The sequence below is a fragment of the Variovorax sp. SG517 genome (assembly GCF_013376045.1).
In the GTDB taxonomy this organism is placed as follows: Bacteria; Pseudomonadota; Gammaproteobacteria; order Burkholderiales; family Burkholderiaceae_C; genus Variovorax.
Map to the genome: position 1 here is coordinate 458174 of NZ_JABMJG010000001.1, position 57093 is coordinate 515266.

Annotated in this window: 51 protein-coding genes and 1 tRNA gene (2 of these 52 only partly in view); 15 read left to right on the forward strand and 37 right to left on the reverse strand. The window is 67.0% G+C overall.

The annotated features are described in order from the left end of the window. The 3 genes in view from fliP to fliR are tightly spaced (at most 41 nt apart) and all read left to right on the forward strand, a layout consistent with a single transcriptional unit that may run on beyond the window. Window positions 1–610: the 3' portion of a flagellar type III secretion system pore protein FliP gene (gene fliP, locus FHT32_RS02010; RefSeq protein WP_256098841.1), read on the forward strand. The gene continues 149 nt to the left of window position 1, outside the view; only the last 610 of its 759 coding nucleotides appear in the window; the start codon falls outside the window, past its left edge; its stop codon occupies window positions 608–610. A gap of 13 nt (window positions 611–623) precedes the next feature. After that, window positions 624–893, forward strand: coding sequence for a flagellar biosynthesis protein FliQ (fliQ, locus tag FHT32_RS02015; RefSeq protein WP_176662982.1), 270 nt, complete (start codon window positions 624–626; stop codon window positions 891–893). Window positions 894–934: 41 nt separating this feature from the next. Further along, window positions 935–1720: a flagellar biosynthetic protein FliR gene (gene fliR / locus FHT32_RS02020; protein WP_176663586.1), complete on the forward strand. Its 786-nt coding sequence runs from the start codon at window positions 935–937 to the stop codon at window positions 1718–1720. A gap of 6 nt (window positions 1721–1726) precedes the next feature. Here the strand turns inward: fliR and FHT32_RS02025 are convergent, their stop codons facing one another. Further along, window positions 1727–2803 (reverse strand): hypothetical protein, encoded by a 1077-nt coding sequence (locus tag FHT32_RS02025; protein ID WP_176662983.1) that lies wholly within the window; start codon window positions 2801–2803, stop codon window positions 1727–1729. A 242-nt stretch (window positions 2804–3045) separates the two neighbouring features. Between FHT32_RS02025 and FHT32_RS34890 the strand changes: the two genes are divergently transcribed. Continuing rightward, window positions 3046–3360 (forward strand): hypothetical protein, encoded by a 315-nt coding sequence (locus FHT32_RS34890; RefSeq protein ID WP_256098842.1) that lies wholly within the window; start codon window positions 3046–3048, stop codon window positions 3358–3360. 219 nt (window positions 3361–3579) lie between these two features. Here the strand turns inward: FHT32_RS34890 and FHT32_RS02035 are convergent, their stop codons facing one another. From FHT32_RS02035 to flgB, 26 genes are all read right to left on the reverse strand, one after another. Next, window positions 3580–3867, reverse strand: coding sequence for a hypothetical protein (locus FHT32_RS02035; RefSeq protein WP_176662984.1), 288 nt, complete (start codon window positions 3865–3867; stop codon window positions 3580–3582). A 14-nt stretch (window positions 3868–3881) separates the two neighbouring features. Further along, window positions 3882–8309, reverse strand: a complete 4428-nt coding sequence (locus tag FHT32_RS02040) for an RHS repeat-associated core domain-containing protein (protein ID WP_176662985.1) — start codon at window positions 8307–8309, stop codon at window positions 3882–3884. Between the two features lie 494 nt (window positions 8310–8803). Further along, the gene (locus tag FHT32_RS02045; RefSeq protein WP_176662986.1) at window positions 8804–9838 is read right to left on the reverse strand and encodes a GGDEF domain-containing protein; all 1035 of its coding nucleotides are present in this window, start codon (window positions 9836–9838) and stop codon (window positions 8804–8806) included. Between the two features lie 77 nt (window positions 9839–9915). Beyond that, window positions 9916–11919 (reverse strand): EAL domain-containing protein, encoded by a 2004-nt coding sequence (locus FHT32_RS02050; RefSeq protein ID WP_176662987.1) that lies wholly within the window; start codon window positions 11917–11919, stop codon window positions 9916–9918. Between the two features lie 200 nt (window positions 11920–12119). Next, window positions 12120–13331: a flagellar hook-associated protein FlgL gene (gene flgL / locus FHT32_RS02055; RefSeq protein WP_176662988.1), complete on the reverse strand. Its 1212-nt coding sequence runs from the start codon at window positions 13329–13331 to the stop codon at window positions 12120–12122. Between the two features lie 44 nt (window positions 13332–13375). Continuing rightward, window positions 13376–15340 carry a flagellar hook-associated protein FlgK gene (gene flgK, locus FHT32_RS02060; RefSeq protein WP_176662989.1) on the reverse strand — a complete coding sequence of 655 codons (1965 nt, stop codon included), beginning with the start codon at window positions 15338–15340 and terminating at the stop codon, window positions 13376–13378. Between the two features lie 114 nt (window positions 15341–15454). Continuing rightward, window positions 15455–17170 carry a methyl-accepting chemotaxis protein gene (locus tag FHT32_RS02065; RefSeq protein ID WP_176662990.1) on the reverse strand — a complete coding sequence of 572 codons (1716 nt, stop codon included), beginning with the start codon at window positions 17168–17170 and terminating at the stop codon, window positions 15455–15457. A 19-nt stretch (window positions 17171–17189) separates the two neighbouring features. Continuing rightward, window positions 17190–18908, reverse strand: a complete 1719-nt coding sequence (locus FHT32_RS02070) for a methyl-accepting chemotaxis protein (protein ID WP_176663588.1) — start codon at window positions 18906–18908, stop codon at window positions 17190–17192. A 77-nt stretch (window positions 18909–18985) separates the two neighbouring features. Then, a complete protein-coding gene (locus FHT32_RS02075; protein WP_176662991.1) occupies window positions 18986–21034 on the reverse strand; it encodes a methyl-accepting chemotaxis protein in 2049 nt (682 codons plus the stop codon). Between the two features lie 16 nt (window positions 21035–21050). Continuing rightward, window positions 21051–22745, reverse strand: coding sequence for a methyl-accepting chemotaxis protein (locus FHT32_RS02080; protein WP_176663589.1), 1695 nt, complete (start codon window positions 22743–22745; stop codon window positions 21051–21053). 23 nt (window positions 22746–22768) lie between these two features. Next, window positions 22769–24370: a methyl-accepting chemotaxis protein gene (locus FHT32_RS02085; RefSeq protein WP_176662992.1), complete on the reverse strand. Its 1602-nt coding sequence runs from the start codon at window positions 24368–24370 to the stop codon at window positions 22769–22771. Window positions 24371–24433: 63 nt separating this feature from the next. Further along, entirely contained in the window at window positions 24434–24955 is a 522-nt protein-coding gene (locus FHT32_RS02090) for a chemotaxis protein CheW (RefSeq protein ID WP_176662993.1), read from the reverse strand. 74 nt (window positions 24956–25029) lie between these two features. Beyond that, window positions 25030–26646: a methyl-accepting chemotaxis protein gene (locus FHT32_RS02095; protein WP_176662994.1), complete on the reverse strand. Its 1617-nt coding sequence runs from the start codon at window positions 26644–26646 to the stop codon at window positions 25030–25032. Window positions 26647–26792: 146 nt separating this feature from the next. Next, window positions 26793–28511 (reverse strand): methyl-accepting chemotaxis protein, encoded by a 1719-nt coding sequence (locus FHT32_RS02100; RefSeq protein ID WP_176662995.1) that lies wholly within the window; start codon window positions 28509–28511, stop codon window positions 26793–26795. Window positions 28512–28526: 15 nt separating this feature from the next. Next, window positions 28527–28808: a hypothetical protein gene (locus FHT32_RS02105; protein WP_176662996.1), complete on the reverse strand. Its 282-nt coding sequence runs from the start codon at window positions 28806–28808 to the stop codon at window positions 28527–28529. Window positions 28809–28815: 7 nt separating this feature from the next. Further along, window positions 28816–30384 carry a methyl-accepting chemotaxis protein gene (locus FHT32_RS02110; RefSeq protein ID WP_176663590.1) on the reverse strand — a complete coding sequence of 523 codons (1569 nt, stop codon included), beginning with the start codon at window positions 30382–30384 and terminating at the stop codon, window positions 28816–28818. 42 nt (window positions 30385–30426) lie between these two features. Beyond that, on the reverse strand, window positions 30427–30939 hold the full coding sequence (locus FHT32_RS02115; RefSeq protein WP_176662997.1) for a chemotaxis protein CheW: 513 nt from the start codon (window positions 30937–30939) through the stop codon (window positions 30427–30429). A 34-nt stretch (window positions 30940–30973) separates the two neighbouring features. Continuing rightward, window positions 30974–31957: a flagellar assembly peptidoglycan hydrolase FlgJ gene (gene flgJ, locus FHT32_RS02120; RefSeq protein ID WP_176662998.1), complete on the reverse strand. Its 984-nt coding sequence runs from the start codon at window positions 31955–31957 to the stop codon at window positions 30974–30976. Between the two features lie 10 nt (window positions 31958–31967). Beyond that, window positions 31968–33059 (reverse strand): flagellar basal body P-ring protein FlgI, encoded by a 1092-nt coding sequence (locus tag FHT32_RS02125; protein ID WP_176662999.1) that lies wholly within the window; start codon window positions 33057–33059, stop codon window positions 31968–31970. A 117-nt stretch (window positions 33060–33176) separates the two neighbouring features. Then, window positions 33177–33902: a flagellar basal body L-ring protein FlgH gene (locus FHT32_RS02130; RefSeq protein WP_256098843.1), complete on the reverse strand. Its 726-nt coding sequence runs from the start codon at window positions 33900–33902 to the stop codon at window positions 33177–33179. Further along, a complete protein-coding gene (gene flgG / locus FHT32_RS02135; protein ID WP_019656705.1) occupies window positions 33902–34684 on the reverse strand; it encodes a flagellar basal-body rod protein FlgG in 783 nt (260 codons plus the stop codon). Before flgG ends, FHT32_RS02130 begins: the two co-directional genes overlap by 1 nt. 48 nt (window positions 34685–34732) lie before the next feature. Continuing rightward, window positions 34733–35479, reverse strand: a complete 747-nt coding sequence (gene flgF / locus FHT32_RS02140) for a flagellar basal-body rod protein FlgF (RefSeq protein WP_176663000.1) — start codon at window positions 35477–35479, stop codon at window positions 34733–34735. A 40-nt stretch (window positions 35480–35519) separates the two neighbouring features. Continuing rightward, complete coding sequence (gene flgE / locus FHT32_RS02145; RefSeq protein WP_176663001.1) at window positions 35520–36740, reverse strand: flagellar hook protein FlgE; 1221 nt, start codon at window positions 36738–36740, stop codon at window positions 35520–35522. A gap of 78 nt (window positions 36741–36818) precedes the next feature. Continuing rightward, window positions 36819–37505, reverse strand: a complete 687-nt coding sequence (locus tag FHT32_RS02150) for a flagellar hook assembly protein FlgD (protein WP_176663002.1) — start codon at window positions 37503–37505, stop codon at window positions 36819–36821. Window positions 37506–37554: 49 nt separating this feature from the next. Further along, entirely contained in the window at window positions 37555–37977 is a 423-nt protein-coding gene (flgC, locus tag FHT32_RS02155) for a flagellar basal body rod protein FlgC (protein ID WP_176663003.1), read from the reverse strand. Window positions 37978–37995: 18 nt separating this feature from the next. Continuing rightward, a complete protein-coding gene (flgB, locus tag FHT32_RS02160; protein WP_176663004.1) occupies window positions 37996–38403 on the reverse strand; it encodes a flagellar basal body rod protein FlgB in 408 nt (135 codons plus the stop codon). Window positions 38404–38634: 231 nt separating this feature from the next. Between flgB and flgA the strand changes: the two genes are divergently transcribed. The 6 genes from flgA (at window position 38635) to FHT32_RS02190 (ending at window position 42529) form a co-directional block, all read left to right on the forward strand. Next, entirely contained in the window at window positions 38635–39366 is a 732-nt protein-coding gene (gene flgA / locus FHT32_RS02165; RefSeq protein WP_176663005.1) for a flagellar basal body P-ring formation chaperone FlgA, read from the forward strand. Window positions 39367–39455: 89 nt separating this feature from the next. Then, complete coding sequence (gene flgM / locus FHT32_RS02170; protein ID WP_176663006.1) at window positions 39456–39800, forward strand: flagellar biosynthesis anti-sigma factor FlgM; 345 nt, start codon at window positions 39456–39458, stop codon at window positions 39798–39800. Continuing rightward, window positions 39797–40255, forward strand: coding sequence for a flagella synthesis protein FlgN (locus tag FHT32_RS02175; RefSeq protein WP_176663007.1), 459 nt, complete (start codon window positions 39797–39799; stop codon window positions 40253–40255). Before flgM ends, FHT32_RS02175 begins: the two co-directional genes overlap by 4 nt. Before the next feature lie 4 nt (window positions 40256–40259). Then, window positions 40260–40685, forward strand: a complete 426-nt coding sequence (locus FHT32_RS35345) for a YadA-like family protein (protein WP_176663008.1) — start codon at window positions 40260–40262, stop codon at window positions 40683–40685. Window positions 40686–40741: 56 nt separating this feature from the next. Next, the gene (locus tag FHT32_RS02185) at window positions 40742–41560 is read left to right on the forward strand and encodes a winged helix-turn-helix domain-containing protein (RefSeq protein WP_176663009.1); all 819 of its coding nucleotides are present in this window, start codon (window positions 40742–40744) and stop codon (window positions 41558–41560) included. Between the two features lie 180 nt (window positions 41561–41740). Beyond that, window positions 41741–42529, forward strand: coding sequence for a 4'-phosphopantetheinyl transferase superfamily protein (locus tag FHT32_RS02190; RefSeq protein ID WP_176663010.1), 789 nt, complete (start codon window positions 41741–41743; stop codon window positions 42527–42529). Between the two features lie 14 nt (window positions 42530–42543). On the opposite strand, the gene FHT32_RS02195 is transcribed toward FHT32_RS02190, so the two are convergent. Next, window positions 42544–43362: a hypothetical protein gene (locus FHT32_RS02195; RefSeq protein ID WP_176663011.1), complete on the reverse strand. Its 819-nt coding sequence runs from the start codon at window positions 43360–43362 to the stop codon at window positions 42544–42546. A gap of 362 nt (window positions 43363–43724) precedes the next feature. Next, entirely contained in the window at window positions 43725–46874 is a 3150-nt protein-coding gene (locus tag FHT32_RS02200) for an AAA family ATPase (RefSeq protein WP_176663012.1), read from the reverse strand. 141 nt (window positions 46875–47015) lie between these two features. On the opposite strand from FHT32_RS02200, the gene FHT32_RS02205 reads away from it, so the two are divergent. Beyond that, the gene (locus FHT32_RS02205) at window positions 47016–47405 is read left to right on the forward strand and encodes a cupin domain-containing protein (protein WP_176663013.1); all 390 of its coding nucleotides are present in this window, start codon (window positions 47016–47018) and stop codon (window positions 47403–47405) included. After that, on the forward strand, window positions 47402–48217 hold the full coding sequence (locus tag FHT32_RS02210) for a class I SAM-dependent methyltransferase (RefSeq protein WP_176663014.1): 816 nt from the start codon (window positions 47402–47404) through the stop codon (window positions 48215–48217). The genes FHT32_RS02205 and FHT32_RS02210 overlap by 4 nt, the downstream gene beginning before the upstream one ends. A 163-nt stretch (window positions 48218–48380) precedes the next feature. Here FHT32_RS02210 and FHT32_RS02215 read toward each other — a convergent pair. From FHT32_RS02215 to FHT32_RS02235, 5 genes are all read right to left on the reverse strand, one after another. After that, a tRNA-Ser gene (locus FHT32_RS02215) sits at window positions 48381–48470 on the reverse strand. A 59-nt stretch (window positions 48471–48529) separates the two neighbouring features. Then, on the reverse strand, window positions 48530–49861 hold the full coding sequence (gene serS, locus FHT32_RS02220) for a serine--tRNA ligase (RefSeq protein ID WP_176663015.1): 1332 nt from the start codon (window positions 49859–49861) through the stop codon (window positions 48530–48532). Between the two features lie 106 nt (window positions 49862–49967). Beyond that, window positions 49968–50933 carry a threonine/serine dehydratase gene (locus tag FHT32_RS02225; RefSeq protein ID WP_176663016.1) on the reverse strand — a complete coding sequence of 322 codons (966 nt, stop codon included), beginning with the start codon at window positions 50931–50933 and terminating at the stop codon, window positions 49968–49970. Further along, window positions 50930–51898, reverse strand: coding sequence for a 4-hydroxy-3-methylbut-2-enyl diphosphate reductase (gene ispH, locus FHT32_RS02230; RefSeq protein WP_176663017.1), 969 nt, complete (start codon window positions 51896–51898; stop codon window positions 50930–50932). Before ispH ends, FHT32_RS02225 begins: the two co-directional genes overlap by 4 nt. Further along, window positions 51895–52338: a peptidylprolyl isomerase gene (locus FHT32_RS02235; protein WP_019656687.1), complete on the reverse strand. Its 444-nt coding sequence runs from the start codon at window positions 52336–52338 to the stop codon at window positions 51895–51897. Before FHT32_RS02235 ends, ispH begins: the two co-directional genes overlap by 4 nt. A 106-nt stretch (window positions 52339–52444) precedes the next feature. Here FHT32_RS02235 and radC point away from each other — a divergent pair, with 106 nt between their 5' ends. Together radC and FHT32_RS02245 are read left to right on the forward strand one after the other, a co-directional pair. After that, window positions 52445–53122 carry a DNA repair protein RadC gene (radC, locus tag FHT32_RS02240; RefSeq protein ID WP_176663018.1) on the forward strand — a complete coding sequence of 226 codons (678 nt, stop codon included), beginning with the start codon at window positions 52445–52447 and terminating at the stop codon, window positions 53120–53122. Then, the gene (locus tag FHT32_RS02245; protein WP_176663019.1) at window positions 53122–53778 is read left to right on the forward strand and encodes a Smr/MutS family protein; all 657 of its coding nucleotides are present in this window, start codon (window positions 53122–53124) and stop codon (window positions 53776–53778) included. The genes radC and FHT32_RS02245 overlap by 1 nt, the downstream gene beginning before the upstream one ends. 14 nt (window positions 53779–53792) lie before the next feature. On the opposite strand, the gene FHT32_RS02250 is transcribed toward FHT32_RS02245, so the two are convergent. The 3 genes from FHT32_RS02250 to fabV are packed head-to-tail and all read right to left on the reverse strand — an operon-like array spanning window position 53793 to window position 56710. Continuing rightward, window positions 53793–55016 (reverse strand): NAD(P)/FAD-dependent oxidoreductase, encoded by a 1224-nt coding sequence (locus FHT32_RS02250; RefSeq protein WP_176663020.1) that lies wholly within the window; start codon window positions 55014–55016, stop codon window positions 53793–53795. 50 nt (window positions 55017–55066) lie between these two features. Then, window positions 55067–55486, reverse strand: a complete 420-nt coding sequence (locus FHT32_RS02255; protein WP_019656683.1) for a group II truncated hemoglobin — start codon at window positions 55484–55486, stop codon at window positions 55067–55069. 27 nt (window positions 55487–55513) lie between these two features. After that, a complete protein-coding gene (fabV, locus tag FHT32_RS02260) occupies window positions 55514–56710 on the reverse strand; it encodes an enoyl-ACP reductase FabV (protein ID WP_176663021.1) in 1197 nt (398 codons plus the stop codon). 193 nt (window positions 56711–56903) lie between these two features. On the opposite strand from fabV, the gene FHT32_RS02265 reads away from it, so the two are divergent. Beyond that, a protein-coding gene (locus FHT32_RS02265; RefSeq protein ID WP_176663022.1) for an ABC transporter substrate-binding protein crosses the window boundary here: on the forward strand, window positions 56904–57093 show its start. The gene runs 641 nt beyond the window's last position; the window shows 190 of its 831 coding nt (coding positions 1–190); its start codon is at window positions 56904–56906; its stop codon lies off the right edge, out of view.

The window sequence follows — 57093 nt, forward strand, 5'->3', positions numbered from 1 at the left end:
GACCATGGTGCTGCTGACCTCGCTCACCTTCCTGCCCGCGCTGCTGCTGTCGATGACCAGCTTCACGCGCATCCTCATCGTGCTGGGCCTGCTGCGCACCGCCATCGGCACGCAGACCTCGCCGCCCAACCAGATCCTGGTGGGGCTGTCGCTCTTCCTCACCTTCTTCGTGATGGCCCCGGTGCTCGACAAGGCCTACGACGAGGCCTACAAGCCCTTCTCCGAAAACAAGATAAGCGCAGAGAAGGCGCTGGAGCGCGGCATCGCGCCCTTCAAGACCTTCATGCTCAAGCAGACCCGCGAGGGCGACCTGGCACTCTTCGCGCGGCTGGCCAAGGTGCCCGAGATGCAGGGCCCAGAGGACGTGCCGCTGCGCATACTGCTGCCCTCCTTCGTCATCAGCGAGCTGAAGACGGCGTTCCAGATCGGCTTCACCATCTTCATACCCTTTCTCATCATCGACCTGGTGGTGGCCAGCGTGCTGATGTCCATGGGCATGATGATGGTGCCGCCGGCTTCCATCGCGCTGCCCTTCAAGCTGATGCTGTTCGTGCTGGCCGACGGCTGGCAGCTGCTCATCGGCGCGCTGGCGCAGAGCTTCTACCTCTAGGGCCCGAGCCGAGATGACACCCGAATCCGTCATGACCATGGGCCACCGGGCCATGGAGATCTCGCTGCTCATCGGCGCGCCGCTGCTGCTGGTGGCGCTCGTCATCGGCCTGATCGTGAGCATCTTCCAGGCAGCCACGCAGATCAACGAGACCACGCTGTCCTTCATTCCCAAGCTGCTCGCCGTGTTCGCGACGCTGGTGGTCGCGGGGCCGTGGATGCTCGACCGCATGCTCGACTACATGCGCGTGCTGTTCTCCGGCATTCCGCTGCTGCTGAACTGAGCCCGCCCTGACGCGCGAGCCGACCTGACGTGACCCCGTCGATCATCTCGGTCACCTCGGCCCAGCTCGAGGGCTGGATGGTGGCTTTCCTCTGGCCCTTCGTGCGCATGCTCGCGCTGGTGAGCACCGCGCCCATCTTCGGCGAGGCATGGGTGCCGCGGCCCGTGAAGGTGCTCATCGCCGCCATGCTGGCCTTCGTGGTCTCGCCCACCATCGGGCCGCTGCCCGAGGTGCCGGTGGTGTCCGCGGGCGGCGTGTGGATCATCGTGCAGCAGGTGCTGATCGGCGTGGCCATGGGCTTCACCGTGCGGCTCGTGTTCACCGCCGTGCTGGCCGCGGGGGAATACATCGGCCTGCAGATGGGCCTGTCGTTCGCATCCTTCTTCGACCCGATGAGCCACGGCAGCACCATGGTGGTGGCGCGGCTCTTGAACATGCTCGCGATGCTGATCTTCCTGGCGCTCGACGGCCACCTGCTGATGGTGAACGCGCTGGCCCAGAGTTTTCACACGCTGCCCATCGCCGATGCGCCGCTGGCTGCCGGGGGCTGGATGTTCCTGGTGCTGGCCGGCGCCGAGATCTTCGCGAGCGGGCTGATGCTGGCGCTGCCGCTCATCACCGCGCTGCTCACGCTCAACCTGGCAATGGGCATCCTGAACCGTGCATCGCCCCAGTTCAGCATCTTCGCGGTGGGGTTTCCGCTCACCTTGCTGGCGGGCATCTTCATGCTGCAGCTGCTGATGCCGAACCTCGGGGCGTTCCTGGAGCCGAGGTTCGGGGAAGCGATTGCCAATGCGCTGAGGTTCACGCAGGGCCTGCGGCCCTGAGCGGAATCAGCGCAGGAGTTCGGGCAGTTCTCCGGGTTCGGCCGGTGCGGCCGACGCAGCGGACTGATCCGGCCAGTCGACCTTGGAGCGGATCTCGCCCCGTCGCCACTGGGCCAGCCTTTGCGTGTAGCGCGGCGCAATGCGGTCGTAGTTCTCCCAGCTGTCCTGCGTCATCGCTTCGCCCGGCTTGCGCCAGTTGTTGCTGTCGCCGAATATCTCTTCCGTGTCGGGGAGAGCGGCTGCCTCGCCCGGCTGCATCAGGCGGTTCATGTAGGCATGGCAGAACGCCGCGTGCTCCGGGCGCACGTCGTTTTCCCAGAGCAGTCCGTCGAGGCTGGAAGACAGGAAGTCCACGGGCGACAGCTCCCGTTGGCGAAGCGCATCGAGCCGGCCGGCGGCAAGGCGGTCTTCCCGCAGGATGCCGTTCAATGCGCACCAGCTTGCGAAGAAAGCGTCTTCCACCGAATGCTCCGGCTTGCTGCCGGGGTAGATGGTTGCGTAGGTCTCCTCCTCATCGACGCCCAGCAGCATGACCTCCGGCAGCCCTTCCGAATCGACCGTGACCTTGGCCCGAAGGCCCTCGCGCGGCGGCGGCAGCGCGAAGCGCACTTCCTCGACCATGCCTTCGACGCGCCGGATGAAGCGCGAGCTGAGCGCCGCGTCATCCATCTTCCAGTCGAAGCCGCCAGGCAGCGAGCCACGGAAGTTGGGATAGACGAAGGCATGGGAAACCCAGGTCACCCAGGTTCGCCCCTCCTTGCGCGGCGGGAAATGCGAGCGGGTGCTGAGATTCATGCTGGTGCCGACCTCGATGCCGAGCTTGCGATTGACGATGTCGGGGCTGTTGTTCGGCGTCGCGTTCTTGAACGGCTTCTTGCCGAGGGCTTCGGCCAGACGGACTGCGGCGGGGTCGTCGATGCGCTTGCCGAGGGCGTCGAGGAGCAGAGGGGTCAGGTCTTCGGTGGTCATCAGGTCCTGTAGGTTCGATGTTGGAGCCTCGCGCGGCGGATTTCGCCATTCGCGCGGACCGGGGGATTGTTCCAGCGTCGCGGATAGCTGCGTAGATATACTGGCCGCCGTCACGTCAAAAACAGGCGTGATCGGGATTGGCGTCCCGCTGAAATCACTGCGACGCAAGCCGCAGTCACCCCGCAGGGTCTGCGGCTTCGTCGTTCGTGCCTCCAGTTTTGGCGGCTCGACGGGCGGGCGCGAGCCCGGCCGGTTTCACGCAAGTGGTTTCCCGGTACGCCAACTCGTCGAGCCGCCGCCCTCAATTGGCGTTGAGCGCGGCTGTTTCAGCAAACCGAAACCCTTGGAGGCCTTTCATGGCTGCATCTGCTCGCGCATCCGCGCGCGCCTCTTCCTCTCCCGAATCATCCGAAACCGCCAGCGTCGAATCGCTTGCGCTGCAGGCCAGCGACGACGTCGACAGCCTGCACGAACTGCAGCGCGCATATGCGGGCCTGGAAAAGCTCATCGTTTCACAGACCGTGAACGACACGGAAGAGATCCATCCGACCCGTACCGAACTCGGAGCGCTGGTGCGGGTGGTGAATGAGGAATTGAAGCGGCGGATCGAAGCGGCCGACTCCGCGCTCCAGTCGTTGCGCATTGCCTTGGATGCGGGCGGTCCGCGGTGATGAAGATCTTCCGTGCATAGATCGACGGTATGTGCGTCTCAAGTTCCGGCCGGAAGCAGGCGCATCGTCACACTGAGCAGCCCATGCGTTTGAGCCCCCTCTGCAGTTCCTCACGCGGTCTGCAGGCGCACCCGTCCCACATCGCGATCAGGGCTCTCATGCCAGAAGAACATGATGCTTACGGCAAGCAAGGTGACAGTTTCCGGAGACCGGATGAACTTATTCGGTGTCGAGGTCGTTGATAAATGCTTCGAGTGCAAGCAGTGAGCCTTCAACTTCAGTCGTCTCGGCCACACTCAATTCCCTTTTTTCTTCGAGCACGATCGCATTCACCTGCTCTAGGGATAGAACAATAGGGAAAATGGCGTTACTCCATCTCTCATTGGCAACCACAGTATTGACCCCCTCAATTCGCTGGATAAGCGCGTTCAGAGCAAGTGACTTTTGGCGATAGTCCTCAATCAGCTTTCGCAAAACTGTTATCTGTCTTTTCAGAAATTCATCCATTACGTTCTCCATTCTCACTTAGGGATGACAGTGATCACTTGACCTCGACCGCCTGTAACGACGGTCACGCGGCCATCGGGACTGACGTGAACCGTTGTGTCCGGTTGATTGCCCGGCACAGAAGTACCGTTCTGAATTGCATCCTCGATCACCGAAGGTGGAAGACCACGCCCTTGCATTCGATCTAAGGCATGACCTGTGTAGTCTCGGCCATCGATACTCGTTGGCTCGTTTGTACCGGGCTCCACCTCAATCGGACTGCCTCGTTGGCCAGTTGGCGTGCTTGGGTGCTTCTCGCCAGCGCCATCAGAAAACATTCGATCGCTAAGACGACCAAGGGCATCACCACATTGCTTTCCAATTTGCTCCAATTTCTCTTTGCAACCCGGAATCCCTTGACAGATTAGGAGACTAACTCCTGTGCCACCAACGCCCCATGCAATGGCATTTTTCCCCTGGGGATCGGTGTATCCAAGAGAGTTCCCTCCAACATACCCGAACCGATTCCACCCACCATCAAGCCCGATTGGATCCGGCTGGCTGTATCGCCCCGTCCTCGCGTCGTAGCTTCTGAAGTAGTTGTAGTTGAGGCCTGACTCTTCGTCTGCATACTGCCCCGGATAGCGCAGGTTGAACTTCACCGCGGCGATGTTCGTGGTGCCCGGATTCGGTGTTGTCTCCGTGTTAGCGAACCGGTTCTTCGCCAGCGTCGGCTTGTCCTCCCCGAAGGCGCTGTAGCCCCACTGCCAGACAGCCTGGCCGTCCGCGTTGCTCAGCTTCCTCGGCGTGTTCAGGTGATCGCTGTGGACGGCATAGGTTGTGCCGTCGATGATGGCCACGATCGGCATCGGCCCGTTGGCCGTCGGCAGGTAGATGTACTGGCTCTGCCCTGCACTGTTGGTGCCGCCGCTGCCCACCTCGGCGATCAGCGTGCCCTGCTCGTCATAGGTGTAGGCATAGCCCAGCTGCTCCGCCTGTGTCGTGCCCGGGCTCCACAGCTTCGTGAAGAACGCGATCAGGCTTGCCATGAAGCCAGGGTCGGCCTCGTCGCCCTGTGTGGGCGGGTACAGCGGCTCCGTCTTGAACACCCGCTGTCCGAGCGCGTTGTGGGCGTAGCGCGTGGTCGGGCTCACATCGGTCGCGCCCGTCGTTGCCGCCGCCAGCCTGCCCTCGGCATCGTAGGTGTAGCTTCTTAAGCCATCGGTCAAGAGGTCGCCGTTGGCGTTGTAGCCGTAGGTGACGCTGGTGCTGCTCGATCCGTTGAGGGTCTGCGTGAAGCCCGTGAGCTGGTTGCTGGAGGTGCCGACCGTGTAGGTGCGGTTCGTCGTCTGGCCGTTCAGCACCCGGGTGCTGCTGGAGCGGTTGCCGTTGGCGTCGTAGCCGAAGCCTGCCGTGTTGCCCGTGGCGTTGAAGCTCGTGATGCGCCCCACGGGGTTGTAGCCCACGCTCCAGCTTGTGTTGGCATTGGCGATGGTGCTGTGGGTCGGATCGGTGTCCCCGGGCAGGTACAGGTTCTGCGTGAGGCTGCTGATGCGCCCCGCGGCGTCATAGCCGTAGCTGCTGAACTCGGTGCTCGTGAGCCGGCCCGCGGTGTCGTAGCTGCGGCTGGCTGCGAGTTGCGGGCTGCCGGTGGTGAAGGCCCAGGTCCATGCGGTGGGCTGGCCCAGCGGGTTCCAGGCGATGCCGCTGACCAGCGGGTTGCCGTTCCAGTTCAGGCCCGTAAGGCGGCCCGTGGCGTCGTAGACGTGGCTGAGGGTGCCGCCGTTGGGGTAGCCGATGCTCGCCAGGGTGCCGTTGGGGTTGTAGGCGTAGCTGACCTGCTGGATGCTTCCATTGGCGAGGGTCTGCTTCTTGAGCGTGATGCGCCCGAAGGCATCCCGGGTGTACTCGGTGGTGCCGCTGCGGTCGACGATCTCCGAGAGATACCCCTTGCTGGTGGCCGTGAGGTCGTAGCGCAGGGTGGTGGTCTTGCCGTCGGCGAAGACCAAGCCGGTGGGGCGGCCCAGGGCGTCCCGGGTGATGGTGGTGGCCTGGCCCAGGGCATCGGTGACCTGGCTGGGCAGGCCGAGGTTGTCGTACTGGGTGCTGGAGCCACCTGTGTCGGCGCTGCTCTCGGTGGTGGCGTTGCCCTGGGCATCGCGGCCATAGGCGGTGACCACGCCCTTGAAGTCCTTGGCCTCGGTGACGGCGTCCAGGGCGTTGTACTTCAGGGTGGCGCTGGCGTTGGCTGCGTCGGTGACAGAGACCACGCGGCGCAGGTTGTCCCGCGCGAGTTGAGTGCTCTGGTTCAGCCCGTTAGTGGTGCGGCTGAGGTCACCGTTGGCGTCATAACCGAAGGATTTCGCCTGGTTCGGGCCTTCGGTCATGGTGTAGACGCGGTTGAGCAAATTCATGGTGCGCGCGACATTCCAGGCCACGGCGCCAGCACTGTCCTTGATCTGCTCGGCGGTACGGTTGCCCATGCCGTCCAGGGTGTGGGTGCCCGATTCGCCTCGGTTGTTGCTCCAGCCGGTCAGGCGATGGGCGGCGTCGTAGGCGTAGGTCAGTACAAGGCCGCTGGGCAGCGAGACGGTCTCGACGGTGCCGTAGGGCTTGTAGGTGAGGACGGTGGTCTGGCTGCCGATGCTCTGGGTCAGAAGTCGATCGCGAGGATCGTAGGTGTAGGTGGTGATCAGGCCATTCGGAGCGGTCGAGCTGACGACGCGGTTGGCGAGGTCGTAGGCGTACTGAGTGACATGGCCCAGGGCGTTCGTGGACGTGAGGACGTTGCCTCGGGGGTCGTAGGTGTAGCTCGTCACCGCGCCGTTGGGGTCGGTGGCGGTGTCGACCAGCTGCTGGGCGTTGTACGTCCACTGCCAAGTCTGAGCCTTGTTGTTGATGGTGTTGGTGAGCGTCCGGGTGAGGGCATTGCCGACGGCATCGTGGGTGAAGGAGATCCTGCGGCCTGACTCGGTGATCTGTATGGGGAGGCTGAAATCAGGATGCCACTGGGTAGTGGTGGTCTGGGCCTCCGGCCTGCCAAATGCTCGGACCACCGCGAGCGGGAGACGGCGGGTGATGTCCCAGCTTGAAGTGGTTACCGAGCCTTTGAAATCACTCTCGGAAGTGACCAAGCCATTGGCGTCCTGAACTCGGTATGCAGCGTCGTTGCCGCCGCTGCCGGAGGGCCATGAGCCGCCGGTCACGACCAGCTTCCCCTTCGTTGTGCTGTAGCTGTAGCTGCGGCTCCAGCCCACCGGATCAACCACCGTCGCTGAACCCCAAGAGGGATAGCTCACTTGGTAGCGATTGACGGCGCCGGCCAACTGTGTCTCGATGGCACGGCCTTGCGAGTCATAACTGAAGGTGGCGAAACGCGCGCCCGTTTCATCCAGGATGCCCGTCAGGGCCTGTGGGTACGTAGCATTCTCGTAAAGGTAAGTACGAGTCTTTGCGTCTGGGTAGGTCACCACCGAGAGGCGACCTTCGGGGTCGTAGGTGTAGGCGATGCTGCGCAAGTCGGGCGTGACAACCGACACGAGCAAGCCCGCACCGTTGTAGCCCAGTGTCAGCGTGCGCCCAAATGGGTTGGTGACCGTGATCAGCTGTCCGGCAGCATCATAGGTGTAGGAAGTGATCTGCCCATTTCGCTGGGTGAGCGCCTGCAGCTTCCCATCCGCAGCAAACAACAACGTAGCGTCGTCCTCGGCACGCCGATATGCCCAGGTACCGTCGACCGCCTGCACCAGACTGTCCGCACTGTTCGAAGTAGTCCAGACCGACGAGCCCGGAGCCTTGCTGAATGCACGCAGCGTTCCGTCTGCGTTGTTGATGGCTATGGAGATTGGATTGACTGCCGGCGCGAACCGCAGCGCCGTCGTGTGGTTGTGCGCCCACGCCCTGCCCAACGAGCCTGCTGGCCGGCTTGTGTCTGCCCCCCAAGTGCTTCGGTACGTGCGCCGGAACGACAGCGGTGCTGGGCCGTTGTCGCCGTAGTCGAGGTCTGACCGGTACTTCTCTGCGGTGGCCGGCAAGATAGGGGCGCCGAATATCTCGCCATCGGCCGCACTGACGACGTCGTTACGGCATAGCGGCGGCTCGGGCGCGGCGGGCTTGCCGGTGATGGGGTCGACAAGGGAGGGATCCGTCGGGGGATCCGATACTTCTCGCCACTGTCTATCCAGATAGAGGGTCGTCTGGCTATAGAACACCCCCGCGGTAGAAGCGTCCCTTTCCACCGCAGTGCATTGGGTGTCGGCACCGGACGCAATCGAACTCACATACGTGTAGACGCTGCCGTTTACGGATGCGGAAGCGCCAACCATCTGCGCGCATGCTGCCGAAGCAGTGCGCTGCACGTCACTGTGCTTGCTGCCAAGCCATCCATTGCCAAAGGCCTGATACGTGTACGCCTGGGCAGCGAACGAATAGGGAGCGCCAAGGCAGCACGCCGCGACGAGCAAGCGGAAAAGATGGGGTAACCCGCCCCAAAGATTGCGAGGATGCTGACGAGCAGCCCCACATGATTGGCCTCTGCTGAGGGTTCGACGCCATTTGTCCGAAAAAACCTCAAAGGCCCATCTCGTCGATCGAGACGACGTCCGTGAAACCGCGACCAAATCGCAGATTCTTTGCAATGCCCCCTGCAAACACATCACTCACCCCTCCCTCGTGCTTTCTCATTGGTGCGCCTGAACATCTAACGGCACCTTCGCGAGCCGTGACGATCAGCATTTTCCCGAGCAATCGATAACCCGCTCAGGCTCCCCAAGCTGCCCACTCTGTACAGCGACTCCAGGTTAGCGGAAAGGCTACGCGCACACAACGACGGCTTGATGGCATGCGCACAGGCGACACCTGGGAAATGGTCATGCCGGAGGAAGGTTCGACTTCGGGTTCCGTTGAAGGCGACGCACTATGGGGTTCGCGGCATGTCTTACCGCACCACTGTCGAAGGTCAGCCTACGACATGCAGGGCGAACCTGTCCTTCCCCATGCGCTTCGCCTCGTACAGCGCCATGTCGGCTTCGCGCATCAGCTCCGATGGAATGCGATGGCGGCCCAGATCGGATATGCCCACGCTGACCGTGACGAGGCGGCCCTCGATGCGGATGCCGCGCACCTGCTCCAGGATGCGCGCGGCCATCGACTGCGCATGCGCCGTGCCGCCGCCCGTCAGCATGATGCCGAACTCCTCGCCGCCGAGCCTGCCCAAGGCATGGCCGAGCGCGGCCTCCCTGAGCACGGCCGCGACGCGCTGCAGCGCCAGGTCGCCGGCCGCGTGCCCGAAGTCGTCGTTGATCTTCTTGAAGTCGTCCACGTCGATCATCAGGAAGCATCCGTCGCCGAGCCGGCCCTGCTCGTGGAGCTGCTGGACGTCGGCCAGGAGCTTGCGGCGGTTGCACATGCCGGTGAGCACGTCCTTGTATGCGAGCTGTTCGAGTTCCTGCCGCAGCCTCAGGCTCTCGCGGTGCAGCGTCGCGAAGATGACGTTCATCAGCAGCCCCATGGTGATGGTCCCGCAGGGCATCAGCAAGGTCCAGCCGGAATCCAGGCCATGGGGCGTGCCCACCCACTCGCCCCGTCCCATGATCAGCCATGCCCCCGAACTCGCCAGCGCCGACAGGCTCAACCGCGAGAAGAGCGGCGCGCCCACCACCGAGACGATCACGCTCATGGAAACCGCCCACACCTCGCGATCGGGGCTCTGCGCCATGAGCATGGAGAAACCCAGGCACAGCAGCCAGACGGAGATGATCGAGAAGAACGAGAGGAACCGGGTCGCGCAGCTTCCGGCGATGGACAGGGCCACGCAGCATGCAAGCAGCGCCAGGTGCCAGGTCACGTATTCGTAGCCCGGGTCCGCGAGCCACCATGCCGCGCCCCAGAACACGAATCCGATCACCTGCACGCCCACGGAGATCGGCTTGATGAGCCGGAGAAAGTCTTTCAGCCGGGCCCGCTCGTCGACGGATGGGTAGCAAACGATCATGATCGAAGACCTGCAACCTGTTGGTTCACGCCGCTCGAGCGGTCCGGGGGCAGTGGGAGGGCGATTGCCCGTTCTTCTCAGGCCCGTATGGGTCCCGGGCTCCTGAGCGTTCCGTCCGCGCAGAACGCGCCCTTGCGGCGGGCCATCTGGATCAGCTCCTCCATCGGAACCGCCCTCGAGAAAAGGTACCCCTGGCCGAAGAGCACGCCCATCTCCAGCAGCACCGCGGACTGGGCCTCGGTCTCCACGCCCTCCGCGACGAGCGCGGCGTTGTAGCGGGTCGCGCTTTCCAGCGCGAGCGCGACGGCCTCGCGCATGCGCGGCTGGTCGATGCGCGCGATCATGCTGTGGTCGATCTTCACTTCGGTGAAGGGAATGGTCGCCAGGGTGGTCAGCGCGGAATAGCCCGTGCCGAAGTCGTCGAGCGACAGGCCCACGCCCGCGCGCTGCAGCACCACGATATTGGCGCGCACCGTTTCCACGTCGGGCACGTGGCCGCTTTCGGTGATCTCGATGAACAGAAGCCGAGGCGGCACGCTCAGCAGGTCGAGGAAGGCCAGCACGCGATCGCCGAAGCGCGGAAGCGTGAGGGTGGTCGCGGAGATGTTGACGGCCAGCGGTATCGGGTAGCCGGCCGCGAGGCAGCGCTTGATGTCGCGCGCGACCACCTCCAGGGTGCACCACTCGAACTGCGACAGCAGCTGGTGGCGGGTCGCGATCTCGATCACGTAGGGCGGCGGCAGCGGCTGCTCCTTCACCGACTGCGCCCGCAGCAGCGCTTCCGCCCCGCACACGTGGCGCGTCATCAGGTGGAACTTGGGCTGGTACTGCATCGGCGGGTTCGCCGTGTGGATCCAGTCGATCAGCTGGCGGCGCACGTCCTCGTCCTTGTCGGACTGCTCCGCGAACGACGAATGGAAGTAGCGGACCATCTGCTCGTTGCTCTGCAGCGCCAGGCTCAGGTCGCGCAGGATCGAGGCGACATTGACCTGCGGCCCCATCCGCGCGTTCGAGACGCCGATGCGCAGCTGCAGCTGCATGTAGGCCGCATGGGTGTTGCGCAGCGCCGCCATCGCTTCCGCCTGCACCCTCAGCGCCATCTGCTCCTGCTCCATCCACTCCAGCGACACGCCCTGCAGCACCACGATCAGCGAAGAATCGCTGAACTGATAGCTCCGGGGCTTGAAGCCTTCCAGCATCCGGCCGGCCGGCCCCTGGGTGAGACTGCAGGAAAGCTCGCCCCAGAAGTGGTCCGTCCAGTCATGGCCGAGCGCGCGCACCATCTCCTTGAGATTGGCGACCTGGAAGGTCATGAGCACATGCTGCCTGGCGTCGGCCCTCAGCAGCTCTTCGAGGAATTCCCCGAGCGCGAGCCGGGTCGGAAGCCCGGTCAGCAGGTTGGTGTGCGACATCGACAGCGCACGGGCGTGGGACTCGCGTTCCCTCGCATCCCTGCGAAGCAGGGCGAGCATGCACCCGATGATCAGCAGCGACAGCGCGCAGCCGAGGATGCGAAGCGCAAAGACGCGCGCGTTGATGTGCGCGGGAACCAGCGCGAGCACGTGAACCAGCCCGGTGGAGAGCATCGAGAACGCCACCCGCACCAGCCACGCGTTGCGCACGTCGCGCCAGCCGAAGGAGGTGATCGGCTTGTAGCCGATGCGGTAGTGCATGACGATGCCGCCGAGCACCAGCAGGGACATGTCCAGCACGAAAGCAGGCGCCTGATGCGTTCCTCCGAAGAGAAACCGGCCGCCCACCAGCAGCGCCCAGCAGATGCCCCCGCCGCGCCAGCCGCCCAGCAGGCCCGCCATGAAGAGCAGGTCGGAGCCGATGTACGGCTTGGACGGCAGGTTCATCAGCTGGAACGCCATCGCTAGCAGCACGAAGCCGGTGAGGCCCAGCGTCCAGCCGTAGAAGCTGGCGCGCGCATGCAGCATCGCCTCGGACACCTTCGAAACCCTCGAAAGCATCAGCACCAGGCTGAAGATGCCCAGCATTGCTGCGGACTGCATCAGCAGAATGGGATAGTTGGCCAGCTCGGCCTTCCACGCGGAAAGAACGAATTCCCACACGCTCATGCTCCCCTGGTTTTTTTACGTCACGCTGCCCGCGCCTTCGCGGACACCTCACCTGCTCCTCGTGCCTGCGCTTGCAGCCCTGCAGCCCTGCAGCGAGGCACCCGTCTTTCGCCTCCGGCTCCGGCGCTCGAGGACTCGTTCTTGTTTTCCTGTTTCTTCGAACGCCGTCCGGCCGGCTCCTCGGCGGCCCTCTTTCTCCGCTACAGGTAGTTGAACAGCGAGATGCTGTTGAGCCGCGCGAAGGTCATCTGCGTGGCCTGCAGCGAGGACTGGCGCTGGTAGAACTCCGAGATGGCGGTGTAAGGGTCCAGGTCTTCGATGGAAGACAGATAGGACTCCTCCTGCAGCTTGCGGCCCGCGCCGCCCGAATCCAGCGAATCGATCTCGGCCTGCCGCGACCCGACCGAGGACAGCACCGTCAGCACGTTGTCGTGCGCGTTCGTCACCTTCACGTTGGCCGTGCTCAGCGCGTTCTGCAGCTTCGCCTGCGCGGCCGCGCCGCCACCGGCCAGCGGCGTGCGCAGCGCGCTCACCAGCTCGCCGATGGCCGCGAACACGTCGGTGCCCGCGTTCTTCGCGGTCGACACGTCGAAGCTGTCGCCCGCGGCCGGCTTGCCCGTGATCTTGACCTGAACGCCGCCGAAGCTGATGGGCGTATCGGGCGAGAAGGTGCCCGTGGCCGCGACCACCGGGGGCGTGTCCTTGGTCATCACCGTGTAGTCGGTGGCGGTGAAGGAGATGGTGAAGTCCTTGCCGTAGTTCGGCGCGGTGGCGTCTGTCACGCTGACGGAGCCGAACACGCCGGTGCCGGTGTTGGCCGGGGCGCCGGACGCCACGTAGCCCGCGCTGCCCTGCACCGACTGGAAGACGGTGCGGCCGTCGTCCGAGGTGGGCATCTGCCGCGCCACGTCGACCTGCATCAGGCGCTGGCCCTGGTCGCCCACGTACTGCACGCCGCCGCCGGCCGCCGCCACGAAGGGCGGCGTGCCGCTCTTGAAGCCCGCGAACAGGTACTGGCCGTTGCTGTCGGTCGAGTTGGCGATGCCCATCAGCTGGTCGTAGCTGCTCTGGATGGCGGTGGCGATCGATGCGCGGTCGGCATCCGACAGCGCGGCGCCGCCGGCCTGCACGGTCAGGGTCTTGATGTTCTGCAGGATCGAGGTCACCGAGTCGAGGGCGTTCTCCTCGTTGGACAGCGACAGCGAGGCGCGCTGGCGGCTGGTGGCGTACTGCGAGATCTCCGAGAGCGTCTGGCTCACGCCCAGCGCGCGGGCCGCGCCCACGGGGTCGTCGCCGGCCGAGAGGAACTTGGAGTTGGTGGCCAGCTGCTGCTGGACCTTGAACAGCTTCTGCTGCTGCTGGCCCATGGCCAGCACGTTCTGGTCGTAGAAGGATTGGGTGCTGATGCGCATCGCTTTTGCCTTGGCTTGGTGGATCTTCCGGACGGACTCCGGGCTCAGCGGCCGATGCCGAGGATGGTGTCGAAGATGGTCGAGGCGGTCTGGATCACCTTCGCGTTGGCCTGGTACATCTGCTGGAACATCAGCAGGTTGGCGGTTTCCTCGTCCTGCACCACGCCCGAGATGGAGTCGCGGCTGGCCTTGATCTGGCTGGTGACGCTGTCCTGCGTGGTGGCGGCCACCTTGATGGCCATGGCGCGGTTGCCGACTTCGCTGACGATCTGCGAGTAGGCGCCGTTGAAGGTGGCCGTGCCGTTGGACATGAGGGTCTTGCGCTGCAGGGCGCCCAGCAGCAGCGCATTGCTGCCGTCCGACACGCCGGAGCTGTTCTTGCCGATGGTGAAGGTGTCGCCGTTCGAGGGCGCGCCGGTCATGGTGACGCTGACGCCGTCGAAGCTCATCTTCGCGCCGGCGGTGTAGGGCACGGGCGCGCCGGCCGCATAGGTGGTGCTGGTGCCGTTGGCCAGCGTGACGGTCACGGCCGAGGCCGCGGGAAAGCCCGTCAGGCTGCCGGTGGCGGCGTCGAAGCTCAGCGTGAGGTTCGCGGCCAGGGGCGTGGCGGGGTAGCTCGCGTCCACGGTGGCCGCGCCCAGCGCGCCGGTGCCCTTGTTGCCGGCTGCGTTGCCTGTGACGATGGGCGATGCCGCCGCCACCTTGGAGGGGTCGCGCGTCAGCACGTCGAGGTCGCGCGCGCCGGTGCGCGTGGGCTGGATCAGGAACGAATCGCCCGCCTGCGCGGTGCCGCTGGCCGCGGCGAGGCTCACGCCGTCGAAGCTGATCGGGAAGGTGGTGAACGCGCCCATCGACTGCTTGTCCGACAGGCGGGTGACGTTGTAGGTGAGCGTGCCGGCCACGTTGGTGACTTCCACGCTGTAGTCGCTGGTCGTGAGTTGCGAGGCGTTGGAGATCGAGGCGCCGATCTCGAGGTTGCCCGTGTTCCTGGCGTTGGAGAGCGCCGCCGGCACGGACTGCGTGAAGAAGTCCTTGCCCAGCGCACCGCCCAGGTCCACGCCCAGCTTGTGCTGCGCGTTCACCGCATCGGCCACCGACATGGCGAGGCGGCCGATGGCGTTCTGCGTGGGAATGAGCGTGTCGCGGCGGAAGGAAAGCAGGCCGCCCAGCACGCCGCCGGTGATGACGCCGTCCGACAGCTCGGCGGTGGTGCCCGCGAAGCCCTGCAGCGCCACGACCTTGCGCGACGGATCGGCCGCGGAGCTCACCGCCGCCATGGTGGATGCGTAGTCGCCCACCACCAGCGACTGGCCGGAGGCGATGAACACGTTGTACTTGCCGTTGTCCTGCTGCAGCACCTTCACGTCGACGACCTGGCTGAGGTCGCTCACGAGCTTGTCGCGCTGGTCGAGCAGGTCGTTGGGCGGCTGGCCGCCGGCCATGGCGCTGATCTGGCTGATCTGCTGGTTGAGGCTGGCGATCTTGCCGGCGTAGGTGTTGATCTGGTCCACACTGCCGACGATCTGGTCGTTGATCGAGGAGTTCAGGTCGGACAGGTACTGGTCGGTCGAGCGGAACTTGCCGGCCAGCGCCTGCGCCGAGCTGATCATCTGCTGGCGCGCGGCGGGGTCGGCCGGCGTGTTGGCCACGCCCTGGACGCTGGTGAAGAAGCTCTGCATCAGCGGCGCGATGCCCGAGGTCTTGTCGGCCAGCAGCGTGTCGATGCGGCTGACCTGCGTGCCGTTGGTGGCGAGCGCGGCCGAGGCCGACTGCGCCATCGACAGCTGCGCGGTCAGGTAGCGGTCATAGCTGCGCGAGACGGTCGTGACGTTGGCGCCCGAGCCGATGAAGCCCGAGCCGCTGGAGATGGCGGCGCCGGTGGCGACCTCGGCCACCTGGCGGCTGTAGCCGGTGGTGTAGGCGTTGGCGGTGTTGTGGGCGGTGGTCATCAGCGCGGTGCGCGCGACGCCCAGGCCGCTCAGACCCGTGTAGAACAGACTTCCGGACATATGGCTTTACCTGTCGATGCGGTGTGTGGGTTGCAGTGGCACCGGTCGCTCGATCTCTTCGATGCGATCCGACGCCTTGGGTCTATATCGGCAGGTGCCGCCGAAAGTTGAGTGTCAGAACTCGGTCCAGTCGCCCTTGGCGTCGCCGGCCATGGCGAGCTGCGGCGCGGCCTTGGCCTGCTGCCGCACCGGCAGGGCCTTGGCGGGGCGTTTCGGGGCAGGCTTTGCAGGCTTCGGGATCGGCGTGATGCGCGTGAAGCCCGGGCGCGTGGTGGCGACGGCGTTGGCGTCGAGCTTGAAGACGCTGACCGCGCGCACGAGGCTGCCAGCCTGTTCCTGCAGCGACTGGGCCGCTGCGGAAGCCTCTTCCACGAGGGCCGCATTCTGCTGGGTGACCTGATCCATCTGCGTGATGGCCTGGTTGATCTGCTCGATGCCCGAAGTCTGTTCCTGGCTGGCTGCTGTGATCTCGCCCATGATGTCCGTCACGCGCTTCACGCTGCCGACGATCTCTTCCATCGTGCGGCCGGCTTCTTCCACCTGCTTGCTGCCTTCCTCGACCTTCTCGACCGAGTCGCCGATCAGTGTCTTGATTTCCTTGGCTGCTGCTGCCGAGCGTTGAGCCAGGCTGCGGACTTCCGAGGCCACCACGGCGAAGCCACGGCCCTGCTCACCAGCGCGGGCGGCTTCAACCGCAGCATTCAGCGCGAGGATGTTGGTCTGGAACGCAATGCCGTCGATCACGCCGATGATGTCCACGATCTTCTTGGACGAGGCATTGATCGACCCCATGGTGTCGACCACCTGGGACACCACGTTGCCGCCCTTCACCGCAACCTCGGACGCCGACACGGCGAGCTGGTTGGCTTGACGCGCGTTGTCGGCGTTCTGCTTCACGGTAGAGGTCAGCTCTTCCATCGAAGCCGCCGTCTGTTCCAGCGAGCTCGCCTGTTCTTCCGTACGCGACGACAGATCCTGGTTGCCCGCCGCAATCTGCCCCGAAGCCGTGGCGATCGTGTCCGTGCCCATGCGCACCTCGCCCACCACCTTGGCCAGGCTGGCATTCATCTCGCGCAGCGCGTGCATCAGCTGCCCCGTCTCGTCGCGGCTTTCCACGACGATGTTCGCGCTCAGGTCGCCGGCGGCCACCGTCTCGGCCACCTCCACCGCGTGGCCCAGCGGGCGCACGATGCCCCGCGTCAGGCGCCAGGAAAACAGCGCGCCCAGCACCAGCGCAATGGCCGACAGCACCAGCAGCGTGGTCTCGCCGCTCGAGTGCTCGGCCTCGATGTCCCGTGCCAGCTCGTCGATGCGGTCGCGCTGGTACGACGCGATCTTCGCCACGGCTTCCTCGTAGACGGCGAGCGCGGGCGCGAACTGGTTGTCGGCCATCTCCATGGCCTCGTCGTTCTTTCCTTCGGCCTTGAGCTTGTTGATCTTGCCGATGATGGTCAGCACGAGCCCGCGCGGCTCGGCCACGCCGGCATACAGCTTCTTCTCTTCCGGGGAGTTCAGCAGTTCCTCGAGCTTCTTCTGCACCGGATTGATCTGCGCCGACTTGTCTGCCCGGGCCTTCTCGAAGTAGGCGACGACCTTGGGGTCGGTGGCCTTGACCATCGCGAAGGAGTTGGCGATGGCCGGCCCGAGCAACACGGACCACTGGTTGGCCAGGCGCTCCTTGACCAGGGCATGCTGCATCACTTCTTCGGTGGCTTTGCCCACGCTCTTCAGGCGCAGCACGCCGGTGGCGGCGATGACCGCCATCAGGAGCAGCACCAGCGCGAAGCCGAGGCCCAGCCGGGTGCCGATTTTCAGGTTGCTCAGGTTCATTTGACTTCCTTCTCCGGTTTCAGAATTCCGTCCAGTCGCCCTTGGCGTCACCGGCCATGGCGAGCTGCGGTGCAGCCTTCGAGTCCTGCCGCTTCGGCAGGGCCTTGGCCGGGCGTTTGGGGGTGGGCTTTGCAGGCTTCGGGATGGGCGTGATGCGCGTGAAGCCAGGGCGCGTGGTGGCCAGGGCGTTGGCATCGAGCTTGAAGATGCTCACGGACTGGACGAGGGTGCCGGCCTGTTCCTGCAGCGACTGGGCTGCTGCGGAAGCCTCTTCGACCAGCGCCGCGTTCTGCTGCGTGACCTGGTCCATCTGCGTGATGGCTTGATTGATCTGCTCGATGCCCGAGGTCTGTTCCTGGCTGGCAGCGGTGATCTCGCCCATGATGTCCGTCACGCGCTTGACGCTTCCCACGATCTCTTCCATCGTGCGACCGGCTTCTTCGACCTGCTTGCTGCCTTCTTCGACCTTCTCGACCGAGTCGCCGATCAGGGTCTTGATTTCCTTGGCTGCTGCTGCCGAGCGTTGAGCCAGGCTGCGGACTTCCGAAGCCACCACTGCGAAGCCGCGCCCTTGCTCGCCTGCACGCGCGGCTTCGACCGCAGCGTTCAGCGCGAGGATGTTGGTCTGGAACGCAATGCCATCGATCACGCCGATGATGTCGACGATCTTCTTGGACGAGGCATTGATCGAGCCCATGGTGTCGACCACCTGGGACACCACATTGCCGCCCTTCACCGCGACTTCCGAGGCGGACACGGCAAGCTGATTGGCTTGACGTGCGTTGTCCGCGTTCTGCTTGACGGTAGAGGTCAGTTCTTCCATCGAAGCCGCCGTCTGCTCCAGCGAACTCGCCTGCTCCTCGGTGCGGGAAGACAGATCCTGATTCCCCGAGGCGATCTGCGCCGATGCGGTGGCGATCGTGTCGGTGCCCGTGCGCACCTCGCTGACGATCTTCACGAGGCTGTCATTCATGCCCTTCAGTGCGTCGAGCAGTTGCCCGGTCTCGTCCGTCGTGTGCGCCTCGATGCGGCTGGTCAGGTCGCCCGAAGCCACGGACTGGGCGACCTTCACGGCTTCCTCCAGCGGCCGGGCGACGATGCGCGCGATCCACAGCGCCAGCCCCAGGCCGAGCGCGACGGCGCCCACCAGCAGGCCGATCACCCAGAGCCTGGCCTGCGCATGCACCGCGTCGGCGGTCTGTCCCGCGTGGACGGCGCCGGCCAGATTCACCTGCGTGAGCCTGTCCAGCGCGGCGTTCATCTCGCGGCTGAGCTGCAGCGACTTGCCGCGGATCATGCCGCTCACCTGGTCCGTGTCCTGCGTGTGGGAGACGGCAATGATCTTCTTGTGCTCCAGCTCGTACTGCGACAGCAGCTTCGCGAACACCGGGTAGACCTCGCGCTCCTCGGGCTCCGAGATGAACGACTCGTATTCGGCGCGCTTCTTCTGCAGTGCCGCCCACGAGGCGTCCATCGCCTTCTCGTACTCGGCCATCTCGTTGAACGAACCCGACAGGGCGTGCGCCATCTCCTGGTTGCGGAAGCCCGAAACCATGCCCTTGAGTTCGAGCAGCGAGCGCGTGGCGGGCAGCCAGTTGGTCGAGAGGTCGGTCGACATCTCGTGGACCTTGCCCAGCTGCAGCACGGAAATCGCGCCCAGGCAGGCCGTGAGCACGAGGACCGCGATGAACGACACGAGAAGCTTGGTCGCGATCTTGAGGTTGTAGAAGGTTTTGATGATCTTTCCTTGGGGGCCGCAGCCCGATAGCTTGTTGGCGCGCGTTGGCGTGTGTTGTTCGTGTGTCCTCGCCGGGCTCAGAACTCGCGCCAGTCGCCCGCATCGGCGGCCGCCAGCCGCGGCCGCGCGGACAGCGACGGTTCGGCGCGCGCGGGGCGGCGCGGTTCTTCGTCCAGCTTGAAGATGCTGACGGCCTGCACGAGGCCGCCGGCCTGTTCGCGCAGCGAATGGGCGGCGGCCGAGGCCTCCTCGACGAGCGCCGCGTTCTGCTGCGTCGCCTGGTCCATCTGCGCGATGGCCTGGTTGATCTGTTCGATGCCGGAGGTCTGCTCCTGGCTCGCGGCGCTGATCTCTCCGATGATGTCGGTCACGCGCCGGACGCTGCCCACGATCTCTTCCATGGTCCGTCCGGCCTCGCCCACCAGGGCGGTGCCCGCGTCGACCTTGCCGACGGAGTCGTCGATCAGGCCCTTGATTTCCCTGGCCGCGGCCGCCGAGCGCTGCGCGAGGCTGCGCACTTCGGAGGCGACCACGGCGAAGCCCTTGCCCTGCTCGCCGGCGCGGGCTGCTTCCACGGCAGCATTCAGCGCGAGGATGTTGGTCTGGAACGCGATGCCGTCGATCACGCCGGTGATGTCCACGATCTTCTTCGACGACGCATGGATCGAGGCCATGGTGTCCACCACCTGGCCCACCACCTCGCCGCCCCTGAGCGCCACCCCGGAGGCCGACAGCGCCAGTTGGTTGGCCTGCCGCGCGTTGTCGGCGTTCTGCTTCACGGTGCCGGTGAGCTCTTCCATCGATGCGGCCGTCTGCTGCAGCGAACTGGCCTGCTCTTCGGTGCGCACCGAGAGGTCCTGGTTGCCGGCCGAGATCTGGCCCGAGGCGGTGGCGATGGCATCCGTGCCGGCGCGCACGCCGCTCACCACGCCGGCCAGGCTCTGGCGCATGCTTTCCACGGCGCGGGTGATCACGCCCATCTCGTCGCGGCGCTCGGAGGCCAGCTGCCGCGACAGGTCGCCGCGGCCCAGGGCCTGCACATGCTCGCTCAGCAGGCCGAGCGGCCGCACCGTGCGGCGGATGAAGACGATCAGCGCGATGCCCAGCACCAGCGCCGCCAGCACGATGCAGGCCGCGATCCATGCCATCTGGCGATAGAGCACGGCCAGCACTTCCGACGCAGGAAACTCAGCCACCACCAGCCAGCCCGCCGCTTCGCTCCTGGCCACCGAGGCATAGCGCTGCTGGCCCTCGGCCGGGGCGAGCACCGGGCGCGCGTCCTCGATCCACATTGCGTCGGCGGCCGAGATCCGCGACAGCCAGGCTGCCGATGCGTCGTCCTGCAGGAGCTCGGCCATCTTCCTGCCCGCAGCCGTGGGATGGAAGACCAGCGTTGCCGCACCGCCGGCGCCCGCCGGGTCGACGATGTAGAGCCCGCCGGTGTCGAAGATCCGCGTTCCGCTCACGGCTTCGCCGAAGGAGGCCTGCTGCCGGGAGATGTCCAGGCCGATGTAGAGCACCGCCACGACGCGGCCGCCTGCATCGCGCACCGGCTCGTAGACGGTCATGTAGGGACGCCCGAAGAGCGTGATGCGCCCCACGAAACGCTTGCCTTCGCGCAGCACGGGATACGCCCCGCTCTTGCGGTCCAGCAGCGTGCCGACGGCGCGCTCGCCGTTCTCCTTCTTCACCGAGGTGGTGACGCGGCGGAAGTCGTCGCCCTGCGCAATGAACACGGTGGCATTGGCGCCGGGGAAATCGCGCGCGAAGGCATCCACTTCGGCGATGCGCGACGCGTCGATGGGCGTGCCGTCGCTGCTCAGGGTTCCCTGCCCCGTGCTGTCGAGCACGAGGCTGGACGCGAACTGGCGCCGGAAGACGCCGAAGGCGTTCTCCGCCGTGAGGCGCATAGTCTGGTCGAAGATGTCCAGCGAACGGGCGATGGCCTCGGCCTTCGCATTGGCGTACTGGGCAGCGCTGCGCTTCTGCTGCGCGGAAGCCATCGCGTAGAAGACCGCCAGCACCAGCGTCGCCACCAGCAGCATGCCGCCGGCCGCGGCCAGGGTCATGGTGCGGGCGAGCGGAACGAAGGCGTGCTCGCGCCTTGCGGGGTTCGCGGTATTCATGAAGAGTGCTCCCGGCTCAGAACTCGCGCCAGTCACCGGCACTGGCGACCGCCAGTTGCGGCGCGGCGGGCAGCGATGGAGCGGCACGCGCGAGGGCCGGCGCCTCGGCCTGCGCGCGGGAAGCGACTTGCTGGTCTTCACCCAGCCTGAAGATGCTGACAGCGCGCACGAGGATGCCGGCCTGCTCCTGCAGCGACTGGGCCGCTGCGGAAGCCTCTTCCACGAGGGCCGCGTTCTGCTGGGTCACCTGGTCCATCTGCGTGATGGCTTGGTTGATCTGCTCGATGCCCGAGGTCTGTTCCTGGCTGGCTGCCGTGATCTCGCCCATGATGTCCGTCACGCGCTTCACGCTGCCGACGATCTCTTCCATCGTGCGGCCTGCTTCTTCCACCTGCTTGCTGCCCTCTTCGACCTTCTCCACCGAGTCGCCGATCAGCGTCTTGATCTCCTTGGCTGCGGCAGCGGAGCGTTGAGCCAGGCTGCGGACCTCCGAGGCAACCACCGCGAAGCCGCGCCCTTGCTCGCCTGCACGCGCGGCTTCGACCGCGGCGTTCAGCGCCAGGATGTTGGTCTGGAACGCAATGCCATCGATCACGCCGATGATGTCCACGATCTTCTTGGACGAAGCATTGATCGAGCCCATGGTGTCGACCACCTGGGACACCACATTGCCGCCCTTCACCGCGACTTCCGAGGCAGACACAGCCAGTTGGTTCGCCTGCCGCGCGTTGTCCGCGTTCTGCTTGACGGTAGAGGTCAGCTCTTCCATCGACGCCGCCGTCTGTTCCAGCGAGCTGGCCTGTTCTTCCGTGCGCGACGACAGATCCTGATTTCCCGACGCGATCTGGCTCGAGGCCGTGGCGATGGTTTCGCTCGAATCCTTGATCTCCACGACGATCGACGTCAGTTGCGACTGCATCTTCTGGATGGAGCGCAGCAGGCTGTTGTCATGCGCGGCGTCGGCTTCGACCGCCAGCGACAGGTCGCCGCCGGCGATGCGGCCGACCACGTCGGCGGCGTATTGCGGCTCGCCGCCGAGCTGGCGTCCCATCAGGCGCGCAACCAGCACGCCCAGCCCGACGCTGACCATGATGCCCGCCAGCGCCAGGCCGAGCATCGTCAGCCTGGAGCTCTTGTAGGTTTCGTCGGCATGCACGGCACGCTCGCGCGCAAGATCCTTGCTGTAGGCGACCATGCGCTGGAGCACTTCCTCCAGGCCGCGCGATTCCTTCAGCAGGCGCGCGCTGTCCTCGCTCACCTGGTTGTCGAACTGGGAGCTGTCCAGCGGCTGCTTGTTCAGCAGGGCCACGAAGTCGTTCATGTGCGCCGTCAGCGGCCCGATCAGCGCCTCGAACTGGCCGAACAGCTTGGCGCCCTCCTCGGTTTCTCCGAAGAAGGACTTGACCTCCGCGGCACGCGCCGAGAGGTTCTCGACGGATGCCTTGACCTCGTTCGCGCCCGCATTGCGTTCGCCGCGCGTGCCGGCCGACAGCAGCGTCATCTGCGCGCGGCTGGCGTACAGCAGGCGGATGTTGGCGTCCTGCACCGCCTGCAGGGCGCGAAGCTCGTTGGCATAGAGCGCCTCGGTCGACGCACTGATGCGCCCCATGTGAAAGATGCCGAGCGCGCTCACCGCTGCGCCGATGGCCGCGACCACGAGAAAGCTGATGATCAGCCGGACGGTGACGCGAAGGTTCTGAAACCACTGCATTGCTTTGCCTTCCATTTCTTCCTTCATGCCGCCGACGCCGTGAACGCCAGCCGATGTGCCTGGCCTTCGGCATGGCTGCCGCCCAGGCGGAACACGCCGACCACCTGCGACAGGCTGCCGGCCTGCTCCCGCAGCGACTGGGCAGCGGCCGAGGCTTCCTCGACCAGCGCCGCGTTCTGCTGCGTCACATGGTCCATCTGCGTGATGGCTTGATTGATCTGCTCGATGCCCGAGGTCTGTTCCTGGCTGGCAGCGGTGATCTCGCCCATGATGTCCGTCACGCGTTTCACGCTGCCCACGATCTCTTCCATCGTGCGGCCGGCCTCTTCCACCTGCTTGCTGCCCTCTTCGACCTTCTCCACGGAGTCGCCGATCAGCGTCTTGATTTCCTTGGCTGCTGCAGCGGAACGTTGAGCTAGGCTGCGGACCTCGGAAGCAACGACAGCAAAGCCGCGCCCCTGCTCACCAGCGCGGGCGGCTTCAACCGCAGCATTCAGCGCCAGGATGTTGGTCTGGAACGCAATGCCATCGATCACGCCGATGATGTCGACGATCTTCTTCGACGAGGCATTGATCGACCCCATGGTGTCGACCACCTGGGACACCACGTTGCCGCCCTTCACCGCGACTTCCGAGGCGGACACGGCAAGCTGGTTGGCCTGCCGCGCGTTGTCGGCGTTCTGCTTGACGGTAGAAGTCAGCTCCTCCATCGAAGCCGCCGTCTGCTGCAGCGAACTCGCCTGCTGCTCCGTGCGCGAAGAAAGATCCTGGTTGCCCGAGGCGATCTGCCCGGAAGCCGTGGCGATCGTCTCCGTGCCGCTGCGCACTTCGCCCACCACCTTCGCCAGGTTCGCGTTCATGTTCTTGAGCGCCTGCATCAGCTGGCCGGCCTCGTCGCGGCCGTGCACTTCGATGCGCGCGCTCAGGTCGCCCGCGGCCACCGTCTCTGCGACCTCCACGGCCTGCGCGAGCGGGCGCACGATGCTGCGCGAGATGAAGAAAGCGAAGATGGCGCCGCACACCACCGTCAGGAAGGTCAGCAGCATCTGCAGGTTGAAGGCGCGCGCGTTCGCCGCGTCGATGGCCTTGCTCATGTCGTCGATGGCCTTGCGCTCCAGCGACAGCAAGTCGAGCACGCGGGTTTCATAGGCCTTGGCGGCCGGCTGGAAGACTTCCTTGAAGACGCGCGCGGTCGCCACCGTGTCGCCGCCAGCCTTGGCCTTGCCCACGTCCTCCTTCGCGGCCTGGTACTTCGCGCGCAGCTCGATGATGGACTTGAGGATCGCCTTCTCTTCGTCCGTCACCAGCAGCTTCTCGACCTTGGCGATGGTCTCGCTGCCTTTCTTCACGCTGTCGGAGATGACGTCGGCAAAGACCACCGGCAGGCTCTCGTCGGTGGTGCGGGCGATCATCGACGTGCGGGCGATGGCCGAATAGGTGAGCACGTACCAGTCGGAGATGAGCCGCTCCTTGGCGAGCGGGCTTTCCATCATGACCCGGGTGGCCTCGGCGTTCTTGAGCGAGGAAACCAGCGCGATGGCGGTCGAGACCACGGTCAGGCCCAGCACGACCGCGAAGGCCAGCGCCAGCCGGTTGCCGATGCGGAGATTGGAGAAGAACTTCATGGTGCAGCCATTCAAGGGTGAAGATTCGGAACCGGTGCCGGCCATGCGGCCGTGGCGCCGGGCTCAGGCGGTGGCGGCCGCTTCGACCAGGCCCATTTCCTCGCTGGACATGAGCCGGTCGATGTCCACCAGGATCAGCATCCGGTCCTCCAGCGTGCCCAGCCCTATCAGGTAGTCCGCGTCCAGCACCGAACCCATCTCCGGCGCAGGCTTGATCTGCTCGGCCGCCAGCGTGATCACGTCCGACACGCTGTCCACCACCATCCCCACCACCCGCCCGCCGATGTTCAACACGATCACCACCGTGAACTGGTCGTACGTCGGTTCCCCCAGCCTGAACTTGATGCGCATGTCGATGATCGGGACGATGATCCCGCGCAGGTTCACCACCCCCTTGATGTATTCCGGCGCGTTCGCGATGCGCGTCACCGCGTCGTACCCGCGCAGCTCCTGCACCTTCTGGATGTCTATGCCGTATTCCTCTTCGCCCAGCTTGAAGGTCACGACCTCCAGGCGCGACGCGCCAGCGGCCGCTGCCGACGTGGATGCGGCTTGTTGCAGGGGATCTTTTGCCTTGTTCAGCATCTTTTCTTCTCCGGATTGAATGGGGTTGGTGTGTTCGCGTGGCTTCGTGCGGGTTCAGGCGGGCTCAGGCCGGTTCATGCGGCTTCGGCGACCGCCTCTGCGGTCTCGGCCCTGAACACGCGCACGGCCTTCACGAGGCCGTCGGCCTGCTCCTGCAGCAGCTGGGCGGTGGCCGAGGCTTCCTCGACCAGCGCTGCGTTCTGCTGCGTCACCTGGTCCATCTGCGTGATGGCCTGGTTGATCTGCTCGATGCCCTGGGTCTGCTCCCGGCTGGCTGCGGTGATCTCGCCCATGATGTCGGTCACGCGCCTGACGCTGCCCACGATCTCTTCCATCGTGCGGCCGGCTTCCTCCACCTGCTTGCTGCCTTCCTCGACCTTCTCCACGGAATCGCCGATGAGGGTCTTGATCTCCTTGGCGGCGGCGGCGGAACGTTGCGCGAGGCTTCGCACTTCGGAAGCCACCACGGCAAAGCCCTTGCCCTGCTCGCCCGCACGCGCGGCCTCGACCGCCGCATTCAGCGCGAGGATGTTGGTCTGGAACGCAATGCCGTCGATCACGCCGATGATGTCCACCACCTTCTTCGACGAAGCATTGATCGAGCCCATGGTGTCGACCACCTGCGAGACGACGCTGCCGCCCTTCACCGCGACTTCGGAGGCGGATACGGCCAGCTGGTTCGCCTGCATGGCGTTGTCGGCGTTCTGCTTCACGGTAGAGGTCAGCTCTTCCATCGAGGCGGCCGTCTGCTCCAGCGAGCTGGCCTGCTGCTCCGTGCGCGAGGAGAGATCCTGGTTGCCCGAAGCGATCTGGCTCGAGGCCGACATCACGCCCGCCACGTTGGCGCCCACGTCCGCGACGATCGCGAACAGGTTCGCGCTCATCTGGTTCAGGGCGCGCAGCAGGCCGGTGATCTCGTCGCCGCGCCGCACCTCGAAGCGCGCGAGGTCGCCGCCGGCGATGGCGCGCGCAACGTGCACCGCCTCGTCCAGCGGGCGGAACACCGTGCGGGCGAGGAACTGGCCCAGCCCCAGCCATGCGAGGGCGAAGCCCGCACCGCCGGCGGCCATGGCACCCGCAAGCCAGCTGTGCGTGCCAGCGGATGCGGCCAGCCGCGAGGCCTCCATCCAGCCCGCGATGCCCAGCCCCAGCGACAGCAGCGCCGCGGCGGAGGCCACGGCGAAGACCCGGCGGCGAACCGGAATGCGGCGCAGCCGGGCCAGCGGGCTGGTCCATCCGCGAGAGACCACTTCGCCCTGCAGCAGTTCGATGTCCTTCGCGCGGCCTTCGCGGATGCGGGCGTACAGCGCCTCGGCCTCCGCCACTTCGGTGCGGCCCGGCTTGCTGCGCACGGACATGTAGCCCTGCGTGCGGCCATCGCGGCGGATCGGCGTGACGTTGGCCAGCACCCAGTAGAAGTCGCCGTTCTTGCGGCGGTTCTTGATGAGCCCGGTCCAGGGCAGGCCCTGGCCCAGCGTCTGCCACAGGTCGGCGAAAGCCTCGGGTGGCACGTCGGGATGGCGCACGATGTTGTGCGCCTTGCCCATGAGCTCGGCCACGGTGAAGCCGCTGGCCTCGACGAAGGCCGGGTTGACGTAGGTGATGCGACCCTTCAGGTCGGTGCGGGACACCAGGGCGGCATCGGGCGACAGTTCGTATTCGATGCCGGTGACGGGCAGGTTGACGCGCATGGTCTTTCGGCTTCCCTGTCAGTCCAGTACCACCAGGCGGGCACCGATTTCCGGATTCTTCAGACTCATTGCTCTCTTTCTTCAACAACAGGTATCGGGGTTCGTCCTGTTATCGGCATCGGAGCGCAAGACTTGAGTCTTTTTTCTCAGAACTCGGTCCAGTCGCCCTTTGCGCCGCCGGCCATGGCGAGCCGCGGCGCGGCCTTGGCCTGCTGCCGCACCGGCAGGGCCTTGGCCGGGCGCTTGGGCACTGGCCTGGCAGGCGTCGGGATCGGCGTGATGCGCGTGAAGGCGGGACGTGTGGGGGCCACGGCACTGGCATCGAGCTTGAAAACGCTGACCGCACGCACGAGGCTGCCGGCCTGTTCCTGCATGGACTGCGCCGCCGCCGAGGCTTCCTCGACCAGCGCGGCGTTCTGCTGCGTGGCCTGGTCCATCTGCGTGATGGCCTGGTTGATCTGCTCGATGCCCGAGGTCTGTTCCTGGCTCGCAGCGGTGATCTCGCCCATGATGTCGGTCACGCGCTTCACGCTACCGACGATTTCTTCCATCGTGCGGCCAGCTTCTTCCACCTGCTTGCTGCCCTCTTCGACCTTCTCGACCGAGTCGCCGATCAGGGTCTTGATTTCCTTGGCTGCAGCAGCGGAGCGTTGAGCCAGGCTGCGGACTTCCGAAGCCACCACGGCAAAGCCACGGCCTTGCTCACCAGCGCGGGCGGCTTCGACAGCCGCATTCAACGCGAGGATGTTGGTCTGGAACGCGATGCCGTCGATCACGCCGATGATGTCCACGATCTTCTTGGACGAGGTATTGATCGCACCCATCGTGTCGACCACTTGCGAGACGACGTTGCCGCCCTTCACGGCCACTTCCGAGGCGGACACGGCAAGCTGATTGGCTTGACGGGCGTTGTCCGCGTTCTGCTTCACGGTAGAGGTCAGCTCCTCCATCGAAGCCGCCGTCTGCTCCAGCGAACTCGCTTGCTCTTCCGTACGCGATGACAGATCCTGATTCCCCGAGGCGATCTGCCCCGAGGCCGTGGCAATGGTGTCAGTACCCGTGCGCACCTCGCTCACGATCCTCACGAGGCTTTCGTTCATCTCCTTGAGCGCGAGCATCAGCCGGCCGGTCTCGTCCTTCGAGCGCACCTCGATGCGCGCACTGAGGTCACCGCCGGCGACCTTCTCCGCCACCTGCACCGCCGCGCCGACAGGCCGGGTGATCGAACGCGTGATGAGCCACGCGATGCCTGTGCCGAGCAGGACGGCGATGCCGCCCAGCAGCAGCATCAGGTTGCGCGACCATGCATAGCCGTCGATGGCCTCCTGGTTGGCCTCCATCGAGCGCCGCTCCTGATGTTCGGCCATGGCGTCGAGCTCCGCGAGCAAGGCCCGCGCGGCCGGCTGGAACTTCGAGATGAAGATTGCCGATGCCTCGTCGTTCCTGTTCTGCAGGGCGAGCTCCCCGAGCTGGGTGTTCAGCGGCGCGAGCACCGTGACCTTCTCGTCGATTCGCGCCAACAGCGCCTTGCCTTCGGAGGAGGCCAGCAGCTTGGCCAGCACGCCACGGCTTTCGGTGAAGCGCTCCCTCGCCGCGGCGAGCTTCTTGATCTCCTCGCGCATGGCGGCATCGTCGACCATGAGGATCAGGTTGCCGTCGAGGATGGCGATGTCGCGAATGGCGTCCACCATCTTGTTGACCGAAGCCACCTTGACGTTGTTGTTCGTGACGATGCCGTTCAGCCGCGCCTGGATGTCGGTCATTGCACGGAGTCCGAGGCCGGCAATGCCGACCAGCAGCAAGAGAACAACGGCAAAGCCCGCGCCGAGACGAGTACCTATCTTGAGATTGAGAAACGAGTTCATTGAGAGAGAGTTTTTTCAGGAATCCTGGGCATTGACGTGCTCGAACACCCGGTCGAGCCGCTCGGAGACCTTCACGGCGTCGTGGGTCGAACGGGTGACCGAGTGCATGACGATCCAGACGATGGCGACGGCGGTGAACAACGCGGCCACGCCCAGGGCGCAGACCGTCAGGCGCGCCCATTCGTAGCCGGCGCCGGCCCCGAAGCCGAGGCTCAGCGCCACGACCAGCATCGTCAGGAGAATGGCGAAGCGCGTGCCGATGCGCAGGGCGCGCCTGGGACTGAGACGTGTGCGCATGGGTGCTTCAGACCGCCTCTGCCTCTTCGACTTCGGCGTCGAGCTTGAAGGTGCTGACAGCGCGCACGAGGTTCTCGGCCTGTTCCTGCAGCGACTGGGCCGCTGCGGAAGCCTCTTCCACGAGGGCCGCGTTCTGCTGCGTGACCTGGTCCATCTGCGTGATGGCCTGGTTGATCTGCTCGATGCCCGAGGTCTGCTCCTGGCTCGCAGCGGTGATCTCGCCCATGATGTCCGTCACGCGCCTGACGCTGCCCACGATCTCTTCCATCGTGCGACCGGCTTCTTCCACCTGCTTGCTGCCTTCTTCGACCTTCTCGACAGAGTCGCCGATCAGCGTCTTGATTTCCTTGGCTGCCGCTGCCGAGCGCTGGGCCAGGCTTCGCACCTCGGATGCGACGACAGCGAAGCCCTTGCCCTGCTCGCCCGCACGCGCGGCCTCGACCGCCGCGTTCAGCGCGAGGATGTTGGTCTGGAACGCGATGCCGTCGATCACGCCGATGATGTCGACGATCTTCTTGGACGAGGCATTGATCGAGCCCATCGTGCCGACCACCTGCGAGACCACGCTGCCGCCCTTCACGGCCACTTCCGAAGCGGACACCGCGAGCTGGTTCGCCTGCCGCGCGTTGTCCGCGTTCTGCTTCACCGTCGATGTCAGCTCTTCCATCGAGGCCGCCGTCTGCTCCAGCGAGCTGGCCTGCTCTTCCGTGCGCGACGAGAGATCCTGGTTGCCCGCGGCGATCTGCCGCGATGCCACCGCGATCGAATCGGTGGACGCCTTGATGCGGGTCACGAGGTCGGTGAGCGTGTCCTCCATCTCGCCCATGCCGCGCAGCAGCCGGCCGAAGTCGCCGCCGCGCTCGGTCTCGAATTCCTGACTCAGGTCGCCCGCGGCCACCGTTTCCGCGATGAGCAGCGCCTCGCCGATGGGCTGCACGATGCTGCGCGTCAGCAGCCATGCGATCGCGCTACCCGCCACGATGGCGAGCGCGGCCAGCCCGACGATCCACCTGCGGCCCGACCGGTACTGGTCGCCGATGCCGGCGGCGGCCTTGTCGATCTCCTGCTGCTGGTGGCTCACCATGGCACGGATGCTCGCGTCGTAGGCGTCCAGCGCGGGCAGCAGGCGCGTGTCGGTCAGCTGCGCCGCTTCGTCCTTGCGGCCGTCGCCCTTGAGCTTGAGGATCTGGTTGCGCAGCTCTACGTAGTCGCCGCGCTTCTTCTTGATGTCCGCGCTCAGCGCCAGTTCTTCGGACGAGTCCAGCATCGCCTCGAGCTTCTTCTGCGTCTCGGTGATGAGGGCGCTGGTGGCCGAGATGTTCTTCTGCAGGTACTCCTGCACGGCCGGATCGTCGCTCTTGAGCAGCGAGAAGGTGCGGATGCTGTTGGTGTTGGTGCCCAGCTGCCAGGCGGCCGCCAGGCGCTCCTTGGCGAGCGAATCGCCGGCCATGCCTGCGGTCGCGTCGCCCACGGCCTGCAGGCGCAGCACGCCGATGCCGGCGATGAGCACCAGCAGCGCCAGCAAGCACGCGAATACGACGCCCATGCGCCGCCCCACTGTCCAGTTCTTCATCATGCGGAACATTTGCTTGTCTCTTTGTTGTTCGGGTTGGGGCGCTCAGGCGGCGATCTTCTCGACCAGGCCCATTTCCTCGCTGGACATGAGCCGGTCGATGTCCACCAGGATCAGCATCCGGTCTTCCAGCGTGCCCAGCCCGATCAGGTAGTCCGCATCCAGCACCGAACCCATCTCCGGCGCAGGCTTGATCTGCTCGGCCGCCAGCGTGATCACGTCCGACACGCTGTCCACCACCATCCCCACCACCCGCCCGCCGATGTTCAGCACGATCACCACCGTGAACTGGTCGTACGTCGGCTCGCCCAGCCTGAACTTGATGCGCATGTCGATGATCGGAACGATGATCCCGCGAAGGTTCACCACCCCCTTGATGTATTCCGGCGCATTCGCGATGCGCGTCACCGCGTCGTACCCGCGCAGCTCCTGCACCTTCTGGATGTCTATGCCGTATTCCTCTTCGCCCAGCTTGAAGGTCACGACCTCCAGGGGGGCGCCCGCGCCCTGTTGCTGGGGCGCCTGCGCGCGTGCTGTTCCTGCTGCGATCTCTGCCATGGGTCTTCCTTGATGCGGTGAGCGCGCTCGCGGCTCAGCCGAATTTCTGCATGATGCGAACCAGCTTCTCGCCGTAGCGCGGATCGGTCGCGTAGCCGGCGCGCTGCAGGCCGTGGGCGGCCTCTGTCGGGTCGTCGGTGGCCAGCACGTTCGCGTAGCGCGGGTTGCGGGTGATGAAGCGGGCGTAGTCGGTGAAGGCTTCCTCGTACGAGCCGTAGGCGCGGAACTTCGCGCGCACCTTCTGCGGTTCGCCGTCGACGTACTCGGTGGTGGTGGTCTCGACCGTCGGGCCCTTCCAGCTGCGGTCGGCCTTGATGCCGAACAGGTTGAAGCTCTGCGTGCCGTCGTCGGCGCGGATCTCGCGCTTGCCCCAGCCCGATTCGAGCGCGGCCTGCGCGAGGATCAGCGGCGCGGGCACGCCGCTGGCCGCGCTCGCGGCCTGCGCCGATGCGCCCATGCGCCCGACGAACTCGTCGGCCTGCGCCTGCAGCGAGGCATTCGCTCCGGTGCCCGGTGCGCGCCGCTCGCTGTTGACCTGGTAGATGCCGAGGTCGGCCGTGCGCGCCGTCGATGCGACAGGAGCCGAACCGATCGGAATGCCTGCACGCGCGCCCAACGGGAAGCCGGGCAGGGCCGGATCCAGTGGCATCGGCTTCACGCCGATCTCCGCATCGGCCTGCGCGTCGGGCGGGCCCGAGGGCATGCTGCGGCGCAGTTGCGCGAGCATCGCTTCGGCCAGCCCCACGCCGCGCCCCGAGAGGTTCTGCGTGAGCTGCTGGTCGAACATCGACAGGTACACCTTCTGGTCCTGGCTGTCGAAGAGCCCGCTCGAAGGCGTCGCCTCGCGCATGCTCTTGAGCACCATGTTCATGAACAACGCCTCGAACTGCCGCGAGACCTGCTGCAGGCCTTCCTCCGGCGAGCTGCGCACGGTGTGCCGCAGGGCGTCCACGCCCTGCACGTCGAGCGCGAAGCGCTGGTCGAGCGCGCCGCTGCGGTCGGTGGCGGATACGGTCATTGCACCGGCCTCAGATGATTTCCAGCTCGGCGCTCAGTGCGCCGGCCGACTTCATGGCCTGGAGGATCGACACCAGGTCCTGCGGATTCGCGCCCAGGCTGTTGAGCCCCTTGACCACGTCCGACAGCGAAGCGCCGCCGCGCACCATCTGGATCGCGCCGCCGCCCTGGTTCACTGAGATCTGCGAGGTCTGCGCCGCGACCGTGCTGCCGCCCGAGAACGCACCCGGCTGGCTGATGACCGGCTCGGTGTTGATGACCACCGACAGGTTGCCGTGCGCGATGGCGCAGTCCTTCACGCGAACCGCCTGGTTCATCACCACCGAGCCCGTGCGCGCATTCACGACGACGCGGGCACCTGCCTGCGTGGGTGTCACTTCCAGGTCTTCCAGCCGCGCGAGAAAACCCACGCGCTGCTGCGGCTCAGGTGCGCGCACCCGGATCGAGCGCGCATCGATGGCCTCGGCCGTGCCCGAACCGAACTGCCGGTTGATCGCATCCACCGCGCGCTGCGTAGTGCCGAAGTCGGAGCGGTTGAGCTCGATAGAGAAAGTGCCCTCGGCGCCCACCGGCGCCTCCACGGTGCGCTCCACCAGCGCGCCGGCCGGAATGCGCCCCGAGCTGAGCTGGTTGACCTGCACCTTGCTCCCGTTGGCCGACGCACCCGCGCCGCCGACCACCATGTTCCCTTGCGCCACCGCGTACGTCATGCCGTCCACGCCCTTGAGCGGCGTCATCAGCAGCGTGCCGCCGCGCAGGCTCTTCGCATTGCCCATGGAAGACACCGTCACGTCGATGTTCTGCCCCGGCCGCGCGAACGAAGGCAGCGTGGCCGTGACCATCACCGCCGCCACATTCTTCAGCTGCATGTTCACGCCCTGAGGAATCGTGATGCCCAGCTGCTGCAGCATGTTGTTCAGGCTCTGCGTGGTGAACGGCGTCTGCATCGTCTGGTCGCCCGTGCCGTCCAACCCCACCATCAGCCCATAGCCGATCAGCGGGTTGTCGCGCACGCCCTGGATGCTCGCCAGCTCCTTGAGCCGCTCCGCATGCGCAGGCGCGAAGAACAAAGACGCAACCACCGCAACCGCCGCGATGCGCAAGCGAGCAGAAAATTTCGTGGGATGCCATGGAACCGGCTTTGCCGGGCCATTGGCATCGCCCCCTGCAAGGGGGTGGGAGTAGCGACACGAAGTGCGCGAAGCCTGGGGGTGTTTCATTTAAAACGGCATGACGTTTAGGAAGATGCGCTGCATCCAGCCCATGGTCTGGGCCTCGTCGATGTAGCCCTTGGCCGAGTACTCGATGCGCGCATCGGCCACCAATGTGGAGGGCACCGTGTTGTTGCCCGATACGGTGCGCGGGTTCACCACGCCCGAGAAGCGGATGTATTCCGTGCCCTGGTTGATGCCCATCTGCTTCTCGCCGCTCACCAGCAGGTTGCCGTTGGGCATCACGTCCGTCACCGTGACCGTGATCACGCCGTTGAAGGTGTTGTTGGCGTTGGCGCCGCCCTTGGCATCGAGCTTGTTGGTGCCCGAGAGATTCGTGCCCTGCCCGTCGAGCAGGCCGCCGATGAGCTTGGGAATGGCGGAGAACACGCTCGTGGTGCTGCCCGTGCGGCTGGCGTTCGCACCCGAATTCTTGGTGGCGTTGACCTTTTCGCTGATGAGGATGGTCAGGATGTCGCCGACGTTGCGCGGCCTGCGGTCCTCGAAGAGCGCGTTGGCGCCGGGGCCGTCCTGGAAGATCGCGCCGGGCGAGCGCCGGGACTGCACCGCCGCGTAGCTGTCGGCGCGCGCGGTCATCGGCTGGTGCACCAGCGGCTCGCGCGGAACCTGCGCGCAGCCGGTGGCCAGCACCGCCGCCGTAGCCACGAGCAGCGGCCGCAGCCGTGCCCTCGCACCGGCCGCACAACGGCGAAGAAGACGCAGCGCCTCAAGCATCACAGCTGGGCCAGTCGCTGCAGCATCTGGTCCGAGGTCTGGACCGCCTTGCTGTTGATCTCGTACGAGCGCTGGGTGGCGATCATGTTGACCAGCTCTTCCACCACGTTCACGTTCGAGGCTTCCACGTAGCCCTGGCTCAGCGTGCCCGCGCCGTCGACGCCCGGGTTCACCTGGTTGGGTGCACCCGATGCGTCGGTCTCGGCATAGAGGTTCTCGCCCTTGCTCTGCAGGCCCGTGGGGTTGACGAAGGTGGCGAGCTGCAGCTGGCCGATCTGCACGGTGTTGGTGCTGCCCGCCTGCACGACCGAAACGATTCCGTCGCGGCCCACGGTGATGCTGGTGGCGTTGGCCGGCACGGTGATGGCGGGCTGCACGGGGAAGCCGCTGGCGGTGACGAGCTGGCCCTCGCGATCGGTCTGGAACGAGCCGTCGCGCGTGTACGAGGTCGTGCCGTCGGGCATCAGCACCTGGAAGAAGCCGCTGCCGTTGATGGCCACGTCGGTGGGCTTGTCGGTCTTGGTGAGGTTGCCTTGCGAGTGGATGCGCTCGGTGGCGACCACGTGCACGCCAGTGCCGACCTGCAGGCCCGAGGGCAGGCGCGTCTGGTCCGACGACTGGCCGCCGACCTGGCGCAGGTTCTGGTAGACGAGGTCCTCGAACACGGCGCGGCTGCGCTTGAAGCCGGTGGTGCCGACGTTGGCGAGGTTGTTGGAGACCACGTCGAGCTGCGTCTGCTGCGCATCGAGGCCGGTCTTGGCGATGTAGAGGGAGCGGATCATTTGAACGAAAGTCCTGCGGAAGAAGTTGCGAGAAAGAGAGCGCGAGCGTCAGCCGTAGGCCAGCAGCTTGTTGGCGGACTGCGCGTTGGTGTCGGCCGTCTGCAGCGACTTCATCTGCATCTCGAAGCTGCGTGCGTTGGCGATCATTGCCACCATGGTTTCGACCGGGTTCACGTTGCTGCCCTCGACCACGCCGCTGACCAGCGTGACGGCCTCGTCGGCCTCGGCCGGCGGCTGGCCGGCGCGCATGCGGAACAGGCCGTCGTCGCCGCGCTCGAGGTCGGTGACTTGCGGGTTGACCAGCTTGAGGCGGCCAACCTCGGCAATGCCCGTGAGCGTGGTGGAGTACGCGTCGCGCGCACCCACCAGGCCATTGGCGGCGATGCTCACCGTGGAGCCGGGCGGCACGGTGAGCGTGCCGTTGTCGCCCACCACCGGGCGTCCGCCCATCGTGGTGAGCTGCCCGTCCGCGCCGATCTGCAGGTTGCCCACGCGGGTGTAGGCCTCGCCGCCGTCGGGCGTCTGCACGACCAGCCATCCCTGGCCGCTCACGGCCACGTCGAGCGCGCGGCCGGTCTCGGTGAGCGGGCCGTGGGTGAAGTCGGCGCCTGGCGTAGTGGCCGCCACGAAGGCGCGCGTAGGCGCCTCCTGGCCGACCACGGGCACCGCGCGGAAGTTGGCGATCTGTGCGCGGAAGCCCGGCGTCGAGACGTTCGCCATGTTGTTGGCGACGGCGGCCTGCTGTTCCATGACCTGCTTGGCGCCGCTCATGGCGACGTACAACATGCGATCCACTGGGTGCTCCTGCTTTTATCGGTCGGTCGGTACTGCCGCGTCAGCGGATGTTCATCAGCGTCTGCATGACCTGGTCCTGCGTCTTCACGGTCTGCGCATTCGCCTGGTAGTTGCGCTGCGCGACGATGAGGTTGACCAGCTCGGAGGTGAGGTCGACGTTGGATGCCTCCAGCGCGCCCGACTGCAGCGAGCCGAGCTTGGTGCCCTCGCCGGGCGTGCCGGTGAGCGGGTTGCCCGAGGCCTGCGTCTCGGCCCACACGTTGTTGCCCTTGGGCTCCAGGCCGTTCGGGTTGGCGAAGGAGGACAGCACGACCTGGCCCAGCAGCTTGGTCTGCTCGTTGGAGAACTTGCCGGTGATGGTGCCGTCGGCGTTGATCGAGAACGAGGTGAGTTCGCCCGAGCGGTAGCCGTCCTGCGCGAGCTTGCTCATGGCGTTGGCGGCGCCGAACTGCGTGGTGCCCGTGATGTCGAGCGTGGGCGTGAGTGCCGCGGCGCCGTTGGTGAGGTTGAGCGTGCCCAGGCTCAGCTGGCCGCTGGCGGGCGCGGTCATCTTGCCGGCGGAGTCGAAGGTCAGGGTGCCGAGCGCGGCACCGGCGTTCAGCGCCGCACCGTCGGCCGTGCCGTACACGCTCCAGGTGTTGGCGGGCGTCGCACTCTTCACGAAGTAGACGGACACGTCGTGCGGGTTGCCCAGCGAGTCGTAGATGGGGCCGACGGCGTTCGAGTAGTTGAAGGTGTCGGAGTCGGTCGCGTTGAAGGGCGTCTTGGTGGGCGCGGTCTTGCGCGCGTCGAGGTTGAACTCGGCGTCGATGCCGGTCGTGGCCTTGGGCGTCATGGGCGTGGTCGGGATCTGGATGGCCGCCGGCGTGCCGCCGCTGATGCCGCCGTTGGCGTTCGCGCCGAAGCCGGTGAGGCGCAGGCCCGAGGCGTTGACGATGTAGCCGTCCTTGTCGCGCGTGAACTGACCGTTGCGCGAGTACATGACTTCGCCGGTGGCGCTGGTCAGGCGGAAGAAGCCGTCGCCGTTGAGGATGGCCACGTCCAGCGGACGGCTGCTCGACTGGGTCACGCCCTGCGAGAAGTTCTGCGTCACGCCCGACACCGAAGCCCCCAGGCCGACGCGCGAACCCGCGTACACGTCCTGGAAGGTGGCGGCGGCCGACTTGAAGCCGACCGTGCCCGAGTTGGCGATGTTGTTGCCGATGACGTCGAGGTTGGCGGCGGCCACGCCGAGCCCGCTGATGCCCTGGGAAAAAGCCATGATCTATGGTTCCTTGCTTGTTGGTTTCGGTGCGATGGATGCGTTCGCTGGATGCGATCGGGAAAGAAGCCCTGCGGCTCAGAGGAACAGGCGCACGTCGGACAGGCCGATGTTGTTGCCCGTCATCAGCTCGAGCGTGACGCCGCTGGCGCCCTGCTTGACGGCCGCCACCTGCGAGAAGGTGAGCGCGGTGGACTTCACCGTCGTGCCGCCGTTGGTGGCGTTCACGCTGAAGCTGTAGGCGCCCGCGGGCACCACGGCACCCGCGTCGTCCTTGCCGTCCCAGGTGACGGCGTTGACGCCCTCTTTCATGGAACCGGCATCGATGGTGCGCACGACCTTGCCGGTGGCGTCGACGATCTTGATCTCCACGTCGGAGGCGGTGCCCGGAAGCTCCACGGCGAAGGCCTGCGAAGCGGGCTCTTTGCCCGCCTCGGGGTCCTTGGTGGTGAGCGTGTTGCCCGGCGACAGCACGTTGTAGCCGATGAGCGAGGTGGCCTGTAGCAGCTGGTTGGAGCCGGTCTGGCTCACCAGGCCCGAGAGCGTGCTGTTGAGCTTCTCGATGCCGCTGACGGTGCTCATCTGCGCGAGCTGCGAAGTGAGCTCGGCGTTCTGCATCGGGTTGAGCGGGTCCTGGTTGTTCAGCTGCGTGACCAGCAGCTTCAGGAAGCGCTGCTCGCTGTCGACGTTGGAGGTGCTGCCGTTGCCGCCGGCAGCGGAGGCGGCGTTCTGCCCGGTGATGGACGAGGTGTTGGAGATGGCCATGGCGCGGTCGTGCCTGTTCTTTCTTGTGCGTCTTGCGGGACTTGGGGAGTTACTGGCCGAGGGTCAGCGTCTTGACCATCAGCGTCTTGGCGGTGTTGAGCACCTCCACGTTGGCCTGGTAGCTGCGCGAGGCGGAGATCATGTTGGTCATCTCCTCCACCACGTTGACGTTGGGCATCGCCACGTAGCCTTCTGCGTTGGCGTGCGGGCTCTTGGGGTCGAACACGAGCCGCGGCGGAGACTGGTCTTCCACCACGCCGGCCACCCTGACGCCGCCGATGTCTCCGCCGCCGTACGACGAAGGCGCGACCTGGAACACCACCTGCTTCGCGCGGTAGGGCATGCCGTCGGGGCCGGCCACGCTTTCGGCGTTGGCCATGTTGCTCGCGGTCGCGTTCATGCGCTGCGACTGCGCGGTCATGGCCGAGCCGGCCACGTTGAAGATGTTCATGGAGGTGCTGTTGAAGGGCATGGAACGGGCTCCTGCTGCTTACTGCTGCACCGCGGAGAGCAGCGACTTGATCTTCGAATTGATGACTGTGAGGTTCGACTCGTAGCGCAGCGCGTTGTCGGCGAATGCGATGCGCTCGACGTCCATCTCGACGGTGTTGCCGTCGAGGCTGGACTGGTTGGGCACGCGGTAGAGCAGGTCCTTGTCGGAGACCGCCTGCGCCTGTCCCGCGAGATGGCGCGACGAAGTGGTGGCCAGCGACATCGACTGCGATGCGCGCCCGCGCTCCACGGCTTCGCTCAGGCGCGCGCCGAAGTCGAAGTCGCGCGCCTTGTAGTTGGGCGTGTCCGCATGGGCGATGTTGGCCGCCAGCACCTCCTGGCGCTCCGCGCGGAGGTTGAGGGCTTCGCGATTGAAGCGAAGCGCCGCATCCAGCTTGTCGATCATGTCTTTTCCATCCGTTGAGGCATCGCAGGCGCACGAAGGCGCAGCGACAGATGGAAAGCGAGTCTATGCACGAGCCGCTTTTGCAATCGTCCGAACAAAGGGGGTTTTCGCCTGCTGCTCGCAACTTCGATCGGCCCGCGGATTTCTAGAATTTCCGTGCGGCGCCGTGCCTTCTTCCCGCGTGGCGCACCGCGATCCAGGCCCTCTCATCCATACATATCCGACGACCCGATGACCTCTTCCGAGCTTCGCGATCACGCCCTGCGCGCCGTTGTGCCGGTGCTCGCGGCCATGGCGTGCACGGCATCCGCGTTCGCGTTCGCCGCCGGCATCGCCAACTCCACCGGCACCGCCGACGCCGCCGCCGCGGTCATCGAGAAATACCTGCAGGTGCAGACGGCCGGCATGCCGGGCAAGGTGACGATCAGCATCGAGGGACGCGGCACCGCCGCGCTGCCCGCGTGCGAAGCGCCCGAGGCCTTCCTGCCGCCGGGCGCGAAGCCGTGGGGCCGCGTCTCGGTGGGCGTGCGCTGCCAGGCGGAGCGGCCGTGGACGCGCTTCGTGCAGGCGCACGTGGCGGTGGAAGGCAGCTATTTCGTGGCGGCGCGCGCGATCGACGCGGGCCGGCCGCTGGGCGCGGGCGACGTCGCCGAGCGCACCGGCGACCTCACGCGGCTGCCGCGCTCGGTCATCACCAGCGCCACGGAGCTGGCCGGCGTGGTCACGGTCAACCGCGTGGCACCCGGCGCGCCGCTGCGCAAGGAGCTGGTGCGCGGCGTCACAGTGATCCAGCAGGGGCAGGCGGTGAAGGTCGTGGCCCAGGGCCAGGGCTTCGTCGTCAGCACCGAGGCCAAGGCCATGACCGGGGCGGCCGTGGGGGCCGTCGTGCAGGCCAGAACCCGCGACGGGCGGCTGGTCAGCGGCGTGGCTGACGAAGAGGGGCAGATCCAGCTGGCGCAGTGAAGCCAGGCACCCGCGCATGCCCGACATTCGTTCTTCCTAAAGTTCTTGCGCCGGCTGCCGATATACGGGTCAGCCCCTGAGGAATCAACTTGAAAATCGATCCCACCGCCCCTTCGGCCAAGCCCATTACCCGAACGCCCGCGGCCAACGCGGCCCAGGTGAGCGGTGCCGACGCCGCCCAGCGCGCCAGGCAAGCTGCGCCGGCCTCCGCGCAGGTCCGTTCGCTGCCCGGCGCCACCGGCGCCGCCGCGGCGGACTTCGACGCGGCCCGGGTGGCGGCCATTCGCGAGGACATCCGCGCCGGGCGCTACCAGGTCCGCCCCGAGCGCATCGCCGACGGCCTGCTGGCTAGCGTGCGCGACCTGCTCAGCCCGAATGTCCAGGACGCCGCGAACGCCCCGAACACCCCGAAACGCGAGGGCGGCAACGAATGAAACCGAGCCTGCTGGGCCACCTGCGCACCGAAACCGCCTGCATCGAGGAATTTCTGTCGGTGCTGGACCAGGAGGCGCTGGCCATGTCGGACCGCACCTTCGCCGACCTGGCCTCCATTGCCGCGCGAAAAACCGTGCTGCTGGAGCGCATGGCCGAGCTGGACGCCCAGCGCGAGGCCCTGCAGGCGACGCTGGGCTTCGGCCCCGGCCGCGCGGGGGCCGATGCGGCGGCCGCGGCAGGCGGCGCGGACGCGGAACGGGCCTGGAAAGCACTGTTGCAGGTCGCCGGTCAGGCACGGGACCACAACCTGCGCAACGGCTCGATGGTCTACGCGCACCTCGATTTCACTCAACAGGCGCTGCATTTCCTGCAGGCCAGCGCGCAGCTGTTCTACGGACCGGACGGCGTGCGCAAGACACAGGCGGGCTCGGGCAACCGCCTCGCGGCGGGCTGATCGCGTGCGCGCCGGGCTGCTGGTCGCGCTGTGGCTGTGCGCCACCACCCTGCACGGCGTGGCGGAAGCGGCCGAGGGCGTGCTGGTCACCAATGTGGCGCCGGGCGCGCTGCCCGGCGATGCGATCAACCTCGGGCAGCTCGACCAGGCCGGCGCCGCGCTGCGCGACGTGGAGCGCATCGCGTACTCGGGCACGGCGATGGCCGCGGCCATGACGGCCGCATACGTGCCGGCGCTGCAGCCGGGCGAGAAGGCCATCGGCCTGGCAATGGGCAGCTACAAGGGCTACGCCGCGACGAGCCTGGGCTTCAGGGCCATGTCGGACGACGGACGGATGGCCTGGGGCATGACCGTCGCCAACGCGGGGCGGGACTGGGGCTTCAACGCCGGCATCGGCTGGAAGCTCCCGCGCTCCGCGCACGAGCGCTGAGGCAGCCGCCGGAATCGCAAACACCATCACGATCACCACACATGGAAGCTCCCGACATGGACAACGATGCTCACGGCGAATCGCGGCAGGTGGCCATGGTGGGCTGCGACGAGGCCCAGGGACGGGCATGGGGCCAGAAGCTGCGGCTGATGGGCTGCACGCCGGTCTGCTTCGACAGCAGCGCCGACTTCCTGCGGGCCGCGACGCGGGGCAGCCACTTCGACCTGCTGCTGGCGGTGCTGAAGGACGAAGGCGCGTGGCCGTTGCTCACGGCCATGTGCAAGGCACTGCGCCTGCCGATCTTCCTGATCGCCAACGCCATGCAGCGCGACCTGCTGGCCGAGGTGCTGTCGACCACCGACCCCGAGTCGCGGGGTGCCGGCGTCGATTTCGCGGTGCTGCCTGTCGACGATTTCGAGGTGGGCCTGCGCGTGCGCGAGGCGCTGCGGCGCAACGAGGCCGTGCTCAACACGCAGGCGGTGAGCGCGGCCTTCGGCGACTACCGCTTCATCGGCAGCCGCAAGGTGGTGGCGTGCAAGGGCCAGGAAGTGCGCCTGAAGCCGCGCGAGTTCGAGCTGGCGCTGCTGCTGTTCCGCAATGCCGACCGGCTGCTGGAGCGCGAATGGCTGCTGGGCTCGCTGTGGACGGATTCGCGCATCGAGCGCAAGAGCCGCGTGCTCGACTGCTGCGTGGCGAACGTGCGCCGCAAGCTGTCGCTGCACAAGGGAAGTGAATTCGTCCTGCACTCGGTGTACGGGCGCGGCTACGAGCTTCGCCACGTGACGGCCGCGGCGCAGGCGGGATCGGTGGACGATTCGGGCTTTCCGGACACGTCGAACGAGCCGCTCTGGCTGGGGGAAGCGGCCCGCGCATGACTCCGGATGCGGGGCCCGGGAAGAAACGTGACGATCGCCGGCCTCGAGGAACCGCCAACATCGAAGGGGCGGGACCTGATCCAGGCCACCTCTACCAACGCCGGCTGACCGTCCCCTGCAGTATCGGCGGCCAAACTTAAGCCGGGCTGAATGCGGCCGGGGCAGGCCAGAATCCGGGGCATGCAATTGCAGATCGACCCGCAGCAGGTGCATCTCTGGCACCTGTACGTTCCGGAACAGGACGACGCCGCCTGCGAGGAGGCCACCATGGCCCTGATGACGCCCGAGGAACGCGCGAAGCACGGGCGCTTTCACTTCGCCCGGGACCGTCGCAGGTACCTGATGACGCGGGGCTTGATCCGCACGCTTCTCTCGCGCTACGCGCCCATCGCGCCGCGGGACTGGGAATTCGAGAGCAACGCCTACGGACGCCCCGCAATCGCCAATGCGCTGCCGCAGGCGCGGCGCCTGCGCTTCAACATCTCGCACAGCGCCTCGCTGATGGTGGCGGCACTGACAGTGGAGCGCGAGGTGGGCGTGGATGTCGAGCACACGGCAAGGAACGCGCCGCTGGAGATCGCCGAGCATTTCTTCTCCGCGAAGGAGGCGCGGGCGCTGGGGCAACTGCCCGCTGGGCTGCAGCCGGCGCGCTTCTGGGACCTGTGGACGCTCAAGGAAAGCTACATCAAGGCGCGCGGCATGGGCCTGTCGATTCCGCTGGACCGCTTCTCCTTCGGCCTCGATGAGGGCGGAGGCACCGCCATCGCCTTCGGGCACGACCTGGCTGACGATGCCCCCCAGCGCTGGCGGTTCTGGCGCATGCAGCCGGACGACGCGCACGCCGTGGCCCTGTGCATCGAGCGAAAGACGGCCGAAGACGTGCAGATCGCCTGCTTCAAGGCGACGCCGCTGCTTGCGTCGGTCGAGGAGTTCCAGGGCACCGTGACGCGGCAGTCACCGGGCAGCTGACGAGCGCCCGCGGCTCAGCGCTCGTCGCGATGCGCCTCGAATTCGGCGCGATTCCACAAATCGAAATACAGCACATCCGACCACTGAAGACCCAGCGGGTGCTTCGTGGCGCCGTTGCGGGTGCTGTCGCAGTCGTCGTCGAGACGGAGGCCGAAGAAGGCATCGAGCGGGGCCGGGCCTTTCTGCGCAATCGCCTTTTTGAGCAGACGGCCAGCTTCGGCAGTGTCGGCCGGCAGGGCGTCGAGGGCGGCACCCGCATGGAGGCATCGGGCGATCTCCTGCTCCACGCAGGCACGCAGCGCGTCTTCCGTTTCCTCGGACATGGTGTCGAGCTCGACCGTCTCCAGCAGCAGGTAGCGGTCGCGGTGGGCTTCGAGGAACGCGATCGTCTCGTCCAGCCAGATCGGGAGCCGGACCGGGGCGGATGGCGGCGCGGCCCGCACTGGCGCGTTCCTGCCGGGCGAGATCAACTCCTTGAAGCGCCCCAGCAGCGATTGCGGCGACTGCGGCTGCGCCTCGGCGGCGGACTGCGGGTCGGTCTCCGGAGCCGCCAGAAGCAGCGGCCGGACGATGTCGATGAAGCGCCGCACACGCTCGAAGCCGGGATCGAAGGAACTGCTGATCGCATGGAGCCTGGTCTTGCTCCCCGGCTCGTCGCCGTCGAAGCCATCGGACACCAGCGAAGCGCACAGTTGGGGATCGCCCGACATGAGCAGCCGGAACATGAACGGCACGTCGTACGGCCACTCGGACAGGCCCGAGATGGTTTCCGGGCGGTCGGCATAGGCAACGGGCCTGTTGCCGAGGCTGTAGAGGTAGGAACGGTTGGCCAACTGGAACTCCCCTTCTTGCAGGCCCGCCCTTGATCGGGAGGACGCGGGGCATTCTAGGAGGGGGCTGGCGGCCTCCGGTTGGGAGTCCACTCCATCACACGTACCCGGCCAGTTGGACAGACCAGATAGTCACTTCTTGTCAGTGCTCACCTCAGTCATATGGGTCTGAAAAACTCTGGATTCAGATTCGTTTCCTCGAAATCGGGAAATGAGCACCACTACCCAGAGCCAAAGCCCGAGATTTCCCTCAACACACCTTGCCGGCACGGCTAACTGCCCTTGGTCGCGAGCAGACCCGCTCAGCACGGGGCCGCGATCACCGAGCCACCATCCGTCCGTCACGCTTGCGCCGCGCGAACTTCCTAGCCGGCCAACTCCCGGCAGCGTGCGGCGTCCAGCGCATGGCCGCAGGCGTGGAACTCCCGCGCCGCCGCGGCGAAGCCTTCGCGCGCGGCAGCGACACGGCCCGAGGCCCGTTCGATGTGCGCCTGCGCCTCGTGCAGCGACGCGTACCAGGCCGGCAGCTTCATCACCACGTTGGCCAAGTATTCGGACTGCTGTTGGTGGCTGGCCGCCAGGTCCAGTTCGTGCGCCCTCGCGGCCGCGATGGTGGCCGGAATGGCGAAGGTGATGCGGCAGCCGGGGCAACTTTCCAGCGGGCCGCGCACGTTGGCCTCGGCCTCCTCCAGCACGCCCAGCGCGGCGTCGGGCTGCGTGGCCATCGCGATGCGGGTGCCATAGATGCGGTCCAGCAGGTGGAAGCCGACGTCGGACTGGCGCGCGACGTCGAGCGCTTCGTCGAGCAGGCCGCGCGCCCGGTCCATCTGCCCACGGTAGATCGCCAGCTCGGAGCGGCGCTGCAGCGACAGCGCTTCGCCCGTCGCACCGCCGATCGCGCGGTGCATGCGCCCGCCGGCCACCAGGTCCTGCTCGGCGGCGTCGAGCTGGCCGCTGAGCAGCCAAGCCTCGCCGCGCAGCGTGACCGCGAACGCATGCCCGCGCGCCGCGCCCAGCCGCTGCGCCTCTGTGGCCAGCGCATCGGCGAACGCGATGACCTCGGCGTACGGCCTCGAGCCGTACAAAAAGCGCTGCGTGATGCACAGGTGACCGTCGAACACGCGCACCGCCAGCTGCGGCAGGTGGCTCGTCTCCTTCAGGTCGGCCCATACGCTGCCGTGCAGGTCGCCGCGCGCGTGCGCCGCCGCGGCTTGCGACCAGGAGGCGATCACGAGCGTGCCTTCATCGCCGGTCTCCAAGGCGATCCGGCGCACTTCGGCCGACCGGCGCGTGCCTTCGGCGGGGTCCCCGAAGCCCAGGGCCGCCGCGCCGCTGTAGGCCAGCGCTTCGGCAAGGCGCCCCGCCACCGTGGTGGGATGCACATCCTTCAGGTACTGCAGGGCTCCGGGCGGGTCGCTCATCTTCACTTGGGCCAGGGCCCGCTTGGCGCGCAGTTCGTGGGACAGCGCCTCCGGCGCGACGGCGGCCGCCGCATCGTAGGCGGCCAACGTGCCGGGCCGGCCCAGCGCGTCCAGGGACTCGGCACGCAGCGCCAGGGCTTCCGGCTGCGCCGCCCGGTGCGCGAGCAGCGGCTCGACATGACGCAACACGTCCTCGTAAGCGCCGAGGCGAAAGGCCTGGCGCGCAGCCGCCAGCGCACACGGCATCGCCTGCTCGGCGTCGCCCGCGGCGAGCCAGTGATGGCCCACCAGGCCCGGTGCCGCACCGCCTTGCGCGAGCCGCGCCGCCACGTCGCGATGCCACAGCACACGCCGGTGCGGCGGGATGCCTTCGGCCAGCGCGTCCTGCACGAGGGCGTGGCGGAAGCGGTAGCGGCCATCGGCCACCACCAGCACGCCTGCGGCCAGCGCCTGGTCGAGCCGCGCCAACGGGTCGTGGCCTTCGTCGGCGGCCAGCGCCACGGCCGTGGCCACGTCGAAATCTTCGGCCGACAGCGCCAACCGGCGCAGGGCCTCCGTCGTGCCGGGGTCCAGGTCGCACAGGCGTTCGGCCAGGGCCGACGACAGGCTGCGGGACATCACCGCCGTGGCGCCGTCCGACGTGGCGGCACCGCGCGCGAGCTCGACCACGGCAAACGGCAGGCCTTCGGCACGACGGGCGATGGCGGTCGCGGCCTCGGCCGTCATCGGTGCGTCGGCCGAGCGGGCTGCGAGCAGCGCGGCTTCTTCCTCGGACAGCGGCCCCAGTTCAAGGGCTTCCAGCTGGCCGGCACGCTGCAGGCGCGAGGTGTTCCGGTCCAGCAGCGGCGGCAGCGCGTGCCGGCATGCGAGCAGCACGAACACCGGGGGGCCGCTCGCCGCCAGCTGCGTCAGCGCCTGGCCGCTCGCGTCGTCCGCCGCGTGCGCATCGTCGACGATGAGCAGCACTGGCTTGTGCGCGGCCGTGGCCAGCAGCAGCCGGCGCACCGCGCCCACCATCTGGTGGCGCCCGAGCGGCAGGGCCAGCGGTTTCACGTCGCCCGAGGCGGTCATCTGCGACAGCACGGCCTGGGCGTGCGCACCGATGGCCTGTGCCGCGTCGGGCAGTTCGCCGAGCAAGGGCTCCACCAGGTCGGCCGCGATGCCGTAGGGCCGGGTCCAGTCGCCGGCCTGCAAAGAGCGCACCTGCCAGCCCAGGCCCCGCGCTTCTTCGGCGACGCGGCGGCAGAACGCGGTCTTGCCCATTCCCGCCGGGGCGCGCACCACCGCGCCCCCCGGCCGGCCGGCGAGGCTGGCGCGCAGCCACCCCAGGACACGCACCAGCTCCATGGCACGGCCGACGAAACGCGGCGCGGCGCCCTCCAGGCCCGCCACGCATTCGCGGTACAGCGCTTCGGCCGACGGGCCGGGGCGCAGGTCGAGGGTCTGCTGCAGATGGTCGCGCAGGTGGCCGTACCAGCGCAGCGCCGAAGAGCGTCGCCCGGCCGCCAGTTCCTCGCGCATCAGCTGGACATGGGCCGCCTCGTCGGTGGGGTCTTCGCGCACCAGCCGTTCCAGGTCGCCGGTCTGGCGCAGCAGCCGCAGGAACTTGTCGCGCAACCGCTGGCGCGGCGCCTCGGTCCAGGCTTCGTAGCGGGCGTCCGGCAGGAGGTCGCCACCGTAGAGTTGCGCGGCCGCCTTGCAGGCCTGCGGATCGCCGCTGTGCAGGGCCTCGTCCGCTGCGCGCTCGAACTGCTCAGCGTCGCACGCCACAGCATGGTCGGGCAGCAGGAAAACGCGGCCGCCTCGCAGCACCAGGGCGTCGGGCTGGCCGATGAACTGGCGCGCATGGTGCGCGGCCTTGCGCAGGTTGGCGCTGCCCGCGTCGGGGTCCAGGTGCGGCCACAGGGCCTCCACCACCTGCTCGTTCGCCAGGCTGCGTCCGGGCTGCAACGCCAGCAGCTGCAGCAGCTCGGCGGCGCGCCGGGTCAGCGGCACTGGTGGAATCTGCGGGTCATCGCCGGCCACGCTCAGGTGGAACGGGCCCAGCAGCCGGATGGACACGGCTTCGGACGGCGGAGTCGGTGGGGGCGACATCGCGATTCCTTTCCCCCGGCACGGGCCGGGAACGTTTCAGGAACGCCAAGCGTGGAGCATCAGTATGCCGTCTATCGAATCTTGCGGGTGCAACGAATAGACGCACCACCCTCGCGCCCGCGGACCCTCAAGGAGTACCTCATGCATATCGCAAAAGACGCCGTCGACGTGAAGATGGAAATTCCCGGTGCCCTGATCCGGCAGCGCCTGAATTTCGGCGACGCGACCGGCTACAGCAAGATCAGCGGCGAGTACTTCACGCTGTCGGCGGGCGTCGACACGACGCCGCTGTTCCAGGGCCTGAACAACCACAACTCCTGCCAGTGCCCGCACTGGGGGTTCGTGATCAAAGGCCAGATCACCACCACCGACGACGCCGGGGAGCAGGAGACCGTCCAGACCAATGACCTGTTCTATTGGCCGCCCGGCCACAACGTCAAGGTCGACGCCGACGCGGAGATCGTGATGTTCAGCCCGCAACACGAGCACACGCACGTGATCGACCACATGATCGAGAAAGTGAAGTCATGAACCCGAACAAGGCCCTCTGGGAAAAAGGCGACTTCACCCGCATCGCCGAGAGCATGCGCGAGAGCGGCGAAGACGTCGTGCGCCACGCGCACATCACGCCCGGCATGAAGGTGCTGGACCTCGGCTGCGGCGACGGCAACACCGCCATTCCGGCCGCCAAGCTCGGCGCGCAGGTGCTGGGCGTCGACATCGCCGCCAACCTGGTAGCCGCGGGCAACCGGCGGGCGGCCCAGGCCGGGCTGTCGGCCAGCTGCCGGTTCGAGGAAGGGGACGCCTGCGAGCTGCGGCTGGAGAACAAGTCCTTCGACCTCGTCATCAGCATGTTCGGCGCCATGTTCGCGCCCAAGCCCTTCGACGTGGCACGGGAGATGGTGCGTGTCACGCGTCCGGGCGGCCGCATCCTCATGGGCAACTGGATTCCGAACGACCCCACGTTGGTGGCGCAGATCCTGAAGATCAGCTCGTCGTATGCGCCCCCGCCGCCCGAGGGTTTCGTGAGCCCGATGGGCTGGGGCTCGACTCCGAACATCATCGAGCGCTTTGGCGCGGCGGGCGTCGCTTCGGAGGCCATTAGCTGGGAACGCGACAGCTACATCTTCGACTTCAAAGGCTCGGCAGCGGAATTCGTCGACACCTTCCGGCAGTTCTACGGCCCGACCATGCACGCATTCGACGCCGCAGCCCAGGCGGGGCGCACCGACGAACTGCGCACGGAACTGGTGACGCTGTTCCAGAGCCAGAACCAGAGCCAGTACCCCAACACCTGCCTGATCGCCGCGACGTTCCTGCGGGTGACGGTGGAGGTAGGTTGATCAGCGGTCGTCAAGCAACAGAGAGAGAGAGAGAGGCAAAACCAATTCTCCGAAGGTTGCGGCGACGCGCCGCATGCCCAAATTCGACCATCGGTCGAATTGGCAGGAACGATGGTGCAAGAAATAAAAAAGCGCCCCGAAAGGCGCTTGTTTATTGACTTCTTGGAGGAGAGGGAGGGATTCGAACCCTCGGTACTATCGCTAGTACGCCTGATTTCGAGTCAGGTACATTCGACCACTCTGCCACCTCTCCGGTGCTGTCGAGCCTGCGATTCTAGCAGACAAAAAGCCTGATTTTGAAGCCCCTGCCAATCAGGCCATCAAAACTTCGAGTCCGCCGAGGTACGGGCGCAACGCGGCGGGCACGTTGATCGAGCCGTCTTCGTTCTGATGGTTCTCGAGCACGGCCACGAGCGTGCGGCCCACCGCCAGGCCGGAGCCGTTGAGGGTGTGCACCAGTTCGTTCTTGCCCTGCGCGTTCTTGAAGCGGGCCTGCAGGCGACGCGCCTGGAAGGCTTCGCAGTTGGAGACGGAGCTGATCTCGCGATAGGTGTCCTGCGCCGGCAGCCAGACTTCGAGGTCGTAGGTCTTGGTGGAGCCGAAACCCATGTCGCCCGTGCACAGCAGCACCACGCGGTACGGCAGTTCCAGCGCCTGCAGCACGGCCTCGGCGTGGCCGGTCATCTGTTCGAGCGCGTCGTAGCTCTTCTCGGGGTGCACGATCTGCACCATCTCGACCTTGTCGAACTGGTGCTGGCGGATCATGCCGCGCGTGTCGCGGCCCGCGCTGCCGGCTTCGGAGCGGAAGCACGGCGTGTGGGCGGTGAGCTTGATCGGCAGCTGCGACTCGGGCACCACCTCGTCGCGCACGAAATTCGTCAGCGGCACTTCGCTGGTCGGGATGAGATACAGCGCCGAGTGGTCGGGCGCCGGTTCGCCGTCCTGGCCGCCCTTCTTCGCGGCGAACAGGTCGCCTTCGAACTTGGGCAGCTGGCCGGTGCCGCTCAGCGTGGCGGCGTTGACGATGTAGGGCACGTAGCACTCGCTGTAGCCGTGCTTCTCGGTCTGGATGTCGAGCATGAACTGCGCGAGCGCGCGGTGCAGGCGGGCGATCGGGCCCTTCATGACGGTGAAGCGCGAGCCCGCGAGCTTGGCGCCCGTTTCGAAGTCCAGGCCCAGCGGAGCGCCGAGGTCGACGTGATCCTTGGGTGCGAAGCCCAGCGGCGTGGCGTTGGCGCCCGCACCGCCCTTGGGAGCCCAGCGGCGCATCTCGACGTTGCCGGTCTCGTCCTCGCCGACCGGCACGCTGGCGTGCGGCAGGTTGGGCACGGCCAGCAGCAGCGCGTGCAGCTCGGGCTGGATTTCTTCGAGGCGCTTGGATTGCGATTCCTGCTCGACCTTCAGCGCATTCACTTCGGCCATCAGCGCGTCGGTCGATTCGCCCTTGGCCTTGAGGGGACCGATCTGCTTGTTCAGCGCATTGCGGCGAGCCTGGATTTCCTCGGTGCGGGTCTGCAGCGTCTTGCGTTCGGCTTCGAGGGCGGTGAATGCCGAGACGTCGAGGTACGGCTGGTTCTTCTTGCGTTTTTCGAGGCCGGCCACTGCGGAGGCCAGGTCTTTGCGGAGCAGGGTGATGTCGAGCATGGGGGGATTTTAGGTGGGCGTGCGCTGGCCGAAGGCGGCAGGCTGACGATGCCCGCCGACAGGGTCGACGTGGCCTGGAGGGTGAACTGCGAGAAGCAGGAAGCCGTCAGGCAACCGTCGCGGGATCGACGTTCGCCCCACAGACGATCAGGCAGACCTTCTCGCCCGCGCGCGGCTTGTAGGCACCTGTCTGCAGCGCCGCCAGCGGCAGCGCGGCGGCCGGTTCCACGGCCAGCTTCAGCTCCTTCCAGAGCCACTGCTGGGCCGCGCGGATGGATTCGTCGGACAGCAGCAGCGCGTCCTGCACGTGCTGTCGGGTGATCTCCCAGGCGATGGCACCGATGCGGCGCGCGCCCAGCGAATCGGCGGCGATGCCGCCCACTTCCACGTCGACCGGCTCGCCGGCCTCGCGGGCGCGGAACAGCGTCGGGGCCTTCTCGGGTTCGAGCGCGACCACGCGGGAGCGCTTCTCGAACCAGCCGGCCAGGCCGCCGATCAGGCCGCCGCCGCCCACGCTCACGAGCACCGCGTCGGGCAGGCCGCCCTGCTGTTCGATCTCGCGGCCCAGCGTGCCGGCGCCGGCCACCACTTCAGGCTGGTCGTAGGCGTGGGTGAGCAAGGCGCCCGATTCCTTCTGGCGCGTCAGGCAGGCGGCCAGCGCATCGGGATACAGCTCGCCGACCACGACCACCTCGGCGCCCAGCGCACGCAGCCGCGCGCGCTTGGCTTCGGGCGACACGCCCGGCAGGAACACCTGGCAGGGCACGCCCAGCGCGCGCGCCGCGGCCGCGGTGGCGATGCCCGCATTGCCGCCCGAGGCGACGATCACGCCGCTTTGCGGAATGTCGTTGGCCAGGAGCCGGTTCATCATGCCGCGCGCCTTGAAGCTGCCGCTGACCTGCATGTGCTCCAGCTTGAGCCAGATCTCCGCGCCGCTCGCGTCGATGCCGAAGGCCGAAGCCGGCAGCTTCCACAGCGGGGTCTGGCGCAGGAAGTGGCCGGCGCGTTCGGCCAGCCGTTGCGATGCGCTATCTATTTCGGAGCGCCAGCCGGCGGTCTGGGTGGTGTTCAAGAGATGTGTCCAGGGGGAGGAATGTCGTCGAGCTTAAGGCCCTTGGGCAGCGGGAACTTGATGGTTTCCTCGATGCCGTCCATCTTGCGCACCGACACCGCGCCGAACGCGCGCACCTGGTCGATCACGTCGCGCACCAGCACCTCGGGCGCCGAGGCGCCGGCGGTGATGCCGATGCGCGCCTTGCCCTCGAACCACTCTGGCTTGAGTTCGGCGGCCGAATCGACCATGTAGCTCTCGGTGCCCAGCCGCTGCGCAAGCTCGCGCAGGCGGTTGCTGTTGGAGCTGGTGGGGCTGCCCACCACGATCACGAGGTCTACCTGCGGGCTCATGATCTTCACCGCGTCCTGGCGGTTCTGCGTGGCGTAGCAGATGTCCTGCTGCTTGGGCTCGCGCACCTTGGGAAAGCGCGCGCGCACGGCGGCGGCGATGTCGGCGGCGTCGTCCACGCTCAGCGTGGTCTGCGTGACCACGGCGAGTTTGTCGGTCTGCCCCGGGGCGACCCTGGCCACGTCTTCCACGTCTTCCACCAGGTGGATGCCGCTGGAAAGCTGGCCCATCGTGCCCTCGACCTCGGGGTGCCCCTTGTGGCCGATCATGATGAACTCGTAGCCTTCCTTCGCGAGCTTGGCGACCTCGACGTGCACCTTGGTCACCAGCGGGCAGGTCGCGTCGAAGATCGAGAAGCCGCGGTCGCGCGCCTCCTGCTCCACCGCCTTGCTCACGCCGTGCGCGCTGAACACCAGCGTGGCGCCGGGCGGCACGTCGGAGAGCTCCTCGATGAAGATCGCGCCCTTGGCCTTGAGCTCGTTCACCACGTAGGTGTTGTGCACGATCTCGTGGCGCACGTAGATCGGCGCGCCGAACTTCGCGATGGCGCGCTCGACGATCTCGATGGCGCGGTCCACGCCCGCGCAGAAACCGCGCGGCTCGGCCAGGATGACTTCGGAGATTCCGGGGTTCATAGCACGCCGATGAGCTTCACTTCGAAGGTCACGGGCTGGCCCGCGAGCGGGTGGTTGAAGTCGAAGCGCACCGCGGTGTCGTTCGACTCGATGACCGCGCCTGCGTAGCTGCCCGTGCCGTCGGGCGTGGGGAACTGCACCACGTCGCCCACGGCGTACTGCTCGTCGGGGTCGCCCATCTGCGCAAGCAGCTTTCGGGCCACCCACTGCTGCATGTCGGGATTGCGCTCGCCGAAGGCCTCGCCCGCGGGCAGCTCGAAGGTGGCATGCGTGCCCTCCTCCAGGCCCATCAGGCGCTGCTCCATGGCGGGAGAAAGCTCGCCGGTGCCGAGCGACAGGGTCGCGGGCTTGTCGGCGAAAGTGTTGATGATGTCGCCCGCCGGACCGGCCAGCCGGTAGTGCAGGGTGAGAAAGGAGCCGGAATTCACGACTTGGGACATGGAGCAGCTGATGTGTGCGAAGACGGGGAGGTGTCCCGATAAACTGGCCTCATTTTAAGGACCGGGGCTTCCACCCGGCTCCGCCAAGGTTTCACCCCGGGGTTTCATGTCTTTCAAGGATCTCCCTCTCGACGCCCGCCCGCGCGAAAAGCTCATCTCGCGCGGCGCTTCCGCGCTGGCAGACGCCGAGCTGCTGGCCCTGCTGCTGCGCACCGGCGTGGCGGGAAAGAACGTGCTGCAGCTGGCGCAGCAGCTGCTCGAGCGCTTCGGCGGCCTTTCGGGGCTGCTGCACACGGGCCCCGAAGACCTCAAGTCGGTCAAGGGCATGGGCGGCAGCGCCAAGCGCTCCGAGCTCATCGCCGTGCTCGAACTGGCGCGCCGCGCCATGGGCGAGAAGCTGCGCGAGCGCACGGTGTTCGACTCGCCCGATGCGGTGAAGCAATATCTGCAGCTGCACATCGGCACGCGCCCCCACGAGGTGTTCGCGGTGGTCTTCCTCGACGTGCAGCACCGCATGCTCGCGCTGGAGGAAATGTTCCGCGGCACGCTCACGCAGACCAGCGTCTACCCGCGCGAGGTGGTCACGCGCGCCATCCACCACCATGCCGCGGCGGTGGTGCTCGCGCACAACCACCCCAGCGGCAGCATCGAGCCCTCGCGCGCCGACGAGTCGCTCACGCAGACGCTGCGCGCCGCGCTGGCGCTGGTGGACGTGCGCGTGCTCGACCACATCATCGTGGGCCCCGGGCAGAGCTTGTCGATGGCCGAGAAGGGGCTGCTCTGATGGCCGCGCGCGCTCCGTCGATCAAGAACCTCGCCGACCTCAAGCAGGTGCAGCGCGTGCTCGCCGAGACCCGCGCGCGCGAAGCCGCCGAGGCGGCGGCCAAGGCGCTGGCCGAGCGCAAGCGCGCGGCCGAGAAAGACCTGTTCGCCCGCGCCATCGGCGCCACCGAGCCGCTGCGCCGCAAGGCCGTGGTGCCGCTTGCGCCGGAGCCGCCCGCGCCCATCCCGGTGCAGCACCAGCTCGACGAGCAGCGCGTGCTGCGCGAATCGCTCTCCGACGAGTTCGACGTGACCACGCTGCTCGACGTGGACGACGCCATGAGCTTCCGCCGCCCCGGCATCGGCACCGACGTCACCGCGCGGCTGCGCAAGGGCGACTGGGCCATCCAAGCGCAGGTCGACCTGCACGGGCTGCGCAGCGACGAGGCGCGCGAGACCCTGGGCGGCTTCATCCGCAACGCCTACAAGCAGGGCCTGCGCTGCGTGCGCGTGGTGCACGGCAAGGGCCTGGGCTCGCCGGGCAAGCAGCCGGTGCTCAAGACCAAGACGCAGCGCTGGCTGATCCAGAAGAACGAGGTGATCGCCTTCGTGCAGGCCAAGCCGGCCGAAGGCGGGGCCGGGGCGCTGGTGGTGCTGCTGGCGCCTTCGCGGCGCTGAGCACCTTTTTCGGCTCAGGCCAGCAGGTTCTTCAGCGGCACAGAGGCATCCGCCACCGCCGCCGCGTCGGGATTGCGCCCCGCTTCGAGCAGCTTGCGGCTCATCATGTGGTCGACCGGCGCGTTCACCGATTCCACGCACACGAGCTGGCCATCGACATAGTGGAACAGCGAGAACGCGTCGGGCTTCGGGCCCGCGCGGCGCACGCTGCTCAGGCCCGGCGTGCCTTCGGCGGGCATCAGGCCCACCATCTGCAGGCGCATGCCGCCCTGGTCGGACCAGAACCATGCGACCGCGTCGTGCGCGCGCGCCTCGCCGGCGAGCGTGGCGACCGCGGTGCGCGCCTGGTCGTTGGCGTTCTGCACCGATTCGAGCCGCAGCGCACGGCCCGCGCGGCGATCGGGAAAGCGCGTGCAGTCGCCCACCGCGAGCACGTCGGCCGCACTGGTGCGCATGTGCTCGTCGACCACGATGCCGTCCGCGCACTCGATGCCGGCCGCCTGCGCGAGCGCGGTCTCGGGCACAGCACCGATGCCCAGCAGCAGCAGGTCGACCGGCTGCTTCGCGCCGTTGACCTGCAGCGACACCAGCCGGTCGCCCTCGACCTCGAAGGCGCCGGTCTGCGCACCGAGCACGATCTCGATGCCCGACGCGCGATGCGTGGCCAGCACGTGCGCCGACAGCTCGGGCGACACGGCGCGGCCCAGCAGGCGCGGCGCGCTCTCGATGACCTGCACCGTCTTGCCGAGCGCCTTGGCAGTGGCCGCCACTTCGAGCCCGATGAAGCCGCCGCCGAGCACCGTCACCTTCTCTGCCGCCGCGAGCCGCGTGCGAAGGCGATGCGCCTCGTCGGCCGCGCGCAGGCTGGCGACGTTCTCCAGGCCCGGCTTCAGGTCGGGCATCTGGCGTGCGCGCGTGCCGGTGGCCAGCACCAGCTGCTGCCACGGCAGGATCGCGCCCGAGCGCAGCGTGACGGTGTGCGCCTCGCGGTCGATGGCCACGGCCGCATCGCCCAGGTGCAGCGTGATGCCGGCTTCGCGGTACCAGTCGGCGGCCTTGTGCGGCTGCGTGGTCTCTTCGGCGCTCTTCAAAAAGGCCTTGGACAGCGGCGGGCGGTGATACGGCTCGCAGGCCTCCTCGCAGACCAGGTGCACGCGCGCGCCCTGCCCGGCTTCGGCAAGCCCCGCACAGAGCTGGGCCGCGGCGTGGCCGCCGCCGATGATGACGATGGAATTCATGATGGAAGAAGCGTCTTTCGGAAATCGTTGCTCGTGTGTCTGGCCGGCGATCATTCGCCTCTATTGCGCATCCAGTCAGCGGTCTTGAAGAATGAGTCGCGAAGCCTTGCGCGCAAGTCCTCGGGCACGCCCGTCTCGCCCATCGCCTGGTCCATGCAGGCCAGCCACTGGTCGCGCTCCTTGATGCCGATGGTGTGGCCGCCGATGCTCTGCGGCAGGTGGCGCGCGCGCAGCATCGGGTGGCCGAAGCGGTCGGTGTAGTACTGCGGGCCGCCCAGCCAGCCGCAGAGGAACCAGAACAGGCGCTGGCGCGCGTTGTCGAGGCTGGTGCCGTGCACGGCGCGCAGCTGCGCGTAGGCGGGCTCGAGGTCCATCAGGTCGTAGAAGCGCTCGACCAGCGCCTCCACCTTCGCCTCGCCGCCGATCCAGTCGAAGGGCGTGCCGGCGGGCGGCTTTTCTTGTATCTGCATGGGCGGGAGTATCCCCTCAAGGGCCTGCTAGAGCTGCACGAGGCCCGGAATGCCCACATCGGGGTTCACGTCGGCCTCGTAGTCCACGCCCTCCACCGCGAAGCCGAAGAGCCGCAGGAACTCGGTCTTGTAGCCGGCGAAATCGGTGAGCTCGCCGAGGTTGGCGTCGTTCACCTGCGGCCAGAGGGCCAGCACGCGCGACTGCACCTGCGGCGCCAGCTCCTTGTAGTCGGCGCGCAGGCGGCCTTCATCGTCGATGTGCGGCGTGGCGCCGTAGAGGCTGTCGGCGTAGAGACCGTGCACCTGCTCGATGCAGCCCTCGTGCGTGCCCTCTTCCTTCATCACCTTGAACAGCAGCGACAGGTACAGCGGCATCATCGGAATGGCCGAGCTGGCCTGCGTGACCACCGCCTTCAGCACCGACACGCGCGCGTCGCCGCCCTTGGCCGCGAGCTGCGCGCGGATGCCCAGCACCTTCTGGTCGAGGTCCTTCTTGGCCGCGCCGATGGAGCCGTTCCAGTAGATGTCGTGCGTGATTTTTTCGCCCAGGTAGGTGAAGGCCGTGGTCTTGGCGCCATCGGCCAGCACGCCGGCCTGCTGCAGCGCGTCGATCCACATCTGCCAGTCCTCGCCGCCCATCACGGCCACGGTGTTGTCGATCTCCTCCTGCGTGGCGGGCTCGAGTACCGATTCCTTCACGGTCCCGCTGTCGGTGTCGAGGCCGCGCAAGGTCACCGCTTGGCCCACGGGCTTGAGCACCGAGTTGAAGACCTGGCCGGTCTTCGGATGCGTGCGCCGCGGCGCGGCCAGGCTGTAGACGACGAGGTCGACCTGCCCCAGGTCGGCGCGGATGGTGTCGATGACCTGCTGCTTCATCGCGTCGGAAAAGCCGTCGCCGTTGATGCTCTTCGCATAGAGGCCCTCGGCGTGCGCGGCGCGCTCGAAGGCGGCGGTGTTGTACCAGCCGGGCGAACCGGGCCTGGTCTCGCTGCCCGGGCGTTCGAAGAAGACACCCAGCGTGCCGGCGCCGCACCCGAAGGCGGCGGTGATGCGTGCTGCGAGGCCGTAGCCGGTCGATGCGCCGATCACCAGCACCTTCTTCGGGCCGCCCTCTATGGCGGGCCTTGCCTTGACGTATTCGATCTGCTGGCGGACGTTGGCTTCGCAGCCGGCAGGATGGGTGGTGACGCAGATGAAGCCGCGCACGCGGGGTTTGATGATCATGAGGATCTCGCTCGAAGAGATGCTGAGGGAGGCAGGAGGAAGGCGCCGGAAGCGCGTTTTTGCGCCGCGAATTTAACCCAGCCCGAAAAAGCGGCCTTCAGCTTGACCATATGCATATGTCGATTGACGATTTAATAATCAGCGGTTTTATTGATATGGTCCCGCCCCTCTGCTTTCCATCAAGGAGAAGAACATGCGCATGAAACTGATTGCAGCCGCGGCCCTCGCCGCCTCCACTTTCCTGCTCGGCACCGCCGCACACGCGGACCAGCTGGCCGACATCAAGAAGAAGGGCGAACTGGTCGTCGGCGTGCTCGGCACGGACGAGCCCGCGACCTTCGTCGACCCGAAGACGCGCCAGATCGTCGGCTACGAGGTGGACC

Excerpts from the sequence above, each read along its gene's own strand:
- fliQ (WP_176662982.1), top strand. The coding sequence starts at position 624 with ATGACACCCGAATCCGTCATGACCATGGGCCACCGGGCCATGGAGATC.
- FHT32_RS34890 (WP_256098842.1), top strand. The coding sequence starts at position 3,046 with ATGGCTGCATCTGCTCGCGCATCCGCGCGCGCCTCTTCCTCTCCCGAA.
- FHT32_RS02035 (WP_176662984.1), bottom strand. The coding sequence starts at position 3,867 with ATGGATGAATTTCTGAAAAGACAGATAACAGTTTTGCGAAAGCTGATT.
- FHT32_RS02045 (WP_176662986.1), bottom strand. The coding sequence starts at position 9,838 with ATGATCGTTTGCTACCCATCCGTCGACGAGCGGGCCCGGCTGAAAGAC.
- FHT32_RS02050 (WP_176662987.1), bottom strand. The coding sequence starts at position 11,919 with ATGAGCGTGTGGGAATTCGTTCTTTCCGCGTGGAAGGCCGAGCTGGCC.
- flgL (WP_176662988.1), bottom strand. The coding sequence starts at position 13,331 with ATGCGCATCAGCACCCAATCCTTCTACGACCAGAACGTGCTGGCCATG.
- flgK (WP_176662989.1), bottom strand. The coding sequence starts at position 15,340 with ATGTCCGGAAGTCTGTTCTACACGGGTCTGAGCGGCCTGGGCGTCGCG.
- FHT32_RS02065 (WP_176662990.1), bottom strand. The coding sequence starts at position 17,170 with ATGAACCTGAGCAACCTGAAAATCGGCACCCGGCTGGGCCTCGGCTTC.
- FHT32_RS02075 (WP_176662991.1), bottom strand. The coding sequence starts at position 21,034 with ATGAATACCGCGAACCCCGCAAGGCGCGAGCACGCCTTCGTTCCGCTC.
- FHT32_RS02080 (WP_176663589.1), bottom strand. The coding sequence starts at position 22,745 with ATGCAGTGGTTTCAGAACCTTCGCGTCACCGTCCGGCTGATCATCAGC.
- FHT32_RS02085 (WP_176662992.1), bottom strand. The coding sequence starts at position 24,370 with ATGAAGTTCTTCTCCAATCTCCGCATCGGCAACCGGCTGGCGCTGGCC.
- FHT32_RS02090 (WP_176662993.1), bottom strand. The coding sequence starts at position 24,955 with ATGCTGAACAAGGCAAAAGATCCCCTGCAACAAGCCGCATCCACGTCG.
- FHT32_RS02095 (WP_176662994.1), bottom strand. The coding sequence starts at position 26,646 with ATGCGCGTCAACCTGCCCGTCACCGGCATCGAATACGAACTGTCGCCC.
- FHT32_RS02100 (WP_176662995.1), bottom strand. The coding sequence starts at position 28,511 with ATGAACTCGTTTCTCAATCTCAAGATAGGTACTCGTCTCGGCGCGGGC.
- FHT32_RS02105 (WP_176662996.1), bottom strand. The coding sequence starts at position 28,808 with ATGCGCACACGTCTCAGTCCCAGGCGCGCCCTGCGCATCGGCACGCGC.
- FHT32_RS02110 (WP_176663590.1), bottom strand. The coding sequence starts at position 30,384 with ATGATGAAGAACTGGACAGTGGGGCGGCGCATGGGCGTCGTATTCGCG.
- FHT32_RS02115 (WP_176662997.1), bottom strand. The coding sequence starts at position 30,939 with ATGGCAGAGATCGCAGCAGGAACAGCACGCGCGCAGGCGCCCCAGCAA.
- flgJ (WP_176662998.1), bottom strand. The coding sequence starts at position 31,957 with ATGACCGTATCCGCCACCGACCGCAGCGGCGCGCTCGACCAGCGCTTC.
- FHT32_RS02130 (WP_256098843.1), bottom strand. The coding sequence starts at position 33,902 with ATGCTTGAGGCGCTGCGTCTTCTTCGCCGTTGTGCGGCCGGTGCGAGG.
- flgG (WP_019656705.1), bottom strand. The coding sequence starts at position 34,684 with ATGATCCGCTCCCTCTACATCGCCAAGACCGGCCTCGATGCGCAGCAG.
- flgE (WP_176663001.1), bottom strand. The coding sequence starts at position 36,740 with ATGGCTTTTTCCCAGGGCATCAGCGGGCTCGGCGTGGCCGCCGCCAAC.
- FHT32_RS02150 (WP_176663002.1), bottom strand. The coding sequence starts at position 37,505 with ATGGCCATCTCCAACACCTCGTCCATCACCGGGCAGAACGCCGCCTCC.
- flgC (WP_176663003.1), bottom strand. The coding sequence starts at position 37,977 with ATGCCCTTCAACAGCACCTCCATGAACATCTTCAACGTGGCCGGCTCG.
- flgB (WP_176663004.1), bottom strand. The coding sequence starts at position 38,403 with ATGATCGACAAGCTGGATGCGGCGCTTCGCTTCAATCGCGAAGCCCTC.
- flgA (WP_176663005.1), top strand. The coding sequence starts at position 38,635 with ATGACCTCTTCCGAGCTTCGCGATCACGCCCTGCGCGCCGTTGTGCCG.
- FHT32_RS02175 (WP_176663007.1), top strand. The coding sequence starts at position 39,797 with ATGAAACCGAGCCTGCTGGGCCACCTGCGCACCGAAACCGCCTGCATC.
- FHT32_RS02185 (WP_176663009.1), top strand. The coding sequence starts at position 40,742 with ATGGACAACGATGCTCACGGCGAATCGCGGCAGGTGGCCATGGTGGGC.
- FHT32_RS02190 (WP_176663010.1), top strand. The coding sequence starts at position 41,741 with ATGCAATTGCAGATCGACCCGCAGCAGGTGCATCTCTGGCACCTGTAC.
- FHT32_RS02200 (WP_176663012.1), bottom strand. The coding sequence starts at position 46,874 with ATGTCGCCCCCACCGACTCCGCCGTCCGAAGCCGTGTCCATCCGGCTG.
- FHT32_RS02205 (WP_176663013.1), top strand. The coding sequence starts at position 47,016 with ATGCATATCGCAAAAGACGCCGTCGACGTGAAGATGGAAATTCCCGGT.
- FHT32_RS02210 (WP_176663014.1), top strand. The coding sequence starts at position 47,402 with ATGAACCCGAACAAGGCCCTCTGGGAAAAAGGCGACTTCACCCGCATC.
- serS (WP_176663015.1), bottom strand. The coding sequence starts at position 49,861 with ATGCTCGACATCACCCTGCTCCGCAAAGACCTGGCCTCCGCAGTGGCC.
- ispH (WP_176663017.1), bottom strand. The coding sequence starts at position 51,898 with ATGAACCCCGGAATCTCCGAAGTCATCCTGGCCGAGCCGCGCGGTTTC.
- FHT32_RS02235 (WP_019656687.1), bottom strand. The coding sequence starts at position 52,338 with ATGTCCCAAGTCGTGAATTCCGGCTCCTTTCTCACCCTGCACTACCGG.
- radC (WP_176663018.1), top strand. The coding sequence starts at position 52,445 with ATGTCTTTCAAGGATCTCCCTCTCGACGCCCGCCCGCGCGAAAAGCTC.
- FHT32_RS02245 (WP_176663019.1), top strand. The coding sequence starts at position 53,122 with ATGGCCGCGCGCGCTCCGTCGATCAAGAACCTCGCCGACCTCAAGCAG.
- FHT32_RS02250 (WP_176663020.1), bottom strand. The coding sequence starts at position 55,016 with ATGAATTCCATCGTCATCATCGGCGGCGGCCACGCCGCGGCCCAGCTC.
- FHT32_RS02255 (WP_019656683.1), bottom strand. The coding sequence starts at position 55,486 with ATGCAGATACAAGAAAAGCCGCCCGCCGGCACGCCCTTCGACTGGATC.
- fabV (WP_176663021.1), bottom strand. The coding sequence starts at position 56,710 with ATGATCATCAAACCCCGCGTGCGCGGCTTCATCTGCGTCACCACCCAT.